The following is a 57,671-nucleotide window of genomic DNA, read 5'->3' as shown; positions in this document are numbered from 1 at the left end:
TCATTGTTGTTACTGTTATTTTTATCCTCTTTGGAAATAGATCTGTGTTATAGATAATTCAGAGAGTGATTATATAACTTGTTGTAAAATAAATTAAAAAGATAGATAGAAATAACCTGATTCAGAACTGAACGTGTGGTTGCTATTTTGCAAACAACAATAGCAATATTGTCATGGATGTGGGGGAAAAATGAACTCAACAGCCGTTATATTGGCTATCTTGATGATTAGCCTGATTATAATGGCTTCTTTTCTGATTTTCAGATGGAAGCCGCATGATAACGCCCGTTATCTGCCTTCTGTTGCTGACCCGACCTATCGTAAACTTCATGCTGATGAATATCAGGCCATTGAATGTTATCTGAAGCAGGTGTTGCCACTGGTTTTAACCGACCGTATCAATAAAACAAGCGGGTTAATTCTGACGGACAAAAATGATACGGTTTATACTATCTGTAATTCCATTACCCGGTTTTCTGTTGCCTCAGATGAACCACATAGCTGGCGTTATTACATTGATATGGCAGAAGTTCATTTGCCATTTTTCCTTGAGCCTTTTATTAAACAACAGAATATTATTGATGTTGTTCACACTGCGGGAATACCACTTGTTATTTCGATTAATGGTCACTTCCTGAAAGATTTTCAACGGGATTTTCCTTCCGCTCCGGTAGTTTCAGATGTATCCCATCAGCAGGCATCGATCCAAAAAAATGGCGATACCAGCGTAAAATTACAAAGTATCCGTAAAGAGACTTCGGAAGAATACCGGTTAAATCACTCATCGGGTATTTGGGAGGGAGGATTCTTGTGTCTCGGATTTTTTATTTGGTTCCTTGCGTTACTCTCACCGATACTGTTTTTGCCGTGGCTGATGTTGATTGCTGGTACTTTAATGGCTGTCAGCTTTTGGCCGTTGTTCTGTCCGTCTTCAAGACGCAGGCGCCAGGATATCCACTGTTTTACCGGTATGCCAAAACGGTGGGGATTATTTGGAGAATTTGAACAAGGGCAAATGAGTAATATTTCTCTTGGTGGGATTGATTTAATATACCCACCTCATTGGGAATCTTATATTACCTACGATCTTGATCAGAAAATCAATATCGATATTTACACTAACGGCCAGGTAGTCAGGCAAGGGCATTATCTCTCTTTGCACGATGAGGAGAAAAATCACCCTTATCACCGTTATGGGAAAAATCTAATGATGATTGGCGGCAGCTTGCTTATTATGCTGCTGCTCTATTTTTATCAGCCGGTTAGTGTACCAATGAAACTCAGTTTTGCCTGGTTGCGTGGTAGCAGCACGAAGGTTGTCACTGATGCTAATACGATGAAAGAGATGGCGTTGCGGGTCGGGGATGTCCTGAAAGCAAAAGGGGTTGGTATGTGTTATATGCCGCCAAATAATATGAACGGCAAAGGAGACACTTATTTTTCTCCATTCGATTGCTCAGGGATATATTGGAATAGTACTCATTCACTGCCAATCCAAGAATCGGAAGTTATAGAAAATGCGGCTAAACTGATTGCAACTGTTAATAAGCAATTACGTTTACAGGAAAATAGCGATGTAATTAATCCAGGTCTTGCTCAGGAAATTGCTAAATCTGGTATGATTTTATTGGATGATTTTTCTGATATCATATTGAAAACTAAAAAATTATGTGGAAAAGAAGCAGACTGTTTTCGATTGAAGAATGCTTTGGTTAACCTGGGTAGTGCCAATGATTGGACAACTTTGTTAAAGAATACAGAGGATGGCAAGTTTGATGATATCCATGTTTTATTGCGTCCAGCGGGGGCTGAAGCTCTGGGAAAGCTGGTTGATGCGACGACATCGTCATTTATCTACCGGGAAATAGATAAAATAGCAATCCTGCTTAATAGCCCTTCTCCGGGTGGTGTTCTGCTGATTAGTGATGAAGGTAAACAGCTGGTTGAATATATCACGCCGGCAATTGTTTCTTATGACCATAGCGCGTTAGAACAATGGCGTGAGTTACAGCGGTTATCGGATACGGTGTTGCAAACACCATTTGAGACAGTAGGAATTATTACAGAATTGTCCGTAGATACTAATGGAACCCGCCGGATTGTGTTACATAGTGCACTGGATTCCATGACGCTGATCCGTTGTATTGGCACAACGCTTTTACTTTTGGTGCTTTTGACTATTTTGGTCATTAATTCGGTGTTAGCTGTTAAGAAAAATCGGCAAAACAAACAACGTCTAAGCAAAATCAGGCAGTATTACGATAGCTGTTTTGATACGGCTTTCCCACCTACACGTTGGTGATAATCAGCAATGGTGTGTTAGGCTTGGCTTTTTCGCCGGAGCTGATATTGGGAGAAAAAAATGAAAGATAATTCAGACTCCAATCAAGCTGTCCGTCTGGATAAATGGCTGTGGGCTGCCCGCTTTTATAAAACACGGGCTATGGCACGGGAAATGATAGACGGTGGTAAAGTTCACTATAATGGTCAACGAAGTAAACCGAGTAAAGTGGTTGAACTCGGAGCTGAAATTAAACTGCGTCAGGGTAATGATGAACGTACGATTGAAGTTCTTGCGTTAAGCAGCCATCGGCGCGGTGCACCGGAAGCTCAACAACTTTACCGGGAGACTGAAGCGAGTATGGCTAATCGGGAAAAAATAGCGATAGCCCGTAAAATGAACGCATTAACTATGCCTCATCCTGATCGCCGGCCGGATAAAAAAGAAAGACGCACGCTGATTAAGTTTAAAAACACCAAATTAAGTGAGCAGGAATAACCTGCTCCAGTGAGAGATATTTATGTTTAAACAAGACCAATTACACCGCTTTTTGTTTGAGAATTATTCTGTACGTGGTGAGCTGGTTTTAGCCAGTGAAACTTACCAGCATATTCTGGAAAATCATGATTACCCGCAGCCGGTACAGCAATTATTGGGAGAACTGTTGGTAGCAACCAGTTTATTAACGGCGACACTGAAATTTGATGGTGATATTACTGTTCAAATTCAGGGAGATGGCCCGGTAAAACTGGCAGTCATTAACGGTAATCATCAGCAACAAATGCGCGGTGTCGCCCGTATTGACGGATTAGTTGCTGAAAATAGTAGTTTGAAGCAGATGGTTGGCACAGGCTATATGGTCATTACCATTACACCAATTCATGGTGAGCGTTATCAGGGTGTCGTTGCATTGGAAGGTGAAACGCTGGCGGAATGTCTGGATGATTATTTCAGACAGTCTGAACAGTTACCAACCCGTCTGTTTATCCGTACCGGTATTCAGGATGGAAGTATCGCTGCCGGCGGTATGTTACTACAGATTTTGCCAGCAGCGGAGCAGGGTAGTGCAGACGTATTTGATCATCTGGTACAGCTTACTGCAACCATTAAAGGTGAAGAGCTATTTTCACTGGAAGTTAAGGAGATTTTGCATCGTCTTTATCATGAAGAGGATGTTGTATTATATGAGCCGCAACCCGTTGAATTCCGCTGTACTTGTTCTCGTCAACGTTGTGCTGACACGTTAGTCACACTTTCTGATGAGGATGTTAATCATATTTTGCAGAAAGATGGCAACATTAATATGGAGTGTGAATACTGCGGTACACACTATATTTTTGATGCTGATGATATCGTTGAAATCAGGTCAGAAAAAAAGAGCCGGTTACACTAATATTTATCTGTTTTAGGGCGCGGATCCGCGCCTTTCTATCAATATCTATAATATTCAAAGGCTTCTTTCGTGTCTTTCGTTTCAGATTACGCCTAAAAAAATGATAGGTTTTCAATTTTTTGATAACAATCGCTGTTAATTAATCATAACTATTTATTATTGCTTACAGAAAAAGCGTGACTATCCAGGACCCAGGAGCAATAACATGAGTGTTAAAGGCATTACCCCGCAGGAACTCGCGGACTATGGAATCCATGATGTTAGTGAGATTGTTTATAACCCAAGCTATGAGCTGTTATTTTTAGAAGAAACTAAACCTTCACTGGAGGGTTACGAGAGTGGCACTTTGACCGACCTGGGGGCTGTGGCTGTCGATACGGGGATCTTCACTGGTCGTTCCCCCAAGGATAAGTATATTGTCCGTGATGATGTTACCCGTGATACCGTATGGTGGGCTGACCAGGGAAAAGGCAAGAATGATAACAAGCCATTACAACAGGAAACATGGACACATCTGAAAGGTCTGGTTACTCAACAGCTTTCAGGCAAACGTTTGTTTATTGTTGATGCTTTCTGTGGTGCGAATGCAGATACACGCCTAAAAGTCCGCTTTATTACAGAAGTTGCATGGCAGGCTCATTTCGTTAAGAACATGTTTATCCGCCCCTCAGATGAAGAATTGGCCGGATTCAAACCAGACTTTATTGTGATGAACGGTGCAAAATGCACTAACCCACAATGGCAAGAGCAGGGTTTGAATTCTGAAAACTTTGTCGCATTCAACCTGACAGAGCGTATGCAGCTTATCGGTGGTACCTGGTACGGCGGTGAAATGAAGAAAGGAATGTTCTCAATGATGAACTACCTGCTGCCATTGAAAGGTATTGCTTCAATGCATTGTTCTGCCAACGTGGGTGAGAAGGGCGATGTTGCTGTTTTCTTCGGCTTATCAGGTACAGGTAAAACCACGCTTTCTACTGATCCAAAACGTAAGCTGATTGGTGATGATGAACACGGTTGGGATGATGACGGCGTATTCAACTTTGAAGGGGGCTGTTACGCGAAAACTATCAATCTATCCAAAGAAGCGGAACCTGATATCTACAATGCAATTAAACGTGATGCATTGCTGGAAAACGTGACTGTACTGGCAGATGGCACGGTTGATTTCAATGATGGTTCAAAAACTGAAAACACCCGTGTTTCTTATCCTATCTACCATATTGAAAACATTGTTAAGCCGGTTTCTAAAGCAGGTCACGCGACCAAGGTCATTTTCCTGACGGCAGACGCGTTTGGCGTGTTGCCTCCGGTATCCCGTCTGACACCGGAGCAGACTCAATATCATTTCTTGTCTGGCTTCACGGCAAAACTGGCTGGTACAGAACGCGGTGTGACGGAACCAACACCAACGTTCTCTGCCTGTTTCGGTGCCGCCTTCCTAAGTCTGCATCCAACTCAATACGCGGAAGTCTTGGTAAAACGCATGCAGGCCGCAGGTGCCAAGGCTTATCTGGTGAACACAGGCTGGAATGGTACCGGTAAACGAATCTCTATTAAGGATACCCGTGGAATCATTGACGCCATCCTAAGTGGTGATATTGAGGAAGCTGATACCACGACATTACCTATCTTCGATCTGGCGGTTCCGACTGCGTTGCCTGGTGTTGATACTGATATTCTTGATCCACGTGATACTTATGCAGATAAATCTCAGTGGGAAGAGAAGGCGAAAGATTTGGCACATTGTTTTGTCGACAACTTTGATAAATACACGGATACCCCAGCAGGGGAAGCTTTAGTAAAAGCGGGTCCTAAGCTGTAATTGTGAGTATAAATAAACCTCATCCGTATGGGTGAGGTTTATTGGGGATTTATGCCGCAGGAAGGTCAAACAGCAATATTTCACTATCATCACCGGCGTTAAGTTGAAGATGGGTTTCATCCCGGATCGCCAGACCATCGCTGGTGGTTGCCTGTACACCATTAACAGTCACTTCTCCACGTATCACTTGTATCCAGATATAACGGCCGTTCTCTGTAAGATATTCGGGAGTTTCATGATTTTTCAGTATCCAACGCCACAAGGTCATGTCTTGGAAGACTTTTAGTGAGCCGTCTCGGGTATCGGGAGAGAGCACTAATTGGCGACCTTGTACATCATCAAAACGGCGCTGTTCATAGCGTGGTGTCAAGCCGGTTTTATCTGGAGCAATCCAGATTTGATACAGATGTAATGGGTGATCACTGCTTGGGTTATATTCTGAATGACGAATACCCGAACCTGCACTCATAATTTGGAATTCACCAGCGGGTACCTGCTCTTTATTTCCCATACTATCTTGATGTTCAACTGCACCGGAAAGCACATAGGTCAGTATTTCCATATCCTTATGTGGATGGGTCCCAAAGCCTTGACCTGCTTCGATGAAGTCTTCATTAATTACTCTCAGCGCTGAAAAATTCAAAAAATTAGCGTCGTAATAGTTGGCAAATGAGAAGGTATGCCAGCTATCTAGCCAGCCATGATTGGCGTGGCCGCGATCTGATGCTTTGCGTAAATAGATCATATTCAAATCTCCTCAATGGTTTTTACAGTCTAGTTGAGAAGAGATAACATAAAAGTCTAAAAACCTAACTTAATTATTCAAATATTTTGAAAATATAACAATCGGATTGATCAATAAAAAAAAGCCAGCACCCGGCTGGCTAAAGTAAACACTGGAAGCAATGTGAGCAATGTCGTGCTTTCATCTTTACCCGGAAGGCGGTTCATCTGAAAGCGATACGAATGATAATAATTATCACTATCGATTGTAAAGTGTTTTTTCTGATTAAATGGAAAAAATTGTGGGGAGTTTTATCAACTATTTGATAAATATTGATATTTTTATAGGTGTGGAGTGGCATTTAAGAGAATGAGAACCATTTCTCTTAGTCGATTTATTGAATGGTTACCTTAAATTATTCAGGAAATTTGACATGACATTAAGCGTCTTAGTAAAAACCGTCGTAAACGCTTATCCAGTATTCATCTATCGAAATTATTTTATTAATGGTTAAAAAACGCTCAGAGAAAATGAAAAAGCGGGAATTTAACATTACTGTAGCCAACTACTTTTTTGAGGAATGTTTTGATGAAATAATTACACTGTAATGAATTTTATGTGACACTAAATTACAAACGTTATCTAAAATCCAATTTACCCTGAATTTGTTTGTTCTGATAGTTGTTTAATTTATATATTCTTACAATATCTTAACATCATGAAATATATCCTTTCGGTAATCATATGTGGCATTTTTTTGCGTGGATCGTGTTAACAGTTTTGACAGCCTGGGGAATGATTAATCATTCATTAGAGCAAAATTATCAACAACAAACAGTTTCATTTAATATCCTTTATCGGGAATTGAGTGAAAAGCTTGCACAGCATGATGCCATTATATCGCTGATGGATGCTAATATCGGATTGGAGCAGTTACAGGAAAATTTTCAGCAAATCATCGGATTACAGGAGATCCCGGTGAATGTATTAATATTCCCTGTAATCAGTGAAGAGGGAGATGGAAGATATTGGCTTAATAGTACAAACAACAGTATCCGATTATTGATTGATCTCAATATCCTTATGAAAAAATTATCATTATTGTCACAATTTCGATCGGTACAACTGGATTGGAATAATCGTCAATTGATTACATATGGGCCGGAGAAAGAGCAGCATTTTTGGCACTGGGAGAAAAAGCTGACCAGTCGTTTTCAGCCTTTCGTGCTTAAAGCCAGTAATAATCAACAATGGTCGCAACTGCCGTGGGGTTATATTACTTGTCTCAGTTTCTTGTGGGCAGTGATTATTTGTTCTATCTTTTTAATTCAAAAGAATAAGAGATTAAGGGAAATTTCTGATTTACGGGCACATTTCTTTGAGTTCACCCGTTTGAATACCATGGATGAGGTGGCAACGGGTATTGTTCATGAGTTAAACCAGCCTTTGACGGCGATTATGAGTTATAACCAAACCGCACTGCGGCTAATGAAAAAGCAGCAATATGATAAAATCACTTCAATACTGGATTCATCAATCTTACAAACTCAACGTATCGCAAATTTATTAACACAATACCGCCAAAAGCTGACGACGGGTAGTATTGTACTACAGGTTGTAAATATTCTATCGATATTAGGTCGGGTTGAAATATTGCTCGGAAATGAAATCAAAGCGGGGAAAATAAAGGTCATAAAACATATTTGTGATGATTTACCAATGATATTCACCGAACCATTATGGGTAGAGCAAATATTCCATAACTTAATAAATAATGCAATTCAGGCACAGCAAGATCACACAAACCATCAGAATTGGATCTGTATTGATATCACCTATACTGATAACATGATAAAAATCGTAATTGCAGATAGTGGACCAGGATTAAGCGATGAAGTTTTGAAAAACATCTTTATTCCATTCTTTACAACACGCCAGCAGGGAATGGGGTTAGGTATGACTCTAACGGAGACATTAATTCAGAAACTTGGTGGTGATGTTCGTGCTGAAAATTGTGAAACAGGTGGTGCTCGTTTTATTATTTGGTTACCAGTCAATAAAGGTAAGGAGGAGTAATGGCAGCAGTGATTTATCTCATTGATGATGATGAAGCGATTCGTGATTCAATATCTATGTTGTTAGAAACAATGAATTGGTCGGTAACTTCATTTCCTGGCGCTCAAGAATTTCTTGATGATATTGATAAGACAAATATTTCAGATCTTCAGGGATGTATTTTATTGGATATTCGTATGCCGGGAAAACCTGGGTTGACATTACATGATGAACTTCTAAAACTCAACAATACATTGCCGGTGATTATTATGACAGGGCACGGAAATATTGATATTTGTCGCCGTGCTTTTAAAAATGGGGCTTTTGAATTTTTAACTAAGCCTATTGATGCAGATTTATTGATTGAAACAGTTTCAAATGCATTATTATCTCATCAGGAAATATTTAAGCAATGTCAGATATATAAGCAGTTGAAAACTAAATTCAGCCAGTTATCTGAGCGTGAAAGTGAAGTAATGGAAATTATTCTGGAAGGAAAAACCAGTAAGCAAATTGCTCAACAATTGGCATTATCACCACGTACAATTGAAGTTCATCGGGCTAATATATTTCATAAATTAGATATTCATTCCTTACCACAATTAGTAAAAGAATATGAGCTATTTAAGTCATTATCTTATGTTTAAGTATTTCTACTAAGCCGGATAAGTAATCAACCTAATAGATAGAGTCTATAAATCTCATTAAGTTAGAGCAGGATAATTCATCAACTTAATGAGGTTTACCTATGAAACATTCTCTTCTCTGTACTATCCTGGCGACAGGTTTATTTGCTCAAATGGCTTTTGCTACATCAACAATTACTGAACGTAATATTTCGCTTGAAACAGCAAATAAATTAGCCTCTGAGGCAATTCAATCCTGTCAATCGAATAATTATAACGTGACGGTTTCTGTTGTTGATAAAAGTGGGGTTTTGAAAGCTGTTCAGCGTATGGATAAAGCGGGTTTACATACCGTTGAGGCGAGCAAAATGAAAGCTTATACGGCATTATCTACCCAAAGAACGTCAGATGAAGTAATGAAATCTGCACAATCAAATCTTGGTGCTCAAAATATGGTGCACATCCCAGGTTTCCTGCTGATGGCTGGTGGTGTTCCGGTGAGGTCGGGTGGTGAAATCATTGGTGCAATTGGTATTGGTGGTGCACCTGGGGGTCATTTAGATCATCAATGTGCCCTTGATGCAATTCAAAAGGTTTCATTAGAGTTTTGAAGCTTATAATATGAATTGTCGTGATTGTTAATTGGGTGTTTGTAATAATTAATTTTTGTTGTGGTGTTAAATAAATTTAAGTTTTTTAGTTTAAAGAGGTTCGATGTATAGCATCGAACCTCTTTCTTTTTTCTGGAGTAAAGGTGTTGCACTTATTATGTGAATCGACCACATTAAAAAATGCTTCGTTTACTGACAAGTCAGAAATAATAGGGAAATGTTTTATTACGTTTGTCACTTATTAGAAAATAACTATAAGCTATAAAAGTGGTTTTATCGTTTGGTATCTAGAATAGTAAGCTGGAAGATGAAAAATAAAAATAGTATGAGGATCTATTAATATGTCACAAGGCAAGTATTTGAAACCCCATTGGGGAGTCGCAGATGTTTGAAGGTTATTTGAGAAATACCAAACTAAATCTGTTTGATATGGAAGAAAACTTAGCTGGTTGGGCGCGACGTTATGGTGATGCGTCTGTACAGACCATCACTGAGGCTAGAGATCTGGATATTTTGCTTGATACAACCAAATCATATAAATTTATTTTTAATGTAGAAGGACAACTGATTATCGGGAGTATCAGTAAAAAGGTTAATTCGAAGATGCTTTCTCACCCAGTTTTAGCGTCAAGGGAGGGAGGAAGTAGAGTTATCAGTGCTGGTTATATGTATCGATATAGGAACACCGTGTATTTAGTGAATCATTCTGGTCATTACAGACCCTCCGTAGGGCGTTTATTACCAGTTTCGGGATTCATAAGAAATAACTTTGGTTTTAATACTGAAATTGTTCAGGCTGAAACATTTAAGCATGGAATATTGAAGTTTTTTAGGTAACGAACTTCACATTCGGTATTGTACCGGACTCAGATTATCTAACTAACTTTCATATACCGCTACACTTTTACTGTTCCTGCTCGACTGCCCGGGAAGAGTGAAGCGGCGGCCATAAATCGATTTACTTTTCCCAGTAATTGCCACATATATTGGCAAGTATGATTTCGTGTGACGGTCTCGTGTAAAGACTGCCAAAGTCGTTCTATTTTATTAAGCCAGGATGAATAGACAGGTAAAAACAGAAGATGAAATTTATGGTTCTTTTTCAACCAATTTTGCACTTTACAACTTTTGTGGATCACATAATTATCCAGGATTAACGTCAGTTTTTTCGCTTGACGATAAGTGTGTTTCAGTTTTTCTAACAGACTGATAAACAAATCAGAATTCTTTCTTTGGCCGCCAACATAATNGACTTTTCCTGTCCGGGCATCAACACTCCCTGCCAGATNATATTTCTGATTTTGGCCGGGGATGGGGATANGTTTTTGNTGACCTTTCAAACACCAGTCAGCACCGATTTTGGGATTGAACGCGATATCGACTTCATCTTCATAAAATACAGGATATTCCGCATCCGGTATTTTGAGGGTCGGGGCTGCTCTGCGCCAGACGATATTTACCCGGGAGAAATACCGATAAAGTGTGCTAATGGGAAGCGTGATATTAAATAACGATTGGATATTTATAGCTAATAACTCAAGGCTCCAGCGTGAGCGTAGCCATCCAAATTGTTGGGGAGAGTACTGTAACAACAGAGAAAAAACAGGAAAAAGCGGATTTAAATTCCATCGGGATGGTCGTCCCGCAGGAAGACTTTTCAAACCGTCAATCCCGAACAAGGTAAACCAGTTTATCCATCGGTAACAGAAGAACGGCAGCACAAAGCGTTTTAGCTACCTGAGTGACAGAATCGCCACGATGTAACATTAACATCGCCATTAACCTTCTGGCGTGGTTTTTATCCTGCGTTTGATGAACAACTTTTTGCATCAGGCGACGTTCGTTTCGGGGTATAGGTGCTATGATTGGCATCACTCAGTCCGGTTGGGTGGTTTTTTTCTTTATTGGTGATTGATCAGATCGCTCAAACCGGATTGAGTTCCCTCAAAGTGATCTACTATTTTGAAAAGTTATTTATATAGAATTAAAAAACTCCTTCATAACCCACTCCGAATCACTGTTATAATCTATTTTTTCAAAAAGACGTTTATTACTCATTGTATCACCGGGAAAAAGTTAGTAACTGTACTTATATTCTCTGTCTTCTGTTCTCCGTCTGTTATACGATAGGTCGAAAATTTCGCAATTCTTTTGGAACAGATAACTTATGAGTATGTCGATTCCCGGCACTGAAAACGTTCAGGGCTTGCTTGAACGTGTGTTTAATCAACCAACTGGCTGATATGGTCGGTTATAAATTCCCCGTGTTAGCGTACTGTTAACACGGGAGGATAATCATTTCATTAACAAGAGATCACACAAATCCATTTGTAGACTCTTAAATTTTACAAATATTCTTTAGGTATATTTGATATCTGCTCCTCTAGTGACCAATTTTCTGGCTTGGATTTTTCGGAATTCCACTTTGCGCCTTTATCCAACCACTTAGATCTGTAATTTTTTAATGCTGTTAAAGTAGCATCTTCATAGCCAAATTCCACCCCACAGCAATCACAGATATCAAACGTTGGTGAATTGCCATCTTCACCCCACGGAGGATCTAATTGTTCTGCGCCACATACACGGCATACATATAATCTATTATTTTTGTGCATTGAAGTAATCCAAATTTGTTTTATATCCATGATCTACTGGATTTGGTTTAAACATTGTTTTAGGAACACCATCCGCATTTTTTACTGCGAAAATATTTGTCTCTGAATTGTAATATAAAGTATCTCCGTTAGCCCGGGTTTTGATTAAAGTTCCTCTTGGAGGATTTTTAATAAAATTATGGGTGGCTTCAACATATTGTTTTGAATTCTGATATTAAGGGAATTCACTTTTATGTTTATCCCAGTGACCATAAGCATTTGCTACAGGTTTTTTTTTCTTCGTTTCCGTCCATATTTGAGTTTCTTTAGTTTTGCCTGAATCTATTGTGTTGCCAACATTATGATTCTTCCCAATAATTGAAGCAACGGAAGCTTTACTGCCGATAGCTTCATCAGTTACTCAAGAGAGCTCCTTTCTGGAGGAAAAATTTGGATGGCTTTGACATGTTAGCAAATTTTTATAGGAGAAAAATACCGACTAAAAATCAGTACGTTGTTAATAACTACCCCAGCCTTTTAGCTGGGGTAGTTATTATTTCTTATTTTCAGGATAATTATAGTGGTCTGGGATCTTATAATTTTCAGGAATTTTCGGCCAATTATATCGATCTGTCCAACCTATCATTTCTATATCTTCACATATATTCGCGAAAAAATTGCTTAGATCCATTGAGTTAGCTCGTGCTCGATTTAAAGCAGCTTGAACAGCGATCATATCTTCCTGATCAAGTGCTTTTTGTAATAAAGAAAAAGCATCCAATAATCGATTGATACTGAGATTCAGTTCCTCATCCAGATTGAGTGTATAATCTGTATTTCCTTCATCATATAATTCACGTTTGGGAATATTACAGATTTGAGCCAGTCTAACTAACGCTTCTTTTGATTCGTTCAATGAACTGATTCTAGTCAACTTTTAGCCTCCTTCCCTTTCCTGCACGAGTTTTATCATCGTTTATAGTCCCATCCAAGTTAAGAGCGAACTTGAACTTATCTTTACTATGAAATACTTCTAAATGGTTCTTATGCTTACCATCTAAGTAAAATTGATCCCCTTTCCGGCTTAGTCTAAAGCCGTCGCGTCATAAGCCACGGAACTAATGGTAGCGGCGGTGCTGGCGGTAATTTATTCCGTCCCCCGCTATCACTGTAGCCACCGCAATGACTGTAAAAACAACTGGATTCAAAGAGGGGAAAGAGCCCGACTTTCTGGTCGGGGTCTAATCTATTATACAGTCCGTTTAACTGCCGCTAGCCAATCTTCCCACATAGCTGGATCTGCTGGGCCAGTTGAATCATCCCAGATCGTCCAATCCATTGATCCTAATAAACAACCAATATCATCAGACTTTGTCAATTGGTATTCATGCTCCAAAAAATAAAACATAGCTTTGTAAGCTTGTTCTATTGTAATCATCTTATTGTCCATTTTTACTACCTCTTGGCTTCAGTGAAGATAATCCTGTCTGAGGGTCATATGATTTAGGTGGATTATTTATCCCTGCATTTATCACTGTATCTCCACGAGTTTGAACCCAAGCTTGAGTGCCATCCGGCAACATGCGTGCAGACCAACTGTTACCATAACGATCACCACCTAAAATAGCCGTTTTATCATTTGCAACATCCAATATTAATTTTCTATTTTCAGGTGTATCGGCAATGTGTCCTTCTGCTTTGCGGAAAATATGCCCAACTCGTGAATTAGGAATAGTTACCTGACTATTTGATCTTACAGATGATTCACTATTAGTACGTACATTACTTCCCTTCCCTATGTTAGTTGATTTATTTCCTTCAATAATCGAAGCAACCGAAGCTTTGTTGCCGATAGCACCACCAATACCGGCAGATTCTACCGCCTCTTTGGCTATCAGTGCACCTTTTTCCCAGGCAGGCAGCGAGTTATACAACAGCCCTAAATCGTTCTGGTTTTCTGTCGTCACAAACTGGCTGATACGATGGGCATCCTCAGCCGATAAGTCAAACATCCATCTTAAGCCACTAATAGCATCCGCTGTTTTTATCCCACCGTCCATTTCGGCCTGATAGGTCAGAGTGCATAATCCACCGTTCCCGGCACAGTCAGATAACATGTCTGCCCGTTGTGCTGCACTCAGTTTGTTGTATTTGTTCCAGATTGCTTCGGTAGGGGTTCCTTGCTTATTAGCTTCTTGAAGCTCTCTAGCCAGATTGTAGGCATTCATGGAGTTTAGGTGGTTAAAGAGAATGACAATTTCCCCGGCATTAGCCCCACTGTTAGCGCCTTTGGCGCTATTGGTTGCAATGGCCCCTGCAACGCTACCAATGATTTTGCCCCCCGCCTGAATTTTCATTGGATCATTGAATGTTTTATCCAATGTTATCGCGGCCAGTTCTGCGGCTAATGCCCCCGCAGCCGCCCCTTTGGCATCTCCGCCGCCAATTTCCGCCGCAAGGGCAGAAACCGCCGCATGGCTGATGGCTTTTCCGGGTAAACCTAACACCTGACCATTATTGCCAATCAACCCGGCCCCTTCGGCGTTAATCTGGCTGCCAATATTGGCCAGTAATGCGGTGATAAAATTGTCCTTAAAACTACCGCCATTGATGGCTGTACCCAGGCTGGAACTGATAATGGATTGACCTGCTACCCGTTGAGCCACTTTGCTCCAGTCACCATTGCTGAGTTTAGGTAATGTCGTTTTTGCTGGGTTAATTTGCGTGCCGTTGGCGGCTTTATCCCATCCCATGACGTTATCAAAGCCAGCCAGAGCGCCACCTATCGCCATTGAAGTGACCGTTGATTTGACTGTCTCACTGTTTCCCATATCCTTAAGGGTTTTCGATAGGTTTCCTTCATTATTAATAAGCTTAACCGCTGCCGTAGCAGCTAGAGATGAGATACCCGCAGAAACTGCGCCGTATGTGGCGGTACTCACTGTTGCTGCTGTTGCAGTACTGGCTCCGGCTGCGGTAGCGGCACCACTGGCTGCACCAGCGGCACCATTAGCAGCAGCTACAGTTACCCCGGCCCCAGCTGTGACTACAGCAACGGAGATAGCGATAACAGCAGAAACGACAGGATTTAAATGCTGGCTCTTATGATCCCAATTCTCATAAGCATCCTGAACTTCATTCCAGTTTACATCTTGACGTTGGCTTAACTCTTTTAACCAGGCTGTTTCAGAAGTGTTACCAAGAGCAGCCAATACCGCCTGTAAGGATTGTCCTTTCTGTGTTTTGATATCAGCACTGATTCCATTTGCGGCATCAATCGTTAATTTTCCACCGATGTGAACCGAAGGCAGCACCCATGTTTCTGCCCGATGACCACTATCTCTGTTCTTAATGAAAAATCCTTTAGACTGGCTAATGGTTTGTTCAAAAGAACTATTTTTAACGGCTTTAAAGTTTATTTTTCCATGTGTACTGGTCAGTCTGGCATTTTTATTTGTTTCAATTTTGCTGGCTTCATAAGTACTGTCATCTCGGCTGAGTAAATTAATATCTCCATCAGCAATAAATTCAGTCACTTTATTGGTTACTGAATGATGAGTGGTAGTTGAAGTCTTCTTTTTACCGTACCACTTACGTTTAGTACTGGAGGTTGTATATTCAGTAACATCTTCTTGTGCTTGTGCATAAAGATAACCACCTTTAGCAGCAATATTCATTACACCTTTAGCTAAAAGTTTAGTTGCTTGAAATAAAAGACCTTCTCCGGTAAGAATTGTTAAATTATTACCGCTATCTAATTTGGCTTCTTTATGTGTAATAGATGAGCTGGAATCTTTATTTTCAGTGTCTACTGCGGATTTAAAGTATGTATATCCACCAGAAGTGAGGGTCATATCACCTTTAGAAATTAAACTTGAACCTTCTAACTTTATATTATCATTAGCTATTAAATTTAATTTATCCCCTGCATTAACAGCAGTAACATGGCTTATTTTACCTTCTTTTATCAGACTACCTGCATAACCATAAGCAGCAGATAAATTTAAATCTCCACCAGAATTCATTAATATATTTTCTGTTGCATTCAATGAAGAGTTAGTTATATTTAAATCTTTCCCCGTAAATATAGAGATACTATTAGCTGTAATAGGAACTCCCCATAATTTAGAATCTTGAGAAGAATTTAATATAACGTCTTTTCCTGCGGTTAGTTCTAAACCACCAATATCTAGATTTATACCACCATTAATGGATATGGACTCGGATGAGTCTATACTGGTTTTACTTATATTTATTTTAATATCTCTGGCCGCAGTTAAAGTCGTGTTCTTGTTTTTTGTAAAATAATTAACGAAATTTAAATCTAAATTTGTTCCTGAAGAAAGTGTTAAATCTCCTGAGGAGTTTATTATATTACTTCGATCATCAATATCAGGTCCAAAACTAATTTTTGTAGATTTATTAGCGGATATTCCTGAATTTTTGCTTATTAATGAAACATTATGTCCTTTTAATACAGTGGAGGAAATATTAATGGCAGATGGAAATGATAGTGTATGAAAAAATTCATACGGTGCTTTGTAATAGGTTGAAAGTATAGATAAATCACCTGATTTAGAGATGATTTTAGAATCGGCAAGATCGACAAAGTTAGCATCTGATGAGATAATGTTTATATCTTTTTCGGCATTTAATCGTGCTGATTTTAAGGTAAATCCATTGGCATTTAATATAAGATTATTTTTAACTTTGATATCATCAGTTTCTGAATTTAATAAATTTAATGCTTTTTCTTTACAGCCAGGCGTATTCAAGTCATTTTCATTAATAAGTTCCTTATTGGATGTAATTTTAACCTCTCCAAGAAAATCAATAACTAAATTCTTTCCAGAAGATAGCATTGTCTTATCTATGAATGGGTCAATTTTTGTTTTATTAGAAGGATTATTCCGAATAAGATCCCAATCTTGCTGTTTTATATCTGTGTTATTTCTATCTAATACATGTATTTCCCTAGAGTTTTCCAGCTTATTTCTGTATTTATAGTATGGATTATTAAATATAGGATGTGAATTATTTATTATAAAATGTTGATAAGTATTTTCATTATATAGACCTTCAGTATTTATAAATTTAGTGCTTGTAAAATGACTTCCGGTCAAAAATACATCGCCTTTTCCATGTATTTCACTGTTTACATTTAATAAACTATCACTATTTATATATAAATTTCCTCCGGATGAAATTAAACTGCTATCATAATTTTCTATAAAGAACCAATTTTTCATGTCACTGAGATCATCAACATTACCAAAATCAAGAAAATAGTTTTTTTCAGGTTTAATATTATAAAGGAGATAAAGATCTCTTATATTGAGCATTTTATCAGACCTGGCAACTAAATCACCTTTATTAGTCTTTATGGTAGCAGATCTGTTTTCAATAAGATGACTTTTATCTCCTTGTGCATTTTTCTGTATCCACATATTATCGTTGGCTTGTAGCAGAGCTTTGTTGCCTGTATTTTTCACCGTGTCGCCAAATATTCGCATATCTCGGCCAGCAGTCACACTGCCTTTATTACCCAGAGTGGTACTTTCCAGAGTAATATCTCGTCCCGCTTGTACTGTAATATTGGGCGCAATATGGGTTTCTTTGCCAATAATATTCAGGTCCGTTTTAGCCTTAATATTTCCCAGTTCAATTTTGCCATTAACATTTAAGGTAATATCACGCTGGTCACTGGTTAACTCTTTCAGATTAACGCCGATACCATCTTCTGTGGCAATCAAGCGGATTTTATTCGCATACATACCACCTAACGCTTTGGTATCAACCGCTAATTGAGGTTTAGTTCCTTCGCCAGCAATAGGTTTAACTGTGCCGTCTTTTAAGCTGATTCGGTTGGCACCTTGCGTCAGGGACAGATTATTCGCCTGAATTTTTCCATTTAATTCCGTCGCTCGACTGATAATATCGACATAATCCGTCGCCTTGCCATCCAGCCCTTTACCGCCAATAGTAATCTGGCCTTTTTTAACCTCTAATGCTTCCAACGCGCCTTGTTTATCAAATTGGGGTTTACCCGTGGTCAGTGTGGCACTGGCCGTATTAATAAAACCACAGCCATCACAGGTAATGCCGTTGGGGTTGGCAATCATCACATTGGCTTTATTGCCGAAAATTTCCAACTGGCCTTGCAGGTTAGATTGTCCGCTACCGGTCACTTCATTAATAATCAGTTCCGCTGCTTTTCCATGCAGATTAGGGTTAGCGTTAAGTTGCCCTGCCAGTTGTGATTTAGCCGCTTGAGTGGCGTTATTAAGTACAGCACCCTGAGTGGCAACGTTAAACTCTTTATAGGTGTTGTGGGATATCCCCGCGTCATTCGGCGTGGCAATATTCACCACCGGGATATTGCCCTGGTTTTGTACCTGAGTATGGTTATTGTCCGGTGTTATTCCGGCAGCAATCGCCGGGTGGAGTGGCTGAATTGCCGTCAGGTAAATTAAAAGATAACTCGTGCCTCTCACCACAGAGTTGTTGAGTTTACTCATCGTACTTTCCCTTTTGTTTAATTTAAGTGTGACAAAGTCAGTGATGCTGACCAATAAATGACCCGGTTCTGCGGTCAGGCTGCGGTGATAAAAGGGTCATCTACCCACAGAGAATATTGATGATTTAATAGTGACATCATTAAACCATTCTAATGTGTAATTAATTGACTGTCAGAATGAATAGTATGAAATGTGATCGGCGATAGGTTTTTTAATCCTTACAATGGGGAATCTGTTATATTAAATGCCGGAAAATCACGATAAGGCTGGAGATATTGTTTCCTTGCGCCAGAGGCAGGACTCTTTCAGTTTTTGCGTGAGGGTCTCTGGCAATCGAGCAAGAACGAGCTCCCACGATGAAAAGACCAGTAAAAAATTTCATCATTAAAGGTAAGAGGTCGTAATGAAAGATTGTTTAAAGCGGGTAAAAAACGCAATGCTATACCGATATTGGAAGAGAAAATGTCAGGAAAAACGAGTTTTAAGCTGATAAATGAAGTGACGAAATGACAGTATTAACCCAATAACAAGAATATGAGATTCTATTAAAACCTTTTACAGGATTAACTATACCCTTCATCTTTCAAGCTGCTGCTTTGTTGGCTACTTTCACTCACCCCAGTCACATCGTTATCTGTGCTCCTGGGGATTCGTTCACTTGCCGCCGCGTTGCAACTCGAAATCTATTAGGTATATTACAATGACATATAATATTTTTTTATATTGGCAATTATTTCTTTAACTTCATCTTTATAAAGTTTTGTTTCATAGAAATCGGGTTTAGGAATATCTTCCCAATAACCACAACCATTATTATCATATCTCAAGATACGTCGTTTTGCTCCGATGATTCTAACAATATCATTGTAAGATACAGCGAATACAGAACTACCAAAATCATCAATATTCTCTGTTGAAGCTTTATAAATATATGATGATTCAAAATCTTCTGGCACATCTAAATAGCTTTTCATAATACCGATACAGTTGGTCTATTTGATTAATATCCGAGCAATGCAAGTCTGATACCTGATAAGCCGCACTAACTCATCACTCTGCTATGCATAGCGCACAACCCTTGCTACACAAGGCGTTGTCCGAAGTGGAGCACTATTTTGGAAAATTATTTAGTTTTATGCTATTCGTCTGGTATTACCTACTGCAACGGAATCCCGGTTAATAATAACAGTTAACCTATCAGGTACGTTTTTCGCTAAAGGAAAAATGAGCGCGGGTACTGAAGGTAAAAGCTAAATAAAACCGGGACGAAATAATATCATCAGCATGGAAAATATATAGAGTAATACACATAAAACTCACATCAGCATTATGTAATAAAAGAATATTGCATAATTATTGTGTGCGATATCACGAAAAGGCATCTCCTCCTGATTCCTCCTCCCTATTAGTATCAAAATTAGGAGGATGCTGCTTTATCTGAGACATTATTTAATATTTCCAATTTAATTCATTCGCAATAATATCGTCGATAATTTCTTACTATTAAAAGGTCTGATTATGGTAGCTCACTTCTTGAAAAAGGCTTATTCGGTCATATTAAGCGGTTCATTCGTTTTGCTGGCAGGCTGTGATAACAATGGTTCTTCACCTAATCCCCCTAAAGAGCCGATAGCGCATCTCCCTATCAAAATACCGGGTGAAGTTGCTCGTGCCGGTGATCTTCAGGCCGTTATCCACTTGGTGGATATTGATAAATTAAGTCAACGCGATCCGATAACAAACCGTGATTACAGTACCAATACCCTCTACCTATGGAACGATGAAAGCTGTGATGCCCTGGCTTCTCCCTCATTAAGCTGGAATGATTTCAGTGCAATTCCTACGGGCAGCGATAGTTATGGACCTTACTGGGTTGTGCCGTTAAACAAAAACGAGGGCTGTATTAATTTTATCGTGCGTGATGGTAACAACACTAAATTGATCGACAGTGACCTGAGAATTTCCTTCTCCGATTTCAGTAACCGTACTGTTTCTGTCATACCCGGCAATAATCAAATCTATAGTAGTCGGGCGGAAGCCTTTGAATCTGTGTTCGGTGTTTCCCAGGCTTCGGCACACTGGGTCGACAATCAGACACTGTTGTGGTCAGGTGGAGCAGATAAGCCTTATGTCCGTTTATATCATAGCCGGAGTAAAGTCGTAGCCAATGACCTAGGAAACTTTACCGATAGCTATCTGGCATTAACACCGACTACCTTGAGTCAGGAAACGGCGGATCGATTCCCACACTTGCAGAAATTAACAGCGTTCCGCCTGCCAGAAGACACGGATATTGAAACGTTACTCACCGGTGATCTGGTCGTGTTGGCGACCAATAAAGAAGGCCTGTTATTATCAGCGACTCAAGTACAAACTGCCGGCGTGTTGGATGACCGTTTTGCCGATGCGGCTGACACGTTGGAGTATGGTGCGCTGATCAATGATGCAGGTGTTACTTTCCGTTTGTGGGCACCTACTGCTCAGGATGTCGGGCTGGTTATCTACGATACAGATAAACAAATAATCGCCAACTATCCAATGAACCGTGATCCTGCTAGTGGCGCTTGGTCATGGCAAGGTGACAAGGAATTGGTTGGTGCTTATTACCGCTATGTTGTAACGGTGTACCATCCACGTTCCCGCAATGTGGAGCATTATGAGGTTACCGATCCCTATTCCCATAGTCTGTCGACCAATTCGGAATACAGTCAAGTAATTAACTTGGATGATGTGACGTTGAAACCACAAAACTGGGATAGCCTGATTATGCCGCGTTCGCAAAGTACACCGGCGGACATTGCACGCATGGCCATATATGAAGCTCATGTTCGTGATCTCTCCGTTGCAGATAACACGGTGCCGGAAGCTTGGCGCGGTAAATATCTGGCTCTGACTGCTAACAACAGCGATATGTTCAAACATCTTAAAGCACTGAGCCGGGCAGGAATCACTCATATGGAGCTGTTGCCAGTATTTGATTTGGCTTCTGTTAGTGAATTCAGCGACCAAGTAGCTGATCTTAATCATCCATTCAGTCATTTGTGCCAGATCAATACAATGGTGAGAAACAGCCGCTTTGCTGATTATTGCGATGGGTCACAGACAGTCGGTGAAGTGTTACAGGAATTGCTGAGTGGTGATAATGCCGATAACCCGCAGGTACAAGAGCTGAATGCGATGATTGCGGAAACCGATTCCTACAACTGGGGCTATGATCCGTTCCATTACTCAGTACCGGAAGGCTCTTATGCCACAGATGCGGAAGGTTCGGTACGTATAAAAGAGTTTCGCGCTATGATTCAGGCCATCAAGCAGCAACTGGGAATGAATGTGGTCATGGACGTAGCGTACAACCACACCAATGCTGCGGGCCCAACAAACAAATCTTCCGTGTTGGATAAGATAGTCCCTTGGTACTATCATCGCCTGAATGAAATCAGTGGTAACGTTGAATCTAACACCTGTTGTCACGATACGGCACCAGAGCACCGCATGTTCGCTAAACTAATCGAAGACTCATTGGTTACCTGGGTTAAGGACTATAAGATCGACGCATTCCGCTTTGACTTAATGGGTTTTCATCCCAAGGCACAGATGTTATCGGCGCTGGCAAAAGTACGCGCGATTAACCCATCGGTCTACTTCTTCGGTGAAGGTTGGAATTCCGGGCAGGACGACCGTTTCGAGATGGCTTCACAGATTAATCTTAAGGGTACTGGGATTGGTACTTTCTCTGATCGATTGCGTGATGCAATACAGGGTGGTGGACCGTTCGATTCCGCTGACAGCATTCGTATTAACCAGGGAGTGGGTAATGGTGCCGGGACTTTACCTAACGAACAGTCTTGGTTAAATGCTGATGAGGTGCGTCATCTGGCGGATCTGGTACGTTTGGGGATGGCGGGCAATCTGGCTGATTTTGTGTTGATCGATAAAGATGGGGCGGTGAAAACCGGCAGAGAAATTGACTACAAAGGGGCTATAGCCGGTTATGCTGCTGATCCAATTGAGGTGATCAATTATGTATCCAAACACGATAATCAAACGTTATGGGACATAATCAGCTACAAAGCTGCGCGCGAGGCGGATCTGGCGACACGGGTTCGTATGCAGGCAATATCCCTCGCTACTACATTCCTTGGGCAGGGATTGGCCTTCGCCCAACATGGCTCGGAACTACTACGTTCTAAATCTTTTACCCGTGATTCCTATAATGCCGGCGATTGGTTTAACCGTGTCAGCTACACTTACCAAGACAATAACTATGATGTTGGTATGCCAGGCTTGCGTGATGATGGTGGAAATTACGCATTGATTGAACGAGTGAAAAACGTAGTGGATAAACCAGGCCAAACTGAGTTATTGCAGATGACCGCTTTTTATCAGGAACTGCTGCGCCTGCGTCAATTTTCACCACTGATGACGCTTGGTGATGGTGCATCGGTTAAGCAACGTGTCGATTTCCGTAATGTCGGACCAAATCAGCAACTCGGATTACTGGTGATGACGATAGATGATGGTAATACCACCGATGATGATCGTGATTTGCGGTTTGACGGCTTAGTAGTGATGATCAATGCTGCACCATGGTTTGCTATGGTGAGAGATCTTAATGTCAAGGGATTGAAGTTGAACGATATTCAAAGAGAGCTGGGCAGCACCTCGTTGGCAGCCGGTATCAGAATAGCCAAAGATGGCGCGGTCACGTTGCCGGCTTGGTCGGTAGCGGTGCTGGTTTTACCACAGGATGGCGTTCGCGGTACTGGTTTGCCTGTCCGCAGGAAGTAACGCGCAGGAATTTTCCACTGTTTGCATCGGGGCGGTCTGGACAGACCGCCCATCTTTAACTTCAAAGGGGGACTCCCGCCGCTTCCCTTGCTGATGATAATTGAGACATTGTTTATCACCTTAAATTATCTGCGCTAATCGCTTTTGTTTTTCATCATCTTACTGCCTTCTTCAAAAAATGGATGGCTTTATAAGCTTAATTCTCTCTGATCACAGCGCCTAATAATTACAAGAGTTAATAACAGGCGTTGACATAATAAAAAACATGATGATATGGTTTTTATTTGATTGTGAATTATACAAAATTCTTAGTGGTGGCTTTTTGGAAAGGGTGGTGACGAGCCAGTACTCATTTAATCGCTTTTTACTCATAACCACACAGAGGGAGGCAAGTTGAACTTCCAAGGGTTACAGGCAAAGTACCGCCGTCTATTTCAGGAAAGTGCAGCCTGGAAACTGTTAAGAGCTGATAATTCCCCTTTAATTTTGGCATTTTTGGGTGAGTTATTTTCGGAGGATAGTGAAGTCCCTTTTAGTCGTGCCCGTGTGTCACTTGATGCAGAGCTGGTACGCTGTCGTGAACTTGGTCTGTGGGAAACGGAAACGGGGGCTGGCACTTATCTCAATAAATGGATTCGGGAAGGCTGGTTGCGTGAGATGGATGACACATTAACTAAAACGGATGCCAGTGAAATTGCGCTCCGTTTTAGTCAGGGACTTGATGAGCGCCGATCAGGAACTACTGCGTCTCATCTTCGAATTGTTCAGGAAGCAGTCAGGGACTTTGCGGTGGCGATTAGCCCAAATGTCGATGAGCGTGTCACGCTTTTGGAAGATAGAAAATCCGAAATTCAGAGAGAGATTGATGCCCTGAAGGCAGGCATTGTAACCGAACTGACCGAGGTTGAGCAGCGGGAAAGGATTCGTGAGATTTACCAGTTGGCTTCTGTTTTAACGGGTGATTTCCGCCGTGTTGAAGATGAAATTCGTCGGTTGGATCAGGAAATTCGTATTCAAATTATTGAGGGAGACTCTACCAGAGGAGATGTCCTTCTTGCTGTTTTAGAAAAAGAAGCGTTGCTAGCTAAAACGGATGCCGGTAGTGCGTTTGAGAGCTTTTTTGATTTGTTATGTGATCAAAATAGAACGATGGAGCTGCGGGATCAGCTTCGAAGCATTTTAAATCGCCCGGTCGCAGAACACTTAAGTACCCCGCAACGGCAATTCTTAAGTCAGCTCATGCGAGAATTGAGCCGTGAGAGTGACCGAGTTTTTCAAATCAGACGAAGAACAGAAGAGAGCTTGCGGGCTTACATAGAGAGTGGCACTGCTCAAGAAAATCGTGCTGTTGATAGATTGCTTGGTCAATTGGAACGACTTGCTGTTGAATTGAGGAATGCTGATTGCGACTTGCAAACAACAACAGCTCTTTCATTGCCCGTTGGGGCGGCAAGTATTAGTTCTCCCGAAAGTATGCTCCTTAAATCACCCGATGAAAAGCTGGATACCTCTGGTGTTGAAGAGCGGTTTAACTCTCGAGAACCGAGTATACAGATGCTGGATTGCCTTGATACTGTTCAAATCCGATTGATCGCTGAGAGGGCATTAGAAACGTTAAAAGAGTTTGGTCCAATGACGATTGCATCTATTGCACATTATCACCCGCTTAATTCAGGGTTGGAGGAGTTAGTTGCCTATTTACGGGTTGCGAAATCTGTCGGGGCGGCATTATTGGAAGAGAAGGAATCAATTGAAATTAGTGACAAACAGGGAGTTCGCTTGCGGGCGTCTATCCCCACTTTTCTTCTGAGTGCCGACCTGTTTCCAGACAGTTTGGATGAATTGGTCCTGTAATGGTGAATAGTAAAGTGGCTGTAGATATCATTGTGTGAGGGTTGGAATGCATAAAGACAAAAAGTTGAATAAAGATAATGGTACCCCCGCAACCCTCGAGAAGTCTGATTCGGATCCTCAGAAAGAACAGCAAACAGGGTTCTTCGATCAGTTGATAAAACATCATACTCAATCAGGGTATAACCCGCTTACAGGCACATCCGCTGTTGAATCTGATGTCGCTGCCAATAAAAGCTCATCCGTTGAAGTTGATGATGTGTTAGCCAGTGATCACTCTGAAAGTTCAAGTAGTAGCATGCCACCTGATGCGCGCCGGGTGCTGGTTAGCTTGCTGCGTCAGGGCGTTATATTGTCTTCGCAGAAAGCCAAGTTGTTTGAATCGCTTTGTCGATACCAATGTGCTGTACGCAAACATCTGTCAGAAGTCTATTTGAAGCTGGTTTTAGATGAGAAAGCGGGTGTCGCCTTTATAGCCGGTTTTCAAAATGAGGAAGATACCGAGTCATTGGGTATAGATGATGAAGAGGTTGTCTCTCTGATTAGCCGAAGGACGCTCTCTTTATACGATACGTTGTTGCTGTTAGTGCTGCGCAAACACTACCAGGATCGGGAAACGTCAGGTGAGCAAAGGATTATCATTGATATCGAGCGTATAGAATCCCATTTGACACCGTTTTTACCGCTGACAAACAGTACTAAATCTGACCGGAGAAAGCTCAAGGGTGCTCTTGAGAAAATGGTGACGAAAAAAATATTGAGTTCGGTGCGGGGAAGTGAGGATCGCTTCGAGATTACACCGGTGATCCGCTACGTAGTCAGTGCTGAATTTCTCGAAAGTATGCTGAATGAATACCTGAAAATGGCGGATGAGAAGGGTATTGAGCTAAATAAAAATGGCAGCAACGCTGTTGATTATCAAAATGGAGAGGAGGAAACAGGAGATGAAAATGACTGATCAAACTCTTTCGGCTGATTCATTATTTCATGTTGGTCAAATCAGATTAGCCGAACTCTCAGTTTATAACTGGGGGTCATTTAACGGCTTGCATACCGCGTTGATCGATCCTATGGGAACTTTGGTTACTGGGGATAACGGTGCGGGAAAATCGACGTTTATTGATGGCCTTATGGCCTTGCTCCTTCCTGCCGGAAGGGCAACCTTTAACGTGGCTGCGGCGCAGGGTGATCGTTCTGACCGGACTTTACTTTCTTATATGCGGGGAAGTTTTGGATCTGCCCATGATGGAGCGGGTACGAGAGTCAGAAGTAAGCGTGAATTTGGCGTGGTGACTGGGCTTAGAGCTTTATATCAGGGCAACGATGGCTCAAAAATCACGCTTGCGGCACTTTTCTGGATCACTAAATCGACGAATGTGCTTGCGGACGTGACACGAGTTTATATTGTCGCCAAAAGAGACCTGACTCTTAAGGAAATGCTTGATGCCTTTGGGGATGGTAATGCCCGATCATTCAAGCAATGGCTCCGTGATGATCCGGCAATGACATGCTGTGATGATAATTTTTCCGATTATCAGGAGCTGTACCGAAAGCTTCTGTATATGGACAATAAGAATGCGCCTGCATTGTTGTCGCGGGCGTTGGGCCTGAAAAAAATTGATGATTTAACCGGGTTGATTCGTGAATTGGTACTTGAACCGAGTACAGTCAAAGATGATGCCAAAAAGGTAGTGGAAGAGTTTGCTGATCTAGTGGCAATTCATAGTCAATTAGTGGATGCAAGAGCACAAAAAGAGCATTTATCCAGGTTACCTGAACTCAGCTCAATTATCGAAAAAAAGACGAAAGAATTTGAGGAATTAACGGCCGAAAAAAACAGTCTCCCGGTCTACTTTGGGGAAATCTTCGCACAATTGTGGAGTGAGAAAATTGCCGATATTGAGGCTGAACTTGAAGCACTATCCCTCGGAATTAAGCAAGCTGAAGGGCAGAAAGTCGATGCGGATAACCTGGTTGAACGAAGACATGAGGAATATCTTCAGTTTGGCGGGGATAAAATAGAATCGCTTCGAAAAGAAATGGGCCATACCCAAGATCAATTGAATCGTGTGGTTCGAAATTCATCGCAATATCAAACTCATGCTAATGAACTGGCTCTTCCTTCTGTATTAGAGGAGGCTGTATTTCTCAAAAATCAATCCGAAGCATCAGCCAGGCTTGCCAGTATTCAGCGTGACGAAGAAGAGTATCAGGACAGGTTTGCCACCATCAGTGCCAAATTCAGTGAGTTGCAAGCAAATATCCATGATATCTCTCAGGAAATTCGGGAAATCGAGGCAAGGCCGGATTCTAATATTGATGTGAAATATCAGCAACTGCGGGATGAACTGGTTAACTCCTTAGAATTAAGTAAAGACCAATGTATATTTATCGGTGAGCTTATCGATGTCGAAGATCATGAAAAGAGATGGCAAGGCGCGATAGAGAGGGCGTTAGGCGGGTTACGGACAACACTTGCTGTGCCACATCATTGTTATTCGATGGTGACTCGCTGGTTAAACGCCCGGCATACGGGTTTACATGTACGTGTTCAAGTTGTGAATGATGCTGCGACTAACCTGGGTCAATCGGCGGAGTTTAAGCCTGACGGTTATTTAAGGAAACTGGTATGGCGCACTCACCCTTATCGGGAGTGGCTCAAGCATCACTTGCAGCGATTTGACCTGCAATGTGTTTCGAATACGGAAGAATTGGATCAAACCCCGTTTTCGATGACGCAACAGGGGTTAATGCACATGGATAAGGGGCGCTTTGATAAAAAAGATCAGCACCGGATAGATGACAGGAGACACTGGTGTCTGGGTTTTTCAAATAAATCACGTTTAGCCATTCTTAATAACGATAAAAAAGAGTTAACTCTGCAACTGGCGGAAACCGGGAAAAATGTGAGTCAGGCCCGTCAAGATTTGAATTCTGTTTCTGATCGTAAAATACTTTGGGAGAAGATCCAAAGTTACCGCTGGGATGATATTAATGCTCCTTACTGGCACGAAAAGCTTTCTGATTTGCAAGCTGACCTTAAGGTGTTAGAACAATCAGGCGGTGATCTTGATAAGGCCAGAGAGCGTTGGGAATCGGCTAAAGAGCAATTGGCTCAAATTCAATCGGCATTAAATCAGCTTAACTCTGATTCTGGTGGCGTTAAAAATACGCTGAAAAATGCGCAAGAAGAATGGAGCAAAGCGCAGGCAAAAGCGTCGAGGGGATTACCTGATTCAGCCAGGCAGTTACTTGCGATTCGGGTTGGCGTGCTTAATACAAACGATTTAAGCCGGATGGCTGAATTGGTGTCGAAAGTTGAAGAAGATTTGGATCGTCTGTTAGATTCTAGCCGGAACAATAAAGACAGAGCGGAAAGATCAGCCATCAGCATTATGGTTTCGTTCAGGTCTAACGATAAATGGCAAGTCTTCACGGTTGACTGGCAAAGTGATATTGGCAGCTTACCTGATTATCTTAATCATTTACGACAACTGGAAGAGGAAGGGCTTCCCAACCTGGTAGAGCAGTTTATTGAACGTTTGAATAAGCATGCAACGCAGTCGCTGGCGCGGATTAAAACTAAGCTTGAATCTGAACGGGAAGATATCCTCGAGCGGATTGACATTATTAACCGGGTCCTCAAGCGTACAGAGTTTCGATCAGAGACACATTTAAAGTTGGGTTCAAAAAGAGAGAAATTCCCGCATGTTAATGAATTTGAACAGCATCTGCGTAAGGTGCTTAGTCAGGTAACCAGTGATGACCATGAAGCACGGTTCCGTCAGTTGGCTAAGGTAGTTGAAATCCTTGGGAAAGCAAGTGCGCCAGGTTCCTCAAATACATTGGAAAGTTTAAGGCTGCTTGATTCCCGTTATCAGATGTCATTTTATGCCGAAGAATTGGATATCAATACGGGTGAGATTCGTGATGTATTGGAGTCATCCAGTGGAAAGTCAGGTGGGGAGAAAGAGTCATTTGCGGCAACTATTGTTGCGGCAAGTTTGGCCTATGTTTTGACGCCGAATGGCTATGATCGACCTGTCTACTGTACTGTTTTCCTGGACGAAGCATTCTCGAATACGGCCGAAACAGTAAGCCGGCGTGTGCTCCGGGTATTTAGGGAACTGCATATTCACGTTAATTTGATTACGCCTTATAAAAACCTGAATTTGGCGAGAGAATCGGCCCGCTCGTTGCTCATTGCAGAAAGAGACCAGGAAAACCACGATAGCCATTTATGTGAAGTCACCTGGGAAGAGATTGATCGGAGAATGAGGGAAGAGAAGGGGAAAAAGTTAGCTGCTGAGGTTGCTGGTCTGGGCATCGAACTTGAAAAACTGATATGAAAAAAGGGCTGTGTGAAACGCGCTGGGGGTTATTGCCGGCACAAGTTAAGAGCATCATTAGGCAACGTGAGTGGGATAATCTTTCCTCACTAAAGGCCCGGTTACTGGGCATCAAAGCATTCCCTGTCCGTGTTGGCTTAAAACCACCGAGAGGCAGTTCTGCTATATCAGATATGGTTCATTTTCAGCGGTTTGTTGATGAGTGGAAATCATTTCCCTATCAAGACCATGTGGAGTGGTCTTCCAAAAATTTCCGGGAGTTGTCTGAGCAGCGAATCCCGACTTTTGTTGCTATTGAATCAATGCAACATTTGATTCAATTTTTAGGGAATGATGCTCTTTCGCGAAGTAAGGTATGGGAAAGAAATATGAAGCCATTCTTGCGGGTTGATAAAGATCTCTATCCTGCATTGGTTAAGTGTATAGATATTGTGGAAAAACTCTCTTTGAGAGATGCGGAATTACTGGCAAAGCTTCTTCCACAATTAAAGCCAGGCTTGGGGGAAGGACAATATTTAAGAGCATTACCTCTCATTGGTATTGATACTAAGTTTCTTGAGAACCACCAAATCCTGATCGAAGAGCTGACCGATGTGATTCACAAAGGTGCGGTTTCTGCATTTGGAGGTCTTACTGCCTGGTTGGGTTGTTTAACAAATCCCAAGGGCTGGTTAACCATCAGACCGCTTTGCCATACTGCTATGGCCGCGCTTGGTGGAATTCCGATACTTCAAATACCTGGTGAATTACTTAAACAGCACGAACTTCCAGCATCGAATATATTAGTAGTCGAAAACTTACAGTCTGGTTTGGCATTACCCGACATGCCTGACACAGTTGCGGTGATAGGAGGAGGGAAAAACGTTGCATGGATGGATGCGACATGGTTGAGAAGCAAGCGTGTAGGGTATTGGGGAGATATTGATACCTGGGGCTTGTCTATTCTCAGTGACGCCAGAGACAAGTTTGTGGATATTGAATCCCTGATGATGGATGTTGAAACCGTTAAAGTTCATGAAGATAGAATGGTTCCTGAACCAAATCCAGTTGAATCCAATCCTTCATCGCTAAATGAGGATGAAACAAAGTTGTTTAATAATCTCATCTCTGGCCGGTTCCAGTCTTCACGTTTAGAGCAGGAACGTCTTTCATCTGATTACATTAGAAACAAGCTTATAGATTGGCTGTCTTAATTCGGAAGCCACCAAGCGCACTGTGTTTTCTGTTTATCAGAAATTATCACTTTCTTGGTGTACATCGAAACGGTGCGTGATCAGATTGGCAAACGCCTGACTCGCAGCGCTTCGATACGCGCCGCTGAGCCACAACAGCACGGCATTGCGCTGCGGTAACGGAGGTTGAATGGCAATGGAATTGAGCCCGGCCTGCTCGTAGGCTATGACATCAGGTAACAAAGTCGCGAGCCGTCCCCGGCGGACAATCTCTACGATTGTGCTGATTGAGTTAGCCTCAATTGCAATGCGCGGCGTGATCCCCTGTCTCTGGAAGTACAAATCGATATGGCTTCGCGTTGCAAAGTCTTTGCTTAATAGCGCTAATCCTTCATGTTCCAGCATCTTCGCTGTCAATGATGTTTGTTGACTGATGAATCAATGCGATTGACCAACGATCAGACTGAGTGTTTCGATGAACAATGGCTCGCTATCAATGTCGGGGGATCGCACCGCTGAAAACGCGATGCCGAGATCGAGTTGGTTCTCCGCTAAAGCTACCTCGATCTGATCTTGCGTCATTTCCTTGATAATCAATGCAATTCCCGGATAGCGTGCGTTGAAACGTTCTACCCAATGGCCGATGAAGTAAGTAGTGAAGGTGGGTGTCATTGCCAGCCTGAGCAATCCACGGCTTAAATCCTGCACATGCAGTGATTCCTCAAGCTGTCTGATTTGTTGTGATAGGGTCGGCTGCGAGACATGAAGTTCCTCTGCGGCGCGAGTGAAGCTCTGATGTTCGGCAATCGCCAGAAGATAACGAATGTGTCGCAGTAGCATGTCAATTAACTATTTGAAAGTAATATGGAAATAATGACAGCCCGATCTTTGAAACTATAGAAAAATTTGCTCATTCTTCACCTGTCAGCTGTCTTATCAGCCACGATGGAGTGAAGACTATAAGGGCTTCCCGAGCATGTCAACACCGGTTTGTCGTTCTGTAGCGGCCCGTTCCGAAGCTAGTGCCGACGCTGGTGGATTTACCAAACGGTGATAGGCCGCTTGCCTGACAATCCGGTAGTAAGGTTTGAACAGAATGAAGACGATAAAAAAAGCCGCATCATTTGCATGGGGCGGCCACGATGACAAAATCATTAGAGAAACAGATCTGGCCTTACGTTGAAGCGCTTGGAAAGCGCTTTAATATGCGCAATCGTTAATGAGCGTTTACCAGATAGAATCTGGCTGACAAGTGATTTGGAACCAATCTCTTCTTTCAGGTCTGAGTAAGAGAGTCCGTATTGATCCATTAACACACGCAGCGCTGCTACACCGGTTGGTATGTCATTTACTGCTTTATTAAATGCAGTAAAACGCTCATTGTTGTTTTCATACTCAGCGATTTTAGCGGCTAGAAAGTCAATCAGTGGGTTTTCATCATCATGTTCAATGAGGTAATCCACCATTGCCAGAGCGTCATTATATGCATCCTCGGAAGTGCTGCTCCCTAAGAAGGGAACCGCAGCTACCAGTACCTTTGTGGCTTCAAGTGCTTTGGTAGGTTCTGCAATCATTCTTTTGTCTCCCGATACTGCTTAGTTAATTTGTCATACTCTGCGTGAGTAGCTATGTGCTTGACGTATAGGCGTTTATTAACAAAATGTATATAGGCAATCATTCGTAAGTTTTGCCCGCCTATGTCTATCACCCACCACTTATTTCTGTACTTGAAATTATCAAGACTAGGGAACTGGTTTCGTAATTCCGCAGGGTTCTCAAAATCTTTTTCTTTTAACTGCTTATACATTGCAATAATTGCATCCGCATCATTTGGGAAATCGCGTGCAGCTTTCTCAAATGGATCTTTGGAAATAACGTGCATGTCACTCACTCAGTTTACATCATGTAAACACTATAGCGTCATCATTTACCGTTTACAAGATGTAAACAACAAAAAAGCCACCCAATTGGTGACCTCTTTCGATGGTGCCTGGATCATTACGTTGTATCTCGTGCCTGTTGTAGTACATCTCATCACTCATGGTTCCAAAATCGACCAATAGTAGGTAGCAAAGTCTATATGCCAGTGCCTGAAATAAAAAGATGTGACTACTGGATTATTAACAAATATGTCGCCGCAGAACGACAATCAACTATTGGAAAATACTATAGAGGTGATAGAAATCCGATCTTTGACGCTATAGATAAATTCGTTCATTCTTCATCCATCAGCTTTCTTATCTATCACGATGGATTTACGACATAGAGGCTGGTTCGATCGATGCACTAGACGGCTTGCTCGGTCAATTTGTGTCGCTTGCGGACCATCCGCATGTTTCTGCAACACAATCCATGTTTCACCACGGCATTTGAATAGCCCATTAATCCAAAGGAAATCGTTATGACACAATCTCAATATTCCCAAACTCCCCGCCAGATCCTTACCGATGCTATCATCGACGCCAAAACACGCAAGAATTTGACGTTTGAGGATATCGCACAAGGAACGGGCCTGAGTCTCGCATTCGTTACTGCTGCGCTGCTAGGCCAGCATCCATTGCCTGCCGACGCCGCGAGAATTGTGGTTGACCGGCTTGAACTTGATGAGAATGCTTTCCTTCTGCTGCAAACTATCCCTGTGCGTGGCAGCATCCCAGGTGGTGTACCGACTGATCCGACTATTTACCGATTCTACGAAATGGTGCAAGTTTACGGCTCAACGTTAAAGGCGTTGGTCCATGAGAAGTTTGGTGATGGCATTATCAGCGCGATTGATTTCAAACTTGATATTAAAAAGGTTGATGACCCTAATGGCGGTTCTCGTGCCGTGATTACGCTCGACGGGAAGTATTTGCCGACCAAACCATTCTAAAGCGATTGTTGGTATCAGCAAGGGAGACAAGTTTTCTCCCTTGCCGTCTCAAAGAATGAATATCCAATTGCTGTTTAAAGCTTATGGGTTAGTGATTTCGGTTGTCGAATGAGACAGATAAGGAGCAGGATCAAATTTGCTATTGTGCTGTCTGAATGTGTGAGCAAAATCAGGCCATATCAGTGTTAAGCGCTTATTTCGGGAATCACGGTACCAGCTTGTACAATTATCTCCAACCCATACTGTGCCATTCATCTGTTCTTGTAATTCGGTGACATAACGATGTTGAGCTTCAGGAGAAACCTCAAGTACGCAGTTGTTATTTTTCCTGCTGTGTTCAATAGCACCGAGAATGTACTCTATTTGAGACTCAATTATGTAAATAATTGAGTTATGAGAAAGTGTTGCATTCGGTCCATTGATAATAAATAGGTTTGGAAAACCTGTCACTGTGGTTGATGCGAAAGCTTCCATGCCTTGGGCCCAGTGATCAGCAAGGCTGAGACCATCACGGCCATGAACCAGGCGGGAATAAGGTGGTTGGGTGGTTTGAAAACCAGTACAAAAGATCAGTACATCAAGTGGGTAACTGTTGCCGGCCACTGAAACTGCATTTTGCCCATCTATACGTTGTAAGGCTGATGTTTCGAGTTTAACGTTATCTCGTAGAAACGTAGGATAATAATTGCTTGCAATCACAAGCCTTTTACAACCCGCTTCATAGCTGGGGGTGAATTTTGCACGTAATTCCGGATCGGGGATTTGCCGTTTAAGGTGATCTGAGGCTATGCGTTTGAATTCTGCAAGATATTGTGGAATAGAACGACGGGATGGGTACAGAGATTCAAAATGCCAGAATATATCTGAACGAACAGCGGGAATAGACTCTGGATCGCGTCGGAAACGCTGTTTCTCACTATCTGAATAACTTCGGTCAGGACGTGGAATAATGTAGGATGGGTTTCGCTGGAAAACAACAAGTTCAGAGACACTTTGAGCCACTTCAGGCACTATCTGAGTTGCTGAAGCACCCGATCCGATGATACCTACTCGCTTACCTTGAAGAGAGACATCATGTTTCCAGCAGGCTGAATGAAAAACTTCCCCAGTAAAGCTGCTCAAACCTTCGATCTGTGGAAGATTTGCATCTGTTAAATGCCCGGTGCCTGTTATCAAGAACCGTCCACTGAAAACACCTGCGGTGGTGATAATTATCCAGCGCTCTTTTTGGTTATCCCAATAGGCTTTTTCAACGTTGGCGCCAAAGTGGATATGAGGCAATAGCCCTTCATCCCTGGCGGTATCCTGAAGATAGGTAAATATTTCATTCCCTGGTGAAAAAACATGAGACCAGTCAGGATTGGGGCGAAATGAGTAAGAATAAAGGTGTGAGGGGACGTCACAGGCTATACCGGGATAAGTATTATCGCGCCAGGTGCCCCCTACATCATCGGCACGTTCGAGAATGAGAAAATTGTGCTGAGATCGGCGCTTAAGCTGGGCTCCCATACCAAGGCCGGCAAAACCTGCGCCGATGATGATAATCTCTGCATCTGTGACCTGCGATATATCTGCTTGTGGATTATGGTCTGGTGTACTTTTATTCATAATAGCTCTCCAAAGCGTAAAAGGGATTATGGCCGGTCAGCGGGAATAATGGTCCCGGCAGGGTAAAGAGAAGGTTCCGTGCAGAACTGGTCAATAGCCAACATCAACTGGGAAGGGCGTTCATAAATGACAGCGTGTCCGGCTGCTATCTCTGTATAGCGTGCATCCGGGATTGCGCCAAAAAGTGCTTTGCTATGGTAGGTGGGTGTTATGTTATCGTGTGTACAGCCAATAATCAGAGTCGTGGCTTTTATCTCAGGAGCAATTTGAGTGATATCAACCCGGGCATCAAGGTCTAGTTGCAACACATCGAATTCCCCCGGATTGATATTTTCAAATCCGGTTGCAGGTGGGTCTGGAACCATATTCACATGACCAGGGACACCAGAAGCACAATACATGACGAATTCTGTAAGAACAGGTGAGTTGGTCTCACATAAATGACGCCAGACAGCAACAAGTCTTTCCATCTGTAAATCTGTTTTCATCCATCCTGCGAGCATCACTAAATTACGAACCAGATCCGGACGTTTAGCGGCAACAGAAGCAGCAACGACTGCGCCCAGAGAATAACCTATCAGTGTGACAGATTCCCCTGGCGCAGCTGTTTCAATAACGGCTTCGACCTGTTTTCCAAGATGTTCAAGAGTAAGGGTTTCGCCTGCTTTCACTGGTTGAGAAAAATCCAGTGATATAACGGCGTGTTTTGTGGCAAGTAGTGGAAATAGATGACAGAAATGCAGCGTTGTATTTCCGCTTGTACCATGCACTAACACCACAGTATTACTCTTGGCATTATCCTTAGTTAGGCCCGGAGGTTTAGCTGTGAAGAACCTGACATCCTTTCCATCTACTTTCACAGTACTTTCATTAACATTAAATTCTTGATCGGATTTATTCATGGCAGTTATATATCTCCCTATAGATATGATCCAATAAAATCCAAATATTGCACTTTATTGGTTATCATGGTTGTCATTATTCTGTCTTGATAGCAATAAGTTCATTGAATAATTATTTTGTTGCTTCTTAAATAAAGTCATAACTAAGTATCAGGCTATTGTCAAACCCATAAAGTTGAAATTGTGCCTATACTTGAATATTTTTATTATAAAATTAAATGCTCGGAATTATTTATTATATTTTAGTGATAAATAATAAAATCGCAAGTTATTAACTATGATGAAATAATTATTACGCTAAGTATATTCTGGAATTAAGAACGCAGAAATGAAAGCTGTTGTTTCTTGTAGCAATAAATGGCATCACATCTTTTATCATTTGAAAGCCAGTTCCTTGAGTGAGGCAGTCAAGTTGGCAAGCCAGAATATGCGTGGCGTTGTTTGCCAACTCAAATTCAGTGTTTATTTCTGCTGTTTATCTCTGGAGATCAATATGATAATAACGCAAGGGCTCTGTCAGGTTGGCCGGATAAAGTATCAAAATATTAAGCCCATATATTGAACTGTTTTCTTAATTTCTTCTTTTACATTGACAGGTTTTCATCCTCATACCATAGTAATTACATCATATAGAGTTTGTTTTCTTTGACCTATTGATTTTCTTGTATTCTCAAATAATTTATTTGATCTATTATTCGGACTTTATTCAGTAATAGTTCATATAATTAAGCAAAACCAGTGATTGAAATAAATTAGAGGTAAATTATCAAGGAAGTGCAATTTTCTCTGTTTTGGAAAAAGACAATTTGGATTCAGATTTAAAAAGCACTATCAGACCATTTTCCGCAGTATTTTGTGATGCTTAACGGACGTTAAGGAGATGAAAAATGTCTAATCAAACTGTGAATGAACAACATCGGCAATATGCGGTGGCAGAAGGTGAAAAACGTGCTATACGCACGATTAAGCTATTTATTTCTCTGGGTTTTATCGCAGAGGCTGGATTTCTTTTAATGAGTTTTATTTTATTTCCCGACAATGGCCCGTTGGTATGGCGTCTGGTATGGGCTCTTGGTTTATGTGGTATCGGCATGGGGGCCGCTGTTGGGGGATTGACTTATTTGCTCTCAGCCCGTTTTATGCCTGGAAGCGCCGGAGCTTATATCATGACCGCAGTGAGTAGCGCTCTGTTTTTCAGTGTTTGCCAGACACTTTGCTGGGGGCTGGATCACAACGTGGGGCTGAATTATTGGGGCTCAATAGAAATGCCGTTGTTGTTCCTGATTAAGGGATACACTGCTGCACTCATTGCTGGCATTTTGGGCAGTTTTCTTCTTAACTCGATAAAAGGTGCAAGATTCCTTGACTGTCTAAAGGTGTTTTAGTGAATAAAGAATCGAGTTTACCCAACAGTTTCGCTATTTCCGTATTTCTGGCTGTGCTGGCTGCATGCCTGAATTTGATATTGTGGCGTGCCGATATTCTGGAAATGGCGCACAACACTGCGCTGAAAGGGTTAATGATTGTTTGGTATATATTGGGCTGGGGTTTTGCTCCAGGTTGCCTGACCGTTCTTACCATCAATTCAATCAGAACAAGATTACCTCAGATGGTGGGGGCGGTGGTCGCCATGCTGATAAGTTTTCTGCTGGTAACGGGGATTTGCGGTTTGGTTTATGCTTACCTGACAAACTCTGCTTTCATGCAGATTGCTATGGGGGGCGAGGCGCATCATCATTCCCAGGTAAGCCAGGGAACTATTCTTGGTTTTATTGCGCAGCTACTACCCAGTTTATGTGCGATCGTTATCTCGATAGTAAATGCTTTTTCGGTGAAAATGGGAAAATGGTTCAAGTTATGAGCCAGCTTCCAAGGCGTAGCTAGTTGACGGTTCTTCTCCCATCTTGTCATGGTGCTCAGATCCCTGACATAAAGCGAAAGGCACTAGGCTCCGGTTTTGTGAATACAAGATTGGGGCTTCTTTTTTATACGTGTTGATATGTAATGCATTTATTAATTCTGGATGTAAATAAATGTGGGCAATGAGATTAATGCGGGAAAAATTATTCAATATTTCATGTGGTATATGTATGTATTTAAATGGTTTTTCAAATACAAGAATAAGGAATATTGGAAAGTTAGAAAAATATGAGTTGGCTCACAATAATAAAATTTTTATTTTAACAGCTAATTTACATGGAGGAATATGTTTGCTTATATTTAGTTTCCCTATCGGGAAATGATTTAATGTTAACCTGAATTTTGAAAGGAGTAATTATTGATTACCAACCTCTGGCTAGATAATATATTTTTTTTCAGCTAGGAAGGTATTAATATGTGTTTATGACTATCCTAATCTGGGTGATAACCAGGGCAAGATCTCACAATTTTAACAAGGTTATTTGGGTTAAATAAAGACCAAAATATAACTTTTTATAGCCACTTCTCTCATTAAAACGTTAAGATCTCTCTATTCTATAAAAGCGTGATCTTAATAATGAGTATTTTCAACTTTATCAGCAAGATAGATGACCCACGTTCTGACATCAATAANANACTGAATTANTGGATATGATTTTTTTAGCCTTCTCCGCTGTATTATGCGGCGCTTCTGGCTGGAAATCGATTCAGGAATTTGGTGAGTTACAGAGCGAGTGGCTTAAACAATACACGCATTTTACTCACGGTATTCCTCGNCGTCACTGTATTGCNAATATTATCAAAATGATAGAGCAAGATGCACTGGTNGAAGCCTTTTATGCCTGGATCAACCNGCNTCGGGNCAGGGCAGGAAAAAGTCTTATCACCATTGATGGAAAAACCCTGAGAGGAACCTGTAAGGGGACATTATTTGAAGCCCTGCATGTGGGCAGTGCTTATGATGTTGAATCCGGTGTAGCCCTATACCATCNGGNACCCGAAANCAAAGGTCAGGAAGGTCCGGTTGCCAAACAANTGATTGAATTACTGGCGCTTGATGGCGCGATTGTCACTCTGGATGCCTTGCATTGNCAGAAAGAAACCCTTGCGTTAATTACTCANCGCGGCGGTGATTTTATTGTGGGTCTCAAAGGCAATCAAAAGACCCTCTATGAATGGGTNAAATCGTATTTTGCTTCGCATTATGAGAGNGATGANCTNGNTGAATTTACGNANAAAAATAACGGTCATGGANGGNCNGAATTTCCGCGTGTNATGCAAATTCCTGCCNTATGGCCTGNNGTNCNNCNNTTCNNGANANATGGNCNTCAATACANTNTGTNATNNNACTGNNCANTNAACGCAANGNGNAAGGCCAACCANCNCATNTTGATNNAGGATGTCAGNANACTTTNTGGCCATTAGATGTGGAGTGGGATCCCCTGGCAATAAGTAACCATTGGTCCGTAGAAAATGATCCACCCAGGATCCCCACATCATCTTTCAGGAAGATGCTATCTAATCACAAGATCCTGATGGTGCAGCACAAAAGGTTATTTTTAAGGTCATAGCTTTAAATGTGATTAAACAAAATACGCGTATAAAAGATAGTCAAGCAGTGGAATGTAGAGGTGTGACTGGGTCAGGAGAATTTGGTAGCCAGCTTATCTTTGATTAAATTAAATACAAAGTGGAATCCCGGGTTTGGTTGCTGATGGATGAGTACGTTCTTTTGTGTGTGTGTGAATTTGCTTGTTATTTTTCTTACGCTCTTTGGCTGCTCATAGCTATATATAGTCTGCATTCTGCGCCATCTGAAATGGGAATATTAGGTGCTTGCTTTGCTATTCCATTTTTGGTGGCAAGTGGATTATTCGGCAAGCTGTTTGACAACGGAAGTATATTAAAATGGAGGATGCTATTGTTCTTTATTAACGGCATTGTCATGCCTTTTTTATCTGTAGCTGATCCAATTATATTTCTTTATGTAATTACATTAATCAAGACAACCTGTCGGTGTGGTCTTGGAATATCAAATACAAAATTGAATGTAGATGATAATGAATCTCAAAGATTTTATGAAATTTATGGATATATTACTAACTTTAGCAGGATAGTCATTCCCTTATTTGTTGTTTATTTAAATACGTACTATGGATTATGGTTTATCTTGTCATTATCAATAATATTTAACTTGGTTGGCATGCTGACATCATACTTTGATAATACTTTTCGGCCTGATGCAAATGGAGGTATAAATTCTACTGCCGTAGAGCATTTCTCACTCATACAGCAATTGAAAAGCAAACCGGATTTATATTTACTTGTTTCGGCCTATACTTTGTCAAACTTAGCCTTTTTTCTTAGCAATGATATGCTTGGTATCTTCTTCGAGAAGATTGGACAAAGTGAAAGTAGCATAGGCTACATAATTTCACTTCTCGGTGTCGGTGGCATAGTAGGGACGCGAATTTCTGGCTGGTTACTGAAAAAGTTGTCAGCTAAGAATCTCCTGTTATTCTCCGTTATGGTTAACTTTGTGGCCTTTTGGGGATTTGGTTTTTTAGACGCAAAAACAAATCATTATGCTACATACTATTTATTAATTTTCTTGGTTGGTATGGCTTCTGGTATGACATTTTTCGCAATCAGATACGGTGTAAGAAATATTATTGGTTTTGAACATGTAGGGAAAGCTACAGGAGGTATACAGAAAATTTCATCTATAGTGGCAATTTTGATGCCAATTATTGGGGGGTATACTGCAAAACTTATTTCTATCGAATTTACTTTCAAATTAACAAGTATCCTGCTTGCAGTGATATTTCTGTATTTTTTATTTAAAAAGTATAAATTAACTGAGAAGAGGAATACGTATGTATAAGCCATTTCATTTTATGTTAACTGTAGAGGTTAACCAGTTAGTCTGATCTGTCGTGAGTCCTTAGGGTAAGTTTCATCAGCTCTTCCATGACGTTCACAATGCGATCTCTTTCATAATAGGTCATACCATCAAACTCGGCCCTGGTTTTAGGTGCCATTTTCTCAATACTGATTGTTCAGAGGTTGCGCCTGATGCTCAGACGAGGGGCGATAAACACTCAAAAAGTTTTGATTGTTGTGTAAGAACGTCAGAAGCCTACAAATAGACGGAGCGATTTAAGCTGCGTTTTTCATATTGTACATAAAGAACAATTTGAACAATGCACTATATCCAAGATACATAGAACCACATCTCAAGGCAACATTGACTGATACGTTAGTGGTGTGTCTGCTTGGTCCTCTCCAGGTCGGCAAAACAACTTTGGTGCCTGCGTGGGTTTACCTAACCTGAACACTTTCGGTGGGTTCCTGCTTCAATGGACGGCCTGACTACCCCTTCCTCCACAGAAAGGTAAACACCCTTTCTAAAGGGCGTCTTAATTCAGCTCAAACTCACATTGAGGTTGACACAAAACTGGCTCCCAGATACAGAGAATTTAAACTGAGGTAGTAATCATTCTTAAATGCATTTTTTGTTATAGAAAACATACTGAAATCTGATGCCAGACAGCTGCGTATACAATTACATATGACTGTAAGAAAGTTTCGGTACAGTTCGATTTTGAGGCGAAGATGTATTGACATGCCCAGAATTTTCTTCTCAGTTAGCCGCTAACACTTTATTAACGAATAATCCTAAACTCCTCACAAAAGTCACAACGCTTGCGCACACGCCCAAGCGGAACTCCATGCCCACTGGAAATTGTAGCCACCAAGCCAGCCGGTGACGTCTACTACTTCACCGATAAAGTAGAGTCCTTTTACCTGATTAGCTTCCATTGTTTTGGATGAAAGCTGATGAGTATCCACGCCGCCCATAGTAACCTCAGCAGTACGATATCCTTCAGTACCGTTGGGTTGTACTTGCCATGACTGGATGTTTGTCGCTAATTGCTTTTGCTGGACGGAATTCAACTGCTTAAGAGAAACATCCGGGAGTTGACCGAGTGTTTGCAGACATTCTGTCAGCCTCTTCGGTAATAATTTTGCCAAAGTATTTTTTACACTTTGGTTCGGGTGAGAACTCTGTTCTTTCTCCAGAAACGTTTCCAGATCAATATCTGGAAGTAAGTTAATACTCACAAATTTTCCCGGCTGCCAATAACTGGAAATTTGTAAGATTGCCGGGCCAGAAAGTCCCCTGTGGGTAAACAGGATATTTTCTTTGAACAGCGTGCCATTTTCAGCGGTAACAATGGCAGGAACGGACACACCGGAAAGTACATGAAGTTGCTCCAGCAGTGGTTTATGCAGAGTAAAAGGTACGAGAGTGGCGCGGGTTGGCAAGACTTTTAGACCAAACTGTTCTGCAATCCGATAACCAAAAGGGGTTGCGCCAAGACCCGGCATAGATAACCCACCGGAAGCGATGACAAGTGAGCGTGTACTTACTTCCTTTCCGTTAACGGTGATAACGAAACCCAGCTCCTTTTTTTCTACGTGGCTAACTTCGCTACGCAGACGAATAGTGACCTGACCAGCCTCACACTCTTTCAACAACATATCAACTATCTGCTGGGCTGAATCATCACAAAAAAGCTGTCCCAGGGTTTTTTCGTGGTAAGCAATGCCATGGCGTTGAACCAGTTCAATAAAATCCCATTGTGTGTAACGGGCCAGGGCAGACTTGCAGAAATGGGGGTTAGCAGAAAGATAAGCTGATGGCTCTGTGTACATATTAGTGAAGTTACAACGCCCACCGCCGGACATCAAAATCTTACGCCCGGTTTTTTTGCCATTGTCCAGAACCAGCACCCGTAAACCGCGTTGCCCGGCTTGAGCTGCGCAAAACAGACCGGCTGCACCGGCACCAACAATAACTACATCAAATCTTTCCACTGTTTTTCTCTTTATGACCGAATAATTTAGCGGGAACTTCCCTTAAAGTGTCGCATTTTTGATAATTTTGCGGAGAAAAGTCCCCGTATGACCTGAATTTGTCAGGTAAATTTATTTTTTGTCTTAAAATTGTCAATTTTTTAAAAGATATGCAATTTTATGATATATAAGGAATATTTTCATTTCTTATTGTTACTGGGTTGTCATGAAATCAAAAAAAGTTCATATTTCACTTTCCCCGCTAGCATTTGTCACTGATAATGCGCCGCGTTCATGTCCAACTAACTGGCTTAACGTTTATGCTACATCTTTTTACTGGCCTGGATTTTCACACCAGCCTAATGTTAGTACTGGCACTGCTGTTTGTGCTGTTTTATGAAGCCATTAATGGCTTTCATGATACCGCGAATGCGGTAGCAACAGTTATTTATACCCGTGCTATGCGAGCACAGTTCGCGGTCGTCATGGCTGGGGTATTTAACTTTTTCGGTGTTCTTCTTGGTGGATTAAGTGTCGCCTACGCGATTGTACATTTACTCCCTACCGATCTTCTGCTCAATGTCAGTTCTGCTCATGGTCTTGCCATGGTATTTTCCATGCTGCTGGCTGCCATTGTCTGGAATCTTGGTACCTGGTATTTCGGTTTACCTGCATCCAGTTCTCATACCCTGATTGGTTCCATTATTGGTATCGGCTTGACCAATGCCATCGTGACCAGTTCTTCTGTGGTTGATGCGCTGAATGTGCCGAAGATGATACAGATTTTCCTGTCGTTGATCCTCTCTCCTTTAGTCGGATTGATCATCGCCGGGGCAATCGTGTTTCTGCTGCGCCGTTACTGGAGTAGCACTAAGAAACGCAAACGTATTCATCTGACACCCGCTGAACGTGAAAAGAAAGATGGTAAGCGTAAGCCACCTTTCTGGACGCGTACTGCGCTGATTTTGTCTGCGGTAGGAGTCAGCTTCTCTCATGGGGCAAATGATGGTCAGAAAGGCATCGGTTTAATTATGCTGGTGCTGATCGGCGTAGCTCCGGCGGGGTTTGTCGTAAACATGAATGCTAATGGTTATGACATTGCCCGGACTTACGATGCAGTTACTCACCTGCAACAATATTATCAGCAGCATGGTACCGCGTTATCTCATGCTATTGAACTGACGCCATTGGTTGCTGTTGCTGAAGATGAGCCGGAAGGGCGATTCCATTGTGACAGCACTCGCGCTGTAGTTGTTCTTAATCAGACAGAAAGCATATTGCAGGGCATTCAGAGCTATAGTGGTCTGAATTCTGAACAGCGTAACAATATGCGCCGCATGTTGATGTGTATCGCTGACACTGCGGAGTCTGTGGCTAAACTGCCGGAAACCAGTACTGAAGATGCCCGTTTCCTGAATAAGCTGCGCAAAGATTTACTACACACTGTTGAGTATGCACCTGTCTGGATCATCATAGCAGTGGCACTGGCACTGTCTTTGGGAACCATGGTTGGTTGGAAACGTGTTGCAGTGACTATCGGTGAGAAGATTGGTAAGAAAGGTATGACTTACGCACAGGGTGTTTCAGCTCAGATGACAGCGGCTGTTTCAATTGGTGTTGCGAGTTATACCGGAATGCCGGTTTCGACTACACAGGTTCTTTCCTCTGCAGTAGCGGGGACGATGTTGGTTGATGGTGGTGGTGTTCAGGGTAAAACAATCAAGAACATCATGTTGGCCTGGATACTGACGTTACCAGTTTCAATCGGGTTATCCGGTATTTTCTACTGGTTCGCTTTGAAACTGATTTAATTGTTTTGACGAATAATTTGAAGGCGGTATGGGTTAACTATACCGCCTTTCGTTTTAATACCAAATCAACATAGAAATCAGACAAACAACAACTAATCCACTCAACGCGCTCGTCAGAATAAATTGCCTTCTCAGCCGTTCACAGCGAAGCACCACTTCTGGATCATGATGAGCAAGGTAACGTTGCGAATTGATATAGTGCACGAGCCTTATCTGCTTATTGAGCTGTCCATGAGCAGTAAAAAAACCGTTACCGTCTACTGATTGATAAAGCAAGGGATCGGACTGGCGAAGAATAGACAACAATGCCCGCAGTGAAGAGAAGTAGCGCATCATATTCATAATGCAGACAAGACACAGCGCCCAAAACAGTGCAATTGAACTGAACATAATCCCCTCCTTAGAATGGTTAGCCAAAGCTGTCACAAAAGGAAAAAAATCAAAATTGCAGGCGGTGACGCCTTATATTTATTGTAGGAAAGATAGTCAGATAGTACAAAAAACCCTTCTACATAGTTTAAATTTGTTCAGAGCTTAGAATGGCGGTTAATCCTTGTCGGTTGTTCATGCAAATATATTGGGTTTTAAGAAAAGCCATAACTCCAGAACTTGATTTTGTTATTCATCAAGTGGCAGGAATAGCCATTGTGGTATATGTTGTTTGGTGGATGTTCTTTGCTGGATAGCCAAATGCGATGAGCTGTGATCGAAACAGCATTTTAAGGGCATTCATAAGTAGTTATAGTAATAGACACAGGATAGTGGCAATTTGCCCTGCCAACTCATTAATCGGCATTTTGGAAGGAGTTCGCTTATGGCTTATAAACATATTCTTGTTGCGGTTGATTTATCTCCGGAAAGTCAGGTATTGGTACAAAAAGCCATTTCCATGGCAAAGCCGTACAATGCTAATGTTTCCTTGATTCATGTTGATGTTAACTATTCCGATCTTTACACCGGTTTGATTGATGTTAATCTCGGTGATATGCAGCAACGTATTACTGACGAGACACGCAATGCGTTGAAAGAGCTTTCCGCAGGTACCGATTATGACATTCAGGAAACCTTGAGTGGTAGCGGTGATCTGGCTCAGGTATTGGTTGATGCGATTAAGAAATATGACATAGATCTGGTTGTTTGTGGTCATCATCAGGATTTTTGGAGCAAACTGATGTCCTCTGCGCGTCAGCTGATTAACACTGTTCATGTTGATATGCTGATTGTTCCTCTGCGTGACGATGAATAGCCATAAACTGAAAATTTATTCGATAAAATCGCCTGCTTATGCAGGCGTTTTTTTGATGAAATGAGGTGTTGTTTGGTTTATACCCGATGCAATCAAGAAATTTTTTTTACCTTTCTGCAAAAAAACTTCTTGAAAGATGAATATAGAACAGTGATATATTCAAAGGGCAAACACAACTTACCTCACAGTTTCGACAAAAATAATTATTAGAAAATTGCTGAGGAGACATTACAACCAAAGTAGAAATAAGGAATAACTATGAGCTGTTTACTATCTTTGTCTTCATTTCTTGGATCGATTCAACTCAGGGATGAATATCAACCAGAATATCTTCAGGCTGTCCGGGAAGTATTCACCTCTCTTTGGCCGTTCCTTGAACAAAACCCGAAATACCGTGAACAAAGCTTGCTGGAGCGTATGGTCGAGCCGGAAAGGGTTATTCAGTTTCGAGTTTGCTGGGTAGATGATCAAGGTAAGGTTCAGGTAAACCGTGCATGGCGGGTGCAGTTCAACTCAGCCATTGGTCCGTATAAAGGTGGTATGCGTTTTCATCCATCGGTGAATCTCTCTATTCTGAAATTCCTTGGCTTTGAACAGACCTTGAAAAATGCGCTGACAACCTTACCGATGGGGGGTGGTAAAGGGGGCTCAGATTTTGATCCCAAAGGAAAAAGTCAGGGCGAAGTGATGCGTTTCTGCCAGGCGTTAATGACAGAATTGTACCGCCATCTGGGACCCGATACCGACGTTCCCGCGGGGGATATTGGTGTGGGTGGCCGTGAAGTGGCTTTTATGTCAGGTATGATGAAAAAGCTCTCTAATAACACCGCTTGTGTATTTACTGGCAAAGGTCTCTCTTTCGGCGGCAGTTTGATTCGCCCGGAAGCAACTGGTTATGGTCTGGTTTATTTCACCAATGCCATGCTGAAACGTCATGGTATGAGCTTTGATGGTATGCGGGTGTCGGTTTCTGGTGCTGGTAACGTCGCACAGTATACTATTGAGAAATGTATGGCGCTGGGGGCGAAAGTGGTTACCGCTTCTGATTCCGGTGGCACAGTGGTTGATGAAGAAGGTTTCACGCTGGAGAAACTGGCTCACCTTGAAGAGATTAAAAACCAGCACTATGGCCGGGTGGAAGAATATGCCAAAGAGCGGGGGCTGACTTTCCTGAAAGGGTTACAACCCTGGTCTGTGCCAGTTGATATCGCTTTGCCATGCGCTACCCAGAACGAGTTGGATTTAGATGCGGCTAAGGTCCTTATCCAGAATGGCGTTAAAGCTGTCGCTGAAGGCGCGAATATGCCAGCAACCATTTCAGCGACTGAAGCCTTTATTGAAGCAGGCGTGCTATTCGCACCAGGTAAAGCAGCCAACGCGGGTGGCGTGGCAACATCTGGTTTGGAAATGGCGCAGAACGCAGCACGTTTAGGCTGGAAGGCTGAGAAAGTGGATGCACGTTTGCATCACATTATGCTGGATATTCATCACGCCTGTGTTGAGTATGGTGGCGAGAGCAAACAGACCAATTATGTTCAGGGTGCGAATATTGCCGGATTTGTAAAAGTGGCTGACGCTATGCTCTCTCAGGGGATCCTGTAAATTAACGTGATCAGCCGCAATATGCGGCTGATGTTTTAACAAGGATAGATATCAAAACGGTGGTTTTTTGTGGTAATAGCCGCTGATGCAGCTACTCCAGCTAAGGGTTCTGCATAATCAGGTCGCTTTACCACGACACGGCGTTTTGCCAGAGCTTGTGCAGGGGATAGCAAATTATCAGCATCTTCATCAGCACCAACCAGAGACTGAAACACCCGCATCTCTTTCTTCACTAATGCACTTTTCTGCTTATGTGGATACATAGGATCAAGATAAACCACATCGGGCTGTGGTGTAATATCGGTCAGCGCTGTGATGCTGGAGGCATGGAGCAATGTCATGCGTTCTTTCAGCCAGCTGCCGATTTCTTCATCCTGGTAACCACGTTGAAGCCCATCATCTAGTAATGCCGCGACCACAGGATGGCGTTCCAGCATTCTGACATGACAACCCAGTGATGCCAGTACAAAGGCATCACGTCCCAGACCAGCGGTAGCATCTACGACGGTTGGCAGATAATCTTTTTTGATCCCTACGGCTTTAGCAACCGCTTCACCTCGTCCGCCACCAAAGCGGCGGCGATGTGCCATTGTGCCTGATACAAAATCCACATAGATGCCGCCCAGTTTGGGCTCATCCCTTTTGCGGAGTTCGAGGTGTTGAGGTGTAAGAACCAATGCCATGACAGCGCTTTCGTCATGTACCAGTTGCCAGCGCTCTGCCAGTTGAGATAAGGCGCTGCTATCAGCGCCTTGTTCACAGATTAAACAGATACCCACCCTGATTATCCCTTGATACCAGAACTACGTAGCATGGCATCCAGTTTGGGTTCACGGCCACGGAAACGTTTGAACAGTTCCATTGGATCTTCGGAACCACCACGGGACAGAAGGTTATCAAGGAAAGATTGGCCGGTTTCGCGGTTGAAAATCCCTTCTTCTTCGAAGCGTGAAAAGGCATCAGCTGCCAGCACTTCAGCCCACAGATAGCTGTAGTAACCTGCGGCATAACCACCGGAGAAAATATGACTGAATGAGTGAGGGAAACGGGCCCATTTAGGTGAAGGTACTACGGAAACCAATTTTTTCACTTTCTTCAAGGTTTGCATGATCTGAGCACCTTTCGCCGGATCATACTCAACATGCAGGCGGAAATCGAACTGACCAAACTCAAGCTGACGTAGCATAGCCATTGCAGCTTGATAGTTTTTCGCTGCTAAAAGATTATCCAGCATAGATTGTGGCAGAGGCTCTTTAGTTTCATAGTGACCAGAAATAAATGCCAGTGCTTCTGGTTTCCAGCACCAATTTTCCATGAACTGGCTTGGCATCTCAACCGCATCCCATGGCACACCATTAGTACCGGAAACAGCAGCAGTTTCAATCTGAGTTAGCATCAGGTGCAGACAGTGGCCGAACTCATGGAACAGTGTGTTTACTTCATTGTGGGTGAACAGCGCTGGTTTACCGCCAACAGGTTTGTTGAAGTTACAGTTCAGATAAGCGACAGGCTTTTGCAGTTCGCCATTGGAATGGCGCATCTTGCTGATACATTCATCCATCCAGGCGCCGCCCCGTTTATGTTCGCGCGCATAGAGATCCATATAGAAACTGCCGTGTAGCTCATTTTTGTCATCATATAAATCGAAGAAACGGACATCCGGGTGCCAGGTTTCTATATCATGGCGCTCTTTGGCTGTAATGCCATAGATACGGCGAATAACTTCAAATAGCCCTTCAACAGCCCGTTGCTCAGGGAAATAAGGACGTAACTGTTCGTCATTAATAGAAAACTTATGCTGTTTTTGTTTTTCGGCATAATAAGCCATATCCCAAGCTTCTAGCTCGTAGGCGCAATGATGCCATTTCGCAAAACATTTTAACTCATCTACTTCTTCTTCACCTTGTGGATGAGCGCGTTTTGTCAAATCATTCAGAAAATCCAAAACTTCCTTAGGGGTTTTTGCCATTTTGGTTGCAAGAGATTGTTCAGCATAATTTTTGAAACCAAGCAATTGGGCTTGCTCATGACGTAGTGCAAGGAGTTCAGCCATCACTTCACTGTTATCCCATTTACCGGCATTTGGGCCTTGATCAGAAGCACGAGTTTGATAAGCATGATAAATTTCCCGACGCAATTCACGGTCTTCTGCATAAGTGATAACCGGTTGATAACTTGGCGCTTCCAAAGTCAGCAGCCAGCCTTTTTTTCCTCTTGCTTCTGCCTGAGCTTTAGCTGCGGCAATCGCACTTTCAGGCAGACCAGACAGATCTTCTACATCAGTAATTAACTTGGTCCAGCCCATAGTGGCATCAAGCACATTATTGCTGAATTGAGAACTTAAATCTGACAAACGTGCACTAATCTCGCCATAACGTTTCTGTTTCGCCTCAGGCAGACCGATACCTGACAGTTTAAAATCGCGCAGTGAATTTTCGACAGCTTTGCGTTGAGGTTGAGAGAGTTTCTCAAACTCAGCACTCTCACGTAATGACTTATACGCTTGATATAGGCCCTTGTGTTGACCTAACCAGGTACTGAATTCAGACAGCAATGGTAAACTTTCTTCGTAGACTGCACGCAGCTCCGGACTGTTTTTAACCGAATTCAAATGATTGACTGGTGACCATGCACGTGACTGTTTATCATTTGCTTCAGCCAGTGGCTGACACAGATTGTCCCAGGTAAAAATGGTATTCTCGGCCAGGATTTTTTCGACGGTTTGGCGGTAATTTGCAATGACTTCTTTTACAGCAGGAACAACATGTTCTGGTTTAATAGAAGAAAATTTTGGTAAACCTGATGGAACGAGTAACGGATTAGTCATATAGGGTCCTGTTTGTGCTTGGGATACATTGTTGAATGAGCAGTGTATCGTAATGGGTATCGGCTAATAAGATGTAGGTAAAATTCGGCAAACTCAACGCGAATATTGAGTTTTTTAACAACAAAATTTAATGCTTTTTAGGAAATTGATGAATTGTTTCCACAGATCGATTCAGAAGCCTTACAGTACGCGCTATAATCGGCATATTTTCATAATTCTTTCGTATTGATATGGAAGATCATCGTCCCCGGTGGGGCGGCTGGACTTCAAATCCAGATGAGGCCGCCAGCGGTCTCTGGCAGGTTCGACTCCTGTGATCTTCCGCCAAGTCTAAAGACAAGCCTTATAAGCTCTCCGATAGTGGCAGGCTTTATCTTGAAGTGATGACCAGCGGTTCGCGCTACTGGCGAATGAAGTACCGTTACGCCGGTAAAGAAAAGCGCCTAGCTTTTGGCGTTTACCCAGAGGTTTCACTCGCTGAAGCGTAGGAAAAGCGTGAAGCAGCAAAGAAAGTGCTGGTAGCGGGAAGCGACTCTGGCGAGGTCAAGAAAGCAGGGAAAATCACCCATAAGCTCAGCTTTGAAAACACTTTCTAAGCTATTGTCCGTGAGTGGCATCAACAAAAAGCCGACCGCTGGTCTCCACGTTATCGCGACGAGATTATCGATACTTTCGAGAAGGGTATCTTTCCCTTCATTGTGGCAAACGCCCTATTGCCGAAATTAAACCAATGGAATTGCTTGAGGCTTTGCGCCGAATGGTAAAAGCTTGGTGCATTAGAGAAGATGCGTAAGGTGCGCTGTGATGAAGTCTTTCGCTACGCCATTGCCACTGGCCGTACTGAGTACAATTCTGCATGTAACTCTACCTAGATTAAGACACAACTTGCTCATGTGGATAGGAATGCTATTCGTGGGACTTACAATCATGTTCAGTATCTGAAAGGGAGGCGGGAGATGATGCAGTAATGGAAATGCGCAAGAAGGGGTAAGGTGATAAAGAGTGACTCGAGCTCGATCTTCCGCCCCAGCAGAACATCAATGGACATCAACTGACGTCTTTTTTGTGCCTAAAATCCGTGTCACACAAGGCTTTCAGCTATTTTCTATTCAACTGAAGTTAATTTACATAAAGTCAGCTGTTAGTAAAGTATCAACAATAGATGCAATGTCATGCACCTAAATACATGACATTTGTTGTTTCAGCCTAAAAGATCTTTATCAATTCCTGTGTAGTTAACATTCAGAGACCTATCCTCAGGATTGAAATAACGACCTACTATCAAGTTCGTATTATCGTACTCTGGATTGATTTCCGATGTTGCATAAATCAATTGAAAATCATGTGTGTAGTTTTCCGCTTCTTCAATAATAATTTTTTGTAAATTATGGCTTCTCTCTTTCTCCATACCGCCATCATCTATACCATCAAGCATTAAAAAACGGGGCATGCGCATATATGATTTATCAAGACTTGCAGTCAACAGTGACAGATGAAAAATATGTCTAAGAACAACAGCAGAGCTTTCAGAGAAATTTTTTGAACCGTTAACATAAACTTCATTATCTACCAAAGCGAGCCTGTAATAAAAATGAGGGCAAACCCATTAGTCGAGGACAAAATTTACTATTTATTTTCTTCTGCCAATGAGGAGCAGGTTCAGAGGAGCCCTTTATCATTCCGAAAGCCATCATGATGCCTTAATGTTAAAAAAACGCCTCGTAACACCCGGTGATATTTGCCGGGTTTACTGAATAACGTTTCAAGATAGTAGACGGCTCAATTGTGAAAAGTCACCAAATAGACTGAGTTATACCGATCATAGTATCTTGTTTCTATATCACAAGAAAAATTGTTTTCAGAATTAATCGTTCAATAATAGCGATACATTATATCAGCTAAAAAAATGAAAATTGACAGTCAACATTAATACCCTGAATTTGATTCTTGTTCCAGCCCCAGCATTGGGGGATAGGGTTCATAGTGAACCTTTCTGGTTCAATAGTCTACTGTTTGCAAATATATTCATAGTATTGCCTCAGTCGATGTGGCGCACTGATGTAGAATTTGTCCCATAGCTGTTCCTTAAGATTGGATAGAAATAGATCGTCGGTAATATTAAGCTGTGATGTCTTAATATTACCAACTATCAAAAGCCAGTGGCATATTGTTGAGCAAATTCCGATGTTCACGCCAATTAGGTATTAGCCGATTCATATGAGCACGGAAATGATCGTTATGATGTCGCTCCAGAAGGTGTACCAGCTCATGTACTAAGATGTATTCAAGGCATTCGGGCGGTTTCTTGGCCAACTCAAGGTTAAGCCAAATGCGCTTGGTTTCTGTGTTACAGGTTCCCCATTTTGTTTTCATTTTTTTTACTCCCCAATTGGGAAGTGGAACCCCCACTCGTGGCACCCATTGTGTTAACAGCTTTTCTATCCGAATTTTGATTTCTTGACGGTAGAATTCAGACAACACTAATGCTTTTTTCTCTAAAGTGGTTCCTGGGTTCACATACATTAACATTTTGTTATTTCCTGCCATGTTAATTTCATGGCGGCCAATACGTTCCTGTATACGTAATCTGTATCGACGACCCCATAGATAGTGAGATTCACCGCCAACCATTTCCCGCTCGGATTGTCTGGGCTGGTTAAGAAAATGACGTTGTTGCTTTTTAATCCAGGGGATACGCGAAATCACCGCCATACGTATGGCGGTTTCTGTCATATGCTCAGGCGCAGATACGCGTACCCGTCCATCCGGGGGTAATACACTGATATGCAGATTTTTAATCGCTTTGCGATTTAACTGTAAATTGAACGGTCCAATCTGCATGGTTGGCATTAATGGTAATCCTTTTGTGCTTTAGCTAGCTCCATAATGCTAGGTATATCAACATTATAGCTAGCTGTTTCTTCGCGAACGGCATTGGCGATCTCACGTTCTTTAAAACGATCTCCCACCCAATCTGCTTTTTTGGTGTAACGAATCGTGCTGTCTATTTTGGTTGCCAGAACTTCATCCTGACCAAAGTTATCGTAAAAGGCTCGCTTTGCTTGTGTATCCATTGAGGGAGGATAAGAAGCCCTGTTACTTTGCCCCGGGCGAACCACCTGTTTTGCAAGCTCCATGATGTATTGGAGGTACACTTTGTAATCAATGGCCTGTTGCCGACGCAGCGTGATCAGCTCGTTTAGCAATACTGACATTCTGTCGTAGTATTTGGGGTTAACCGCGTTTTCATCAACGATGGTTCTGCGCACGTTGTTCTCGATGGTTTCGGCCATCGACTCTTGATTGTTACGAATATCCTCAGGTAGCTCATCCAGCGCATCAGCGCTTTTCTCAACAATCAGTTCAATCAGACTCAATTCTTCAAAGTCCATCAGCACCTTGCTGTCATCTGCGCGAATATACATATCAAGCAGATGGCGCATAGCAGGCTCAAAGCGCTTCATATCTAGCAGATCACCACTGGCCAGCTTCACCTCACTGCGCACTTTTTCATAATGCGCCACCTCTGCCCGTACTTTCTCAATATTTGCGACAGAGTAACCTGCATCGGGCATTTCATTGGCGATATTGGCAAAGGCCCGTAGCAATCTGGCGACATGTTGGTACAGCGTCAGTCGTAACGCTTCCTTCTCGGTTAATTCATTCTGATTAAGGCCTGATTCACCGCAGAAATAATGGATATAGTCTTGCGTATGGCGTGGCTCTTTCACCGGTTCGCATAGGCTTCGGACCATTTCCAGTGCATTTTCCAGATCAAGCCTTGCTTGCTCCAGTCGGTCCTTGAGTAATCCGGCTACATCTTCTTTGTCATAGCCGTCAAAAGCCCCGGCGGTATAATCGGTGATAGCTTTATCCAGTGAACGGAACAGGTCTTTGTAGTCAATGATATAGCCGTATTCTTTATCATCACCATCCAGACGGTTAACGCGACATATAGCCTGGAACAGGTTGTGATCGGCCATTTTTTTGTCGATATACAAATAAGTGGCTGGGGGTGCATCAAAACCGGTGAGCAGTTTTTCCACTACGATCAGCAAGCGCATTTGGCCGGGTTCATCAATAAAACTTTTTTTAACTTCCTTTTCAAACTCTTCAACCCGGCTGGCGGCTTCGTTCTCGTTTTGCTCGAAATAGTCAGCCAACATTTTGCGATAGATATCGTATTTAAAGAGTTTTTCCGTCAGGCCTGCGCCAGTTTCTTCGCCTTTTATACTGGATGGTGTCGGCTGAAAACTGGTGACAATGGCCACTTTGCCAGATAGATCGCTTCTGCTGAACATTTCATAAGCTTTGCAGGCTTGATAAACACTGGAACACACAAACAGGGCATTGCCCCGGCCATCCATTAGTCTGGGACGAGTATCCATGTCCAGCAGAATATCGTTAACGATTTGCTCTAAGCGTGATTTGCTGGATAGGAGTTTCTGCATTGAACCCCATTTTTGCTTCAGTTGGGTTTTAGCCAGATTCGACAAACCACTGGTTTTGGCTTCGAACCAGTCATCGACTTTTTTCTGCGAGGTGATGTGCTGGTCAATATCCCGCGCTTCATAGCGCAGATCTAAAACCACTCCGTCGGCAACTGCCTCATCGAATTTATAGGTATGAATATAAGGTCCGAATACTTCTACTGACTTTTTCTTATCTTTTTTCATCAGTGGCGTACCGGTAAAACCGATAAACATGGACTCCGGAAGAATGGATTTCATCGCCTCGTGTAATTTACCCGATTGGGTACGATGACATTCATCTACAAAAACAAATAAGTCACCCTTCGGGCGAAATTCTTTAGTGAGAGATTGTCTTAACTCGGCAATAAATGCTTCTGTTGCTGCACTGTCTTCAGACTCACTGCGGCGGCCAAATTTATGCACCAGTGAGCAGACCAGCCAGGGATTAGGCTGATTCAGTGTAGCAATCAAGTCAGCGCCACTTTTGGTGCGATAGATCTCTTCTTCAACACCGGTAAATACTTTTTCGATTTGTTCATCCAGCTCAGTACGATCGGTGATGATCAATACTCTGGAGTTTTGCGTGTTTTCCCGGATCCATTTAGCCAGCCAGACCATCGTCAGGCTTTTGCCTGACCCCTGAGTATGCCAGATAATGCCTCCTTCGCGCCGGGCAATGTGCTGTTTTGCTGACTGAATACCAAGATATTGATTGTGCCGGCAGATTTTCTTCACCCCGGAATCAAACACAATAAAGTCGTGAATAATTTGCAGGAAACGTGATTTATTGCAGATACAACTTAAATGAAAATCCAGCTTGGATGGATAGGGATTTTCTATATCCTCTTTCCATTCAAGATAGTATTTCTCCGGTGTTTCAATGGTGCCGTAACGTAATCCTTGAGTGTCATTACCAGCCATAGCAAGCTGTATAGTGGTAAAGAAATTGCGGATAAAATCTTTTTTCTGATTATCCAGGTTTTGGTGAATGCCCTCACTCAGATTTACCGAGGAACGCTTTAGCTCCAGCACACCCAGCGCGATACCGTTGACGTAAATCACGATATCCGGACGTTTTTTATTCTCGCCGTTGACCGAAACTTCTTCTGCAATGGCAAAATCGTTGGCTTGCGGATTCTGCCAGTCGATAAGCCAGACAGTTTGATTTTGCTCTCCGGCACCTTCTTTGTCTTTTACACCGTAACGCAGTAAGCGATAGACATCCTTATTGGCGTAATAAAGCTTCTTACCTTCTCCCAGGGCAGCAGCGATATCCAACTGACGGATGGTTTTGGTGATTAAAGCATTACTGACACCGCGTTTTTTTAGCCATTTGGTCAGCAGGTCAATATCGATATTTTTATTGTTATCTCTGTCCTGCCAATTCCCCAAATAGCGGTAACCAAGATCGCGCTGGAAAAAACCTATAAGCCGATCCTGTGTTGCCTTTTCACGCTGGCCTACCACTGACATACCGCTCTCCTTTACGTTGTGTGCTTAATCCTTCATTAACTTGAAACTAACCTGGTAACGATAAAAATCAATATTATTCGCCACGCTTAATGTGCGGCGCAGGCGTATATCATCCTCCAGTGTAATGATCACGCCTTTTACTTTTGATCGGCCTCTGCCAGTTCATCTTTGACGTAGGCTAATTCCTTTGCTGCGTTGGCTTAACCAGACGTGTTTTACCCGTCAGCAGTTCCTGCATCATTCCCTGTTTAATCTGGCGGGTTTTGTCCAGACGTTGCCGCAAGGATTGAATTTCTTCGTCCATATCGGAAAGGATAGTGACGATGGCGGTTTGTTCTTTTCTCTCAGGAAATGCCGCTAACACACTTTCGATTGTGCTTGTGTTTAGGCTGGGTACACCAGATGCTTCGTTATATTTCATCCAGTCAACCATACAGAATTTATAAAAAATAAACTTCTCATTTACTGATTCGGATATTTCTGAATAAAAAAGTGTATCAACTGTCCAAAATGGCTCATTCAAATATCTGGGTTTATCAATAGTTCCTTTACGTCCTATTAATACTGAAGGTTTATCATATAAAAATGAGTTTGCTCTACCAATCTGCCCTCCCGATGCAAATATCGGATACTGACCATCAAGGGATTCAACTAATTTCTGGTTTCTTCCATGTTTTATTTTTAAAAAACTATTGAAAGGAGCTACTGTCCAATCTTCCGGGATCTCCCCCAACTCACTGGTTTTATAGCTCTTAGTCGTACCATCCTTGCACGAAGCAAATTGCGGCAAACGGGTCTTGCCGGTCAACAGTTGCTGCATAGTGGCGGTTTTGATGGCTTGTTTTTTGGCGATCAGTTTTTCTAGTTCATTGAGCAGGGAATCGACATCGGATAGAGCATTGGCGATAGCGGTTTGTTCTTCTTTAGTCAGTGGACAAGGTATTTTATAGGCATGAATTGCAGAAAGAGGAACTCTGCGATGGCCGGCACTCCCTACCATTTCAGATTGTAAATCAAATCTAAATTTATTTTTAGTTGTAATATAATAGATAAATTTAGAATCAGACTTTTCATGAGCCCTTAAAACATGAAATTCCGTACTCCCATATCCTATTTCTTCCGTTATTTTATCAGAAAGACACCCTTTTCCGTTTTCGAAACATGGAGTAATTTTCGCGACAAGTACATCCCCTCGTTCAAAATAGGTGAGTCCAGTTTTTAATTGGGAATATGGAACAGTCCAATAATTAATTAACTGCGCATTTTCACTGACGTCTTGCATTCCTACAAA

40 protein-coding genes, 1 tRNA gene and 5 pseudogenes (1 of these 46 cut by a window edge) are annotated in these 57,671 nt (G+C 42.2%); 25 read left to right on the top strand and 21 right to left on the bottom strand.

The genetic code is table 11. The features are described 5' to 3' along the window. Positions 1–190: 190 nt before the first annotated feature. From PTE_RS11570 to pckA, 4 genes are all read left to right on the top strand, one after another. The gene (locus tag PTE_RS11570) at positions 191–2,302 is read left to right on the top strand and encodes an IgaA/UmoB family intracellular growth attenuator (RefSeq protein WP_036846488.1); all 2,112 of its coding nucleotides are present in this window, start codon (positions 191–193) and stop codon (positions 2,300–2,302) included. A gap of 60 nt (positions 2,303–2,362) precedes the next feature. After that, a complete protein-coding gene (hslR, locus tag PTE_RS11565; protein ID WP_036846485.1) occupies positions 2,363–2,779 on the top strand; it encodes a ribosome-associated heat shock protein Hsp15 in 417 nt (138 codons plus the stop codon). A gap of 22 nt (positions 2,780–2,801) precedes the next feature. Then, positions 2,802–3,674 carry an Hsp33 family molecular chaperone HslO gene (gene hslO, locus PTE_RS11560; protein ID WP_036846483.1) on the top strand — a complete coding sequence of 291 codons (873 nt, stop codon included), beginning with the start codon at positions 2,802–2,804 and terminating at the stop codon, positions 3,672–3,674. Between the two features lie 205 nt (positions 3,675–3,879). After that, positions 3,880–5,499, top strand: coding sequence for a phosphoenolpyruvate carboxykinase (ATP) (pckA, locus tag PTE_RS11555; protein WP_036846481.1), 1,620 nt, complete (start codon positions 3,880–3,882; stop codon positions 5,497–5,499). A gap of 49 nt (positions 5,500–5,548) precedes the next feature. Here pckA and PTE_RS11550 read toward each other — a convergent pair whose 3' ends face one another. After that, positions 5,549–6,244 (bottom strand): pirin family protein, encoded by a 696-nt coding sequence (locus tag PTE_RS11550; protein ID WP_036846479.1) that lies wholly within the window; start codon positions 6,242–6,244, stop codon positions 5,549–5,551. Positions 6,245–6,967: 723 nt separating this feature from the next. On the opposite strand from PTE_RS11550, the gene PTE_RS11545 reads away from it, so the two are divergent. The 4 genes from PTE_RS11545 (at position 6,968) to PTE_RS11530 (ending at position 10,352) form a co-directional block, all read left to right on the top strand. After that, on the top strand, positions 6,968–8,299 hold the full coding sequence (locus PTE_RS11545) for a sensor histidine kinase (RefSeq protein WP_036846476.1): 1,332 nt from the start codon (positions 6,968–6,970) through the stop codon (positions 8,297–8,299). Further along, positions 8,299–8,925 (top strand): response regulator transcription factor, encoded by a 627-nt coding sequence (locus PTE_RS11540; RefSeq protein WP_036846473.1) that lies wholly within the window; start codon positions 8,299–8,301, stop codon positions 8,923–8,925. The genes PTE_RS11545 and PTE_RS11540 overlap by 1 nt, the downstream gene beginning before the upstream one ends. A 101-nt stretch (positions 8,926–9,026) precedes the next feature. Further along, a complete protein-coding gene (locus PTE_RS11535; protein WP_036846471.1) occupies positions 9,027–9,515 on the top strand; it encodes a GlcG/HbpS family heme-binding protein in 489 nt (162 codons plus the stop codon). Positions 9,516–9,899: 384 nt separating this feature from the next. Next, positions 9,900–10,352: a hypothetical protein gene (locus PTE_RS11530; RefSeq protein WP_036846469.1), complete on the top strand. Its 453-nt coding sequence runs from the start codon at positions 9,900–9,902 to the stop codon at positions 10,350–10,352. Positions 10,353–10,411: 59 nt separating this feature from the next. Here the strand turns inward: PTE_RS11530 and PTE_RS11525 are convergent. The 7 genes and pseudogenes from PTE_RS11525 to PTE_RS11495 all read right to left on the bottom strand — a co-directional run bounded on the left by PTE_RS11525 (position 10,412) and on the right by PTE_RS11495 (position 19,601). Further along, a pseudogene (locus PTE_RS11525) lies at positions 10,412–11,387 on the bottom strand (IS630 family transposase). Between the two features lie 473 nt (positions 11,388–11,860). After that, on the bottom strand, positions 11,861–12,160 hold the full coding sequence (locus PTE_RS11515; protein WP_239002468.1) for a hypothetical protein: 300 nt from the start codon (positions 12,158–12,160) through the stop codon (positions 11,861–11,863). Beyond that, positions 12,117–12,443 (bottom strand): annotated as a pseudogene (locus PTE_RS27000) (VENN motif pre-toxin domain-containing protein); the annotation flags it as partial. The gene PTE_RS11515 and the pseudogene PTE_RS27000, both read right to left, overlap by 44 nt. A gap of 219 nt (positions 12,444–12,662) precedes the next feature. After that, positions 12,663–13,043: a hypothetical protein gene (locus PTE_RS11510; protein ID WP_036846464.1), complete on the bottom strand. Its 381-nt coding sequence runs from the start codon at positions 13,041–13,043 to the stop codon at positions 12,663–12,665. A gap of 315 nt (positions 13,044–13,358) precedes the next feature. Beyond that, positions 13,359–13,559: a hypothetical protein gene (locus PTE_RS11505; protein ID WP_036846462.1), complete on the bottom strand. Its 201-nt coding sequence runs from the start codon at positions 13,557–13,559 to the stop codon at positions 13,359–13,361. Beyond that, positions 13,549–18,627 carry a DUF637 domain-containing protein gene (locus PTE_RS11500; protein WP_274534114.1) on the bottom strand — a complete coding sequence of 1,693 codons (5,079 nt, stop codon included), beginning with the start codon at positions 18,625–18,627 and terminating at the stop codon, positions 13,549–13,551. Before PTE_RS11500 ends, PTE_RS11505 begins: the two co-directional genes overlap by 11 nt. A 695-nt stretch (positions 18,628–19,322) precedes the next feature. Continuing rightward, on the bottom strand, positions 19,323–19,601 hold the full coding sequence (locus PTE_RS11495; RefSeq protein ID WP_239002470.1) for an Imm42 family immunity protein: 279 nt from the start codon (positions 19,599–19,601) through the stop codon (positions 19,323–19,325). A 544-nt stretch (positions 19,602–20,145) separates the two neighbouring features. Here PTE_RS11495 and pulA point away from each other — a divergent pair. The 5 genes from pulA to PTE_RS11470 all read left to right on the top strand — a co-directional run bounded on the left by pulA (position 20,146) and on the right by PTE_RS11470 (position 30,808). Beyond that, entirely contained in the window at positions 20,146–23,415 is a 3,270-nt protein-coding gene (gene pulA / locus PTE_RS11490; RefSeq protein WP_051477374.1) for a pullulanase-type alpha-1,6-glucosidase, read from the top strand. Between the two features lie 393 nt (positions 23,416–23,808). Next, on the top strand, positions 23,809–25,269 hold the full coding sequence (locus PTE_RS11485; RefSeq protein WP_036846461.1) for a DUF3375 domain-containing protein: 1,461 nt from the start codon (positions 23,809–23,811) through the stop codon (positions 25,267–25,269). A 46-nt stretch (positions 25,270–25,315) separates the two neighbouring features. Beyond that, a complete protein-coding gene (locus tag PTE_RS11480) occupies positions 25,316–26,224 on the top strand; it encodes a DUF4194 domain-containing protein (protein WP_051477373.1) in 909 nt (302 codons plus the stop codon). Further along, on the top strand, positions 26,217–29,615 hold the full coding sequence (locus PTE_RS11475) for an ATP-binding protein (protein WP_036846459.1): 3,399 nt from the start codon (positions 26,217–26,219) through the stop codon (positions 29,613–29,615). The genes PTE_RS11480 and PTE_RS11475 overlap by 8 nt, the downstream gene beginning before the upstream one ends. After that, the gene (locus PTE_RS11470) at positions 29,612–30,808 is read left to right on the top strand and encodes a DUF3322 domain-containing protein (protein ID WP_036846458.1); all 1,197 of its coding nucleotides are present in this window, start codon (positions 29,612–29,614) and stop codon (positions 30,806–30,808) included. The genes PTE_RS11475 and PTE_RS11470 overlap by 4 nt, the downstream gene beginning before the upstream one ends. Before the next feature lie 36 nt (positions 30,809–30,844). Here the strand turns inward: PTE_RS11470 and cynR are convergent. From cynR to PTE_RS11455, 3 genes and pseudogenes are all read right to left on the bottom strand, one after another. Beyond that, positions 30,845–31,627: pseudogene (gene cynR, locus PTE_RS11465) on the bottom strand (transcriptional regulator CynR). A gap of 314 nt (positions 31,628–31,941) precedes the next feature. Next, positions 31,942–32,361, bottom strand: coding sequence for a helix-turn-helix domain-containing protein (locus PTE_RS11460; RefSeq protein WP_036846457.1), 420 nt, complete (start codon positions 32,359–32,361; stop codon positions 31,942–31,944). Beyond that, complete coding sequence (locus PTE_RS11455) at positions 32,358–32,669, bottom strand: type II toxin-antitoxin system HigB family toxin (protein ID WP_036846456.1); 312 nt, start codon at positions 32,667–32,669, stop codon at positions 32,358–32,360. The genes PTE_RS11460 and PTE_RS11455 overlap by 4 nt, the downstream gene beginning before the upstream one ends. Here PTE_RS11455 and PTE_RS25735 point away from each other — a divergent pair. Together PTE_RS25735 and cynS are read left to right on the top strand one after the other, a co-directional pair. Then, the gene (locus PTE_RS25735; protein ID WP_036846454.1) at positions 32,668–32,850 is read left to right on the top strand and encodes a hypothetical protein; all 183 of its coding nucleotides are present in this window, start codon (positions 32,668–32,670) and stop codon (positions 32,848–32,850) included. The two genes, PTE_RS11455 and PTE_RS25735, sit on opposite strands and share 2 nt — an antisense overlap. 338 nt (positions 32,851–33,188) lie before the next feature. After that, a complete protein-coding gene (cynS, locus tag PTE_RS11445) occupies positions 33,189–33,659 on the top strand; it encodes a cyanase (RefSeq protein WP_036846445.1) in 471 nt (156 codons plus the stop codon). An 81-nt stretch (positions 33,660–33,740) separates the two neighbouring features. Here the strand turns inward: cynS and PTE_RS11440 are convergent, their stop codons facing one another. Together PTE_RS11440 and PTE_RS11435 are read right to left on the bottom strand one after the other, a co-directional pair. Continuing rightward, entirely contained in the window at positions 33,741–35,267 is a 1,527-nt protein-coding gene (locus PTE_RS11440; protein WP_081738208.1) for a flavin-containing monooxygenase, read from the bottom strand. A 26-nt stretch (positions 35,268–35,293) separates the two neighbouring features. Further along, the gene (locus tag PTE_RS11435; protein ID WP_036846442.1) at positions 35,294–36,169 is read right to left on the bottom strand and encodes an alpha/beta fold hydrolase; all 876 of its coding nucleotides are present in this window, start codon (positions 36,167–36,169) and stop codon (positions 35,294–35,296) included. 887 nt (positions 36,170–37,056) lie between these two features. On the opposite strand from PTE_RS11435, the gene PTE_RS11425 reads away from it, so the two are divergent. From PTE_RS11425 to PTE_RS11405, 5 genes and pseudogenes are all read left to right on the top strand, one after another. Next, the gene (locus PTE_RS11425) at positions 37,057–37,554 is read left to right on the top strand and encodes a hypothetical protein (RefSeq protein WP_036846435.1); all 498 of its coding nucleotides are present in this window, start codon (positions 37,057–37,059) and stop codon (positions 37,552–37,554) included. Further along, positions 37,554–38,030, top strand: coding sequence for a hypothetical protein (locus PTE_RS11420; protein ID WP_081738207.1), 477 nt, complete (start codon positions 37,554–37,556; stop codon positions 38,028–38,030). The genes PTE_RS11425 and PTE_RS11420 overlap by 1 nt, the downstream gene beginning before the upstream one ends. Positions 38,031–38,202: 172 nt before the next feature. Beyond that, the gene (locus tag PTE_RS25470) at positions 38,203–38,412 is read left to right on the top strand and encodes a hypothetical protein (protein ID WP_131601492.1); all 210 of its coding nucleotides are present in this window, start codon (positions 38,203–38,205) and stop codon (positions 38,410–38,412) included. Positions 38,413–38,666: 254 nt separating this feature from the next. Further along, positions 38,667–39,767, top strand: a pseudogene (locus PTE_RS11415) (ISAs1 family transposase). A gap of 36 nt (positions 39,768–39,803) precedes the next feature. Further along, entirely contained in the window at positions 39,804–40,973 is a 1,170-nt protein-coding gene (locus tag PTE_RS11405; protein WP_036846423.1) for an MFS transporter, read from the top strand. Between the two features lie 812 nt (positions 40,974–41,785). Here the strand turns inward: PTE_RS11405 and PTE_RS11400 are convergent. After that, positions 41,786–42,970 carry a BaiN/RdsA family NAD(P)/FAD-dependent oxidoreductase gene (locus PTE_RS11400; protein WP_036846415.1) on the bottom strand — a complete coding sequence of 395 codons (1,185 nt, stop codon included), beginning with the start codon at positions 42,968–42,970 and terminating at the stop codon, positions 41,786–41,788. A gap of 299 nt (positions 42,971–43,269) precedes the next feature. Here PTE_RS11400 and pitA point away from each other — a divergent pair, with 299 nt between their 5' ends. Beyond that, positions 43,270–44,760, top strand: a complete 1,491-nt coding sequence (pitA, locus tag PTE_RS11395; protein ID WP_036846414.1) for an inorganic phosphate transporter PitA — start codon at positions 43,270–43,272, stop codon at positions 44,758–44,760. Positions 44,761–44,814: 54 nt separating this feature from the next. Here the strand turns inward: pitA and uspB are convergent, their stop codons facing one another. Beyond that, a complete protein-coding gene (gene uspB, locus PTE_RS11390) occupies positions 44,815–45,150 on the bottom strand; it encodes a universal stress protein UspB (RefSeq protein ID WP_036846413.1) in 336 nt (111 codons plus the stop codon). A 424-nt stretch (positions 45,151–45,574) separates the two neighbouring features. Between uspB and uspA the strand changes: the two genes are divergently transcribed. Both uspA and gdhA read left to right on the top strand, forming a co-directional pair. Then, positions 45,575–46,006, top strand: a complete 432-nt coding sequence (gene uspA / locus PTE_RS11385) for a universal stress protein UspA (RefSeq protein ID WP_036846412.1) — start codon at positions 45,575–45,577, stop codon at positions 46,004–46,006. 258 nt (positions 46,007–46,264) lie between these two features. Next, positions 46,265–47,608 carry an NADP-specific glutamate dehydrogenase gene (gene gdhA / locus PTE_RS11380; protein WP_036846411.1) on the top strand — a complete coding sequence of 448 codons (1,344 nt, stop codon included), beginning with the start codon at positions 46,265–46,267 and terminating at the stop codon, positions 47,606–47,608. A gap of 35 nt (positions 47,609–47,643) precedes the next feature. Here the strand turns inward: gdhA and rsmJ are convergent, their stop codons facing one another. Both rsmJ and prlC read right to left on the bottom strand, forming a co-directional pair. Beyond that, on the bottom strand, positions 47,644–48,387 hold the full coding sequence (gene rsmJ, locus PTE_RS11375; protein ID WP_036846410.1) for a 16S rRNA (guanine(1516)-N(2))-methyltransferase RsmJ: 744 nt from the start codon (positions 48,385–48,387) through the stop codon (positions 47,644–47,646). A gap of 5 nt (positions 48,388–48,392) precedes the next feature. Beyond that, positions 48,393–50,435 carry an oligopeptidase A gene (gene prlC, locus PTE_RS11370; RefSeq protein WP_036846409.1) on the bottom strand — a complete coding sequence of 681 codons (2,043 nt, stop codon included), beginning with the start codon at positions 50,433–50,435 and terminating at the stop codon, positions 48,393–48,395. A 232-nt stretch (positions 50,436–50,667) separates the two neighbouring features. Here prlC and PTE_RS25730 point away from each other — a divergent pair. Both PTE_RS25730 and PTE_RS23705 read left to right on the top strand, forming a co-directional pair. Then, a tRNA-Sec gene (locus tag PTE_RS25730) sits at positions 50,668–50,762 on the top strand. Further along, positions 50,756–51,292 (top strand): annotated as a pseudogene (locus PTE_RS23705) (tyrosine-type recombinase/integrase); the annotation flags it as partial. The gene PTE_RS25730 and the pseudogene PTE_RS23705, both read left to right, overlap by 7 nt. 344 nt (positions 51,293–51,636) lie before the next feature. On the opposite strand, the gene PTE_RS11365 reads toward PTE_RS23705, so the two are convergent. The 4 genes from PTE_RS11365 to PTE_RS11350 all read right to left on the bottom strand — a co-directional run. After that, positions 51,637–52,008 carry a hypothetical protein gene (locus PTE_RS11365; protein ID WP_241826047.1) on the bottom strand — a complete coding sequence of 124 codons (372 nt, stop codon included), beginning with the start codon at positions 52,006–52,008 and terminating at the stop codon, positions 51,637–51,639. Positions 52,009–52,574: 566 nt separating this feature from the next. Then, a complete protein-coding gene (locus PTE_RS11360) occupies positions 52,575–53,285 on the bottom strand; it encodes a M48 family metallopeptidase (RefSeq protein WP_036846406.1) in 711 nt (236 codons plus the stop codon). Continuing rightward, on the bottom strand, positions 53,285–56,380 hold the full coding sequence (locus PTE_RS11355; RefSeq protein WP_036846404.1) for a type I restriction endonuclease subunit R: 3,096 nt from the start codon (positions 56,378–56,380) through the stop codon (positions 53,285–53,287). The genes PTE_RS11360 and PTE_RS11355 overlap by 1 nt, the downstream gene beginning before the upstream one ends. A 178-nt stretch (positions 56,381–56,558) precedes the next feature. Further along, positions 56,559–57,671, bottom strand: partial view of a restriction endonuclease subunit S gene (locus PTE_RS11350; protein ID WP_036846401.1) — the 3' portion only. 183 nt of this gene lie beyond the right edge of the window; only the last 1,113 of its 1,296 coding nucleotides appear in the window; its start codon lies off the right edge, out of view; the stop codon is at positions 56,559–56,561.

This window comes from Photorhabdus khanii NC19, from assembly GCF_000517265.1.
GTDB lineage: Bacteria > Pseudomonadota > Gammaproteobacteria > Enterobacterales > Enterobacteriaceae > Photorhabdus > Photorhabdus khanii.
This window is presented reverse-complemented; position numbering and strand designations above follow the sequence as displayed.

Excerpts from the sequence above, each read along its gene's own strand:
- PTE_RS11570 (WP_036846488.1), top strand. The coding sequence starts at position 191 with ATGAACTCAACAGCCGTTATATTGGCTATCTTGATGATTAGCCTGATT.
- hslR (WP_036846485.1), top strand. The coding sequence starts at position 2,363 with ATGAAAGATAATTCAGACTCCAATCAAGCTGTCCGTCTGGATAAATGG.
- hslO (WP_036846483.1), top strand. The coding sequence starts at position 2,802 with ATGTTTAAACAAGACCAATTACACCGCTTTTTGTTTGAGAATTATTCT.
- pckA (WP_036846481.1), top strand. The coding sequence starts at position 3,880 with ATGAGTGTTAAAGGCATTACCCCGCAGGAACTCGCGGACTATGGAATC.
- PTE_RS11550 (WP_036846479.1), bottom strand. The coding sequence starts at position 6,244 with ATGATCTATTTACGCAAAGCATCAGATCGCGGCCACGCCAATCATGGC.
- PTE_RS11545 (WP_036846476.1), top strand. The coding sequence starts at position 6,968 with ATGTGGCATTTTTTTGCGTGGATCGTGTTAACAGTTTTGACAGCCTGG.
- PTE_RS11540 (WP_036846473.1), top strand. The coding sequence starts at position 8,299 with ATGGCAGCAGTGATTTATCTCATTGATGATGATGAAGCGATTCGTGAT.
- PTE_RS11535 (WP_036846471.1), top strand. The coding sequence starts at position 9,027 with ATGAAACATTCTCTTCTCTGTACTATCCTGGCGACAGGTTTATTTGCT.
- PTE_RS11530 (WP_036846469.1), top strand. The coding sequence starts at position 9,900 with ATGTTTGAAGGTTATTTGAGAAATACCAAACTAAATCTGTTTGATATG.
- PTE_RS11515 (WP_239002468.1), bottom strand. The coding sequence starts at position 12,160 with ATGGATATAAAACAAATTTGGATTACTTCAATGCACAAAAATAATAGA.
- PTE_RS11505 (WP_036846462.1), bottom strand. The coding sequence starts at position 13,559 with ATGGACAATAAGATGATTACAATAGAACAAGCTTACAAAGCTATGTTT.
- PTE_RS11500 (WP_274534114.1), bottom strand. The coding sequence starts at position 18,627 with ATGAGTAAACTCAACAACTCTGTGGTGAGAGGCACGAGTTATCTTTTA.
- PTE_RS11495 (WP_239002470.1), bottom strand. The coding sequence starts at position 19,601 with ATGAAAAGCTATTTAGATGTGCCAGAAGATTTTGAATCATCATATATT.
- pulA (WP_051477374.1), top strand. The coding sequence starts at position 20,146 with ATGGTAGCTCACTTCTTGAAAAAGGCTTATTCGGTCATATTAAGCGGT.
- PTE_RS11480 (WP_051477373.1), top strand. The coding sequence starts at position 25,316 with ATGCATAAAGACAAAAAGTTGAATAAAGATAATGGTACCCCCGCAACC.
- PTE_RS11475 (WP_036846459.1), top strand. The coding sequence starts at position 26,217 with ATGACTGATCAAACTCTTTCGGCTGATTCATTATTTCATGTTGGTCAA.
- PTE_RS11470 (WP_036846458.1), top strand. The coding sequence starts at position 29,612 with ATGAAAAAAGGGCTGTGTGAAACGCGCTGGGGGTTATTGCCGGCACAA.
- PTE_RS11460 (WP_036846457.1), bottom strand. The coding sequence starts at position 32,361 with ATGATTGCAGAACCTACCAAAGCACTTGAAGCCACAAAGGTACTGGTA.
- PTE_RS25735 (WP_036846454.1), top strand. The coding sequence starts at position 32,668 with ATGTCACTCACTCAGTTTACATCATGTAAACACTATAGCGTCATCATT.
- PTE_RS11455 (WP_036846456.1), bottom strand. The coding sequence starts at position 32,669 with ATGCACGTTATTTCCAAAGATCCATTTGAGAAAGCTGCACGCGATTTC.
- cynS (WP_036846445.1), top strand. The coding sequence starts at position 33,189 with ATGACACAATCTCAATATTCCCAAACTCCCCGCCAGATCCTTACCGAT.
- PTE_RS11440 (WP_081738208.1), bottom strand. The coding sequence starts at position 35,267 with ATGAATAAAAGTACACCAGACCATAATCCACAAGCAGATATATCGCAG.
- PTE_RS11435 (WP_036846442.1), bottom strand. The coding sequence starts at position 36,169 with ATGAATAAATCCGATCAAGAATTTAATGTTAATGAAAGTACTGTGAAA.
- PTE_RS11425 (WP_036846435.1), top strand. The coding sequence starts at position 37,057 with ATGTCTAATCAAACTGTGAATGAACAACATCGGCAATATGCGGTGGCA.
- PTE_RS25470 (WP_131601492.1), top strand. The coding sequence starts at position 38,203 with ATGTGGGCAATGAGATTAATGCGGGAAAAATTATTCAATATTTCATGT.
- PTE_RS11405 (WP_036846423.1), top strand. The coding sequence starts at position 39,804 with ATGGATGAGTACGTTCTTTTGTGTGTGTGTGAATTTGCTTGTTATTTT.
- pitA (WP_036846414.1), top strand. The coding sequence starts at position 43,270 with ATGCTACATCTTTTTACTGGCCTGGATTTTCACACCAGCCTAATGTTA.
- uspB (WP_036846413.1), bottom strand. The coding sequence starts at position 45,150 with ATGTTCAGTTCAATTGCACTGTTTTGGGCGCTGTGTCTTGTCTGCATT.
- uspA (WP_036846412.1), top strand. The coding sequence starts at position 45,575 with ATGGCTTATAAACATATTCTTGTTGCGGTTGATTTATCTCCGGAAAGT.
- gdhA (WP_036846411.1), top strand. The coding sequence starts at position 46,265 with ATGAGCTGTTTACTATCTTTGTCTTCATTTCTTGGATCGATTCAACTC.
- prlC (WP_036846409.1), bottom strand. The coding sequence starts at position 50,435 with ATGACTAATCCGTTACTCGTTCCATCAGGTTTACCAAAATTTTCTTCT.
- PTE_RS11360 (WP_036846406.1), bottom strand. The coding sequence starts at position 53,285 with ATGCCAACCATGCAGATTGGACCGTTCAATTTACAGTTAAATCGCAAA.
- PTE_RS11355 (WP_036846404.1), bottom strand. The coding sequence starts at position 56,380 with ATGTCAGTGGTAGGCCAGCGTGAAAAGGCAACACAGGATCGGCTTATA.